A 57,671-nucleotide genomic window follows, 5' to 3' on the forward strand; every position below is an offset into this window, starting at 1 on the left:
AAAGAAGAATCGTGGAGGTAGAGCACTGATTGGGTGCGGGGCCCGCAAGGGTTACCAAGCTCAGTCAAACTCCGAATGCCATAGATTTAGTTCCGGGAGTCAGACAGTGAGTGCTAAGATCCATTGTCGAAAGGGAAACAGCCCAGACCATCAGCTAAGGTCCCCAAGTGTGTGTTAAGTGGGAAAGGATGTGGAGTTGCACAGACAACCAGGATGTTGGCTTAGAAGCAGCCACCATTGAAAGAGTGCGTAATAGCTCACTGGTCGAGTGACTCTGCGCCGAAAATGTAACGGGGCTAAACACACCACCGAAGCTATGGCTTGATGCTTGCATCAGGGGTAGGGGAGCGTTGAATGCGGGTTGAAGGTGTACCGTAAGGAGCGCTGGACTGCATTCAAGTGAGAATGCCGGTATGAGTAACGAAAAGATCTGTGAGAATCAGATCCGCCGAAAGCCTAAGGGTTCCTGAGGAAGGTTCGTCCGCTCAGGGTAAGTCGGGACCTAAGGCGAGGCCGATAGGCGTAGTCGAAGGACAACAGGTCGAAATTCCTGTACCACCGTAATCCGTTATGAGCGATGGGGTGACGCAGTAGGGTAGTGACGCGGACTGATGGATGTCCGTCTAAGCAGTGAGGCTGGTGTGTAGGCAAATCCGCACATCGTTAAGGCTGGGCTGTGATGGGGAGCGAAAATTGTAGTAGCGAAGGTCATGATCTCAGACTGCCAAGAAAAGCCTCTAGCCAGGAGAAGGTGCCCGTACCGCAAACCGACACAGGTAGGCGAGAAGAGAATTCTAAGGCGCGCGGAAGAACTCTCGTTAAGGAACTCGGCAAAATGACCCCGTAACTTCGGGAGAAGGGGTGCCTCGGTAGGGTGAATAGCCCGAGGGGGCCGCAGTGAAAAGGCCCAAGCGACTGTTTAGCAAAAACACAGGTCTGTGCGAAGCCGCAAGGCGAAGTATACGGGCTGACGCCTGCCCGGTGCTGGAAGGTTAAGGGGAGTGGTAAGCCCTTCGGGGCGAAGCTATGAACCGAAGCCCCAGTAAACGGCGGCCGTAACTATAACGGTCCTAAGGTAGCGAAATTCCTTGTCAGGTAAATTCTGACCCGCACGAATGGCGTAACGACTTGGGCGCTGTCTCAACGAGAGATCCGGTGAAATTTTAATACCTGTGAAGATGCAGGTTACCCGCGACAAGACGGAAAGACCCCATGGAGCTTTACTGCAGCTTGATATTGAATTTGGGTACGATCTGTACAGGATAGGTGGGAGCCGTAGAACTTTGAGCGCCAGCTTGAAGGGAGGCATCCTTGGGATACCACCCTGATCGTATCTAGGTTCTAACTTGGTACCGTGAACCGGTGCGAGGACAGTGTCAGGTGGGCAGTTTGACTGGGGCGGTCGCCTCCTAAAGAGTAACGGAGGCGCCCCAAGGTTCCCTCAGAATGGTTGGAAATCATTCGAAGAGTGCAAAGGCAGAAGGGAGCTTGACTGCGAGACCTACAAGTCGAGCAGGGACGAAAGTCGGGCTTAGTGATCCGGTGGTACCGCATGGAAGGGCCATCGCTCAACGGATAAAAGCTACCCTGGGGATAACAGGCTTATCTCCCCCAAGAGTCCACATCGACGGGGAGGTTTGGCACCTCGATGTCGGCTCATCGCATCCTGGGGCTGAAGTAGGTCCCAAGGGTTGGGCTGTTCGCCCATTAAAGCGGTACGCGAGCTGGGTTCAGAACGTCGTGAGACAGTTCGGTCCCTATCTGTCGTGGGCGTAGGAAATTTGAGAGGAGCTGTCCTTAGTACGAGAGGACCGGGATGGACGTACCGCTGGTGTACCAGTTGTTCCGCCAGGAGCACCGCTGGGTAGCTATGTACGGAAGGGATAAGCGCTGAAAGCATCTAAGCGTGAAGCCCCCCTCAAGATGAGATTTCCCAGTAAGTAAGACCCCTTGAAGACGACGAGGTAGATAGGTTGGGGGTGGAAGTGCAGTAATGCATGGAGCTGACCAATACTAATCGGTCGAGGGCTTATCCTAAAGATAAAACGCAATTGAGTTTCGGATCCAGTTTTCAGGGTGTAACCTTGAAATTGCGCTTGATATTCCAAATCACTTTGTTGAGATACAGAATAACTTGCGGAGTTTTGCTAAGTGAGTCCATTTATATGGAGAGATACCCAAGTGGCTATAAGGGGACCCTCTGCTAAGGGGTTAGACTGCGAAAGTGGTGCGAGGGTTCGAATCCCTCTCTCTCCGCCATTTAGGACAAGCAAGCGAAATATTATGTTATGGCGGTGTAGCTCAGCTGGCTAGAGCGTACGGTTCATACCCGTGAGGTCGGGGGTTCGATCCCCTCCGCCGCTACCATACATACCCAGGAGGCTTAGCTCAGCTGGGAGAGCATCTGCCTTACAAGCAGAGGGTCGGGGGTTCGATCCCCTCAGCCTCCACCATTGTGCCGGTGTAGCTCAACTGGTAGAGCAACTGACTTGTAATCAGTAGGTTGGGGGTTCAAGTCCTCTCGCCGGCACCATTTTTGAATTTTGAAAAATCCAGGGAACTGTGGTGTAGAGGCCTAACATGCCTGCCTGTCACGCAGGAGATCGCGGGTTCGAATCCCGTCAGTTCCGCCATTTTTCAATTCAATAGTTTTACCGTACTAAAGTGGGAAGGGGTATCCCTCCGCACTTTATTTTTTTGTTAATGGATATGGCTCGGTAGCTCAGTCGGTAGAGCAGAGGACTGAAAATCCTCGTGTCGGCGGTTCGATTCCGTCCCGAGCCACCTTTATATGGAGGATTAGCGAAGTGGCCAAACGCATCAGACTGTAAATCTGCTCCCTTACGGGTTCGGTGGTTCGAATCCATCATCCTCCACCAGTTTTACGAGCCATTAGCTCAGTTGGTAGAGCACCTGACTTTTAATCAGGGTGTCGAAGGTTCGAGTCCTTCATGGCTCATCAGAAGTCATCAACTATAGGTTGATGGCTTTTTTTGTATTGTTTTAAGTTATGTTTTTATATAGCTTTTTTATTTTACGGTATCGACAGGTTATAATGAGTTCATTATGTTCGCTTAGTGCTTATTCTATATTCTAAAAAAAAGTGAAGTGGTGATCGCGTGACTCTGGATACAGAATGGATTCAGCAACAGCTTCAGAATATTATTCAAGCGCCTTTTACCATAGTGCCTTGGTGCCCGGAAATGATGGCAGAGGGAGAGACAGCCGATTCAGTTATTCCGGATAGATCGTTTGTCCGTGACAACAAGTTATATTTTCCATTTCGTGCGTCGGCAGGTGAACTGGCTGCATTTGTGGTAGAGGCCAGATATTTGACGGATCGAGAACGGAAACTGGTAGAAGCGCTATTGGGGAACATGGAGCAGGTCTGGCAGAACGGTCCACAATTGTCGGATAACCCGGTTTATAGCGAGGAAGAGCGCATGAATCGTTATGGACAATGGCTTATACAGCAGGCTGCCAATCTAAACAAGGAAGAAGAGGTTCCAGATGAATTGCAGCTTCGTGATTCGCTATCAGCGTGTATGGTTCCGATTTTACTGAATGGCGAGGGAACACAGGAGGGGGCTATTACTTATACCCAGCTCCATCGATTGTTCGCGAGCTATTTTGGAGGGGATGTGCTGCTTACTCCATTGGACGAACAGTCTTGGCTGATTATGGCTAAAAAGGAGCTTTTATTAGGAGCGGACGATGAACGGGATAAAGACACTGAGTCCAGGGATGCAGATTTTACGGAATCGTTGGAGGAGGTTCTCACGGCTTTTAGCTTGGGTCTATATGAGCTTATTGCGAATGAGTGGGTGGGTGTATTCCATTTGGCGGTTTCTAAGCCTTCAATCCCTTTGCAAAGTCTTCCCCAAGAGCTGAATTTGTTATGGGAGACCATACAATTGGGCAAGATTTTTCATGTAACAGAGCACATCCACTTTTCATGGGAGCTTCATTTGGAAAGGCTGTTAAACCGCATTTCCAAGGAACAACGCGTATTATTTTTAGAGCAGGTAATGAAGTCATCTGTCATACTGGAAGACTCAGAAACGATGGCCACATTAGACATCTTTTTTCAACTGGATTGTAATGTGAGTGAGACAGCTAAGCGTCTATATGTGCATCGAAATACGTTAATTTACCGTTTGGACAAGATCAAACAGGAGACTGGATTGGACGTGAGGACGTTCAATGATGCGGTTTTAGTCAAGCTCTATCTTCTATTGTACAAAGTGACAAAAAGGAAATAGCATTTTTGTGCAGTTTGCGAATAGCCATGCTACGGGGACTAGGGTAAGATACAAGTAAGAAATGTATTCGATTTCATAACTTGATCTTAGGGAGGCAAAAGCTATGGCTGGTGTACGTTTAGAGCATATTTTTAAAAAATATCCGGGTGCAGATAAAGCTACGGTTGTTGATGTCAATTTGGACATTCAAGATAAAGAGTTTCTCGTATTGGTTGGTCCTTCCGGTTGTGGTAAATCTACTACGCTCCGTATGATCGCTGGTCTGGAGGAAATTTCAGACGGTAAATTGTACATTGGAGATCGTGTTGTGAACGACGTGGCTCCAAAGGACCGCGATATCGCGATGGTATTCCAATCCTATGCCTTGTATCCGCATATGAATGTATATCAAAACATGGCTTTTGGTCTGAAACTCCGTAAGGTGAAGAAAGAAGAAATTGACAAACGTGTACGTGAAGCGGCTAAAATCCTTGATATTGAGCATCTGCTGGATCGCAAGCCGAAAGCGTTATCAGGTGGTCAACGCCAGCGTGTTGCCTTGGGACGTGCGATTGTGCGTGACCCGCAAGTGTTCTTGATGGATGAGCCACTGTCCAACTTGGATGCCAAGTTGCGTGGTCAGATGCGTGCGGAAATCACGAAGCTGGCTAAGCGTCTGGAAACGACTGTTATCTACGTAACCCATGACCAGGTCGAAGCCATGACGATGGGTGACCGGATTGTAGTTATGAAGGATGGTATTATCCAACAAGCTGCATCCCCAGATGAACTGTACAACCGTCCAGTGAATCTGTTCGTAGCTGGTTTTATCGGCTCTCCTACGATGAACTTTATCACAGGTAAGCTGGTTGAAAAAGAAGGTGCATTGCATTTTGCTGCGCCGGGTCTGGATCTGTTTGTACCAGAAGGTAAAGGACAGATTTTAAAAGCGAAGGGCTATATCGGGAAAGAAGTGATCTTGGGTATCCGTCCTGAGGATATTCATGAAGAGCCTGTATTCTTGGAGGCTTCTCCGAATACGATCTTTACATCCACTGTGGATGTAACGGAAAACCTCGGTCATGAAATGCTGTTGTACCTGAGCGGTGCTGGAAATGATACGATTATTGCCCGTGTAGACGGACGCTCCAATACTCGTGATGGTGTCAAAGCGAAGTTGGCTGTTGATATGAACAAGGTTCATATTTTTGATAAGGAATCGGAATTGAGTGTTCTGGTTGGCGAATAAAATTTGCCTCTGGAAGAGAGTCGCAGTTTTCCCCGAGCGGAGAACTGCGACTCTTTTTATATATCGCATACGGCTACTAGCTTCGGCATTGCATTCATTGGAAAATTCCGATACGATGGGTACAATGGACAGGTCTAGATGTAGGTTCGTTGGCAGGAGCCCTAGATGGGATCAACCCAGCTGGCGGAATGGAGCTAGCCTGGAACCATAGTGTTAAATCAAGTGGAGTGTGAATTGGCGCAGGATAGACTGGCGTTGGGTTGTATGGTTAATAGGGTAAAGCTACATAAATCAAGTGACGTATAGAATCTGGTTTTGCAGATGAAGGGGAGAATACAATGGCTAAACAGGTAAAGGTATCCGAGCTTGTACAGCAGTTCCAAATGGAAGTTATTTCCGGTGAAAAAGGTCTGCGAAGACTGATCACAGTGGACGATTTGAATCGTCCAGGTCTGGAGATGGCCGGGTATTTTGAATATCATACACAAGAGCGGGTACAGCTTCTGGGAAGGTCTGAGTTGGCTTTTCTGGGGATGCTTCCTCCTGAGGAACGCCGGGATCGGATGGAGCGTCTGTGTACAGAGCTGACTCCATGCATTATCGTCACACGTGGTCTGGAGGTACCGGCTGAGTTAGTGGAGGCGAGCGCAGAGCGAGATATTCCTGTACTGCGCACTAATATGGCGACGACGATTTTATCAAGCCGCATCACAGGCTTTCTCGAAAGAAAGCTGGCTCCTACAGCGACTATTCATGGTGTACTGTGTGACGTGTATGGCGTGGGAATGCTTATCACAGGAAGTAGTGGAATTGGTAAAAGTGAAACGGCACTGGAACTGGTTAAACGTGGACATCGCTTGGTAGCAGATGACGCGGTAGAAATTCGGCAAACGTCCGATTTTCAGCTGCATGGTACAGCACCTGAGCTGATCCGTCACCTGTTGGAAATTCGTGGCGTGGGCATTATTAATGTGATGACGCTGTTTGGGGCCGGTGCAGTTCGTAATAACAAACGGATTACATTGGTTGTTCGTCTGGAGGCATGGCAGCAGGACAAGCAGTATGACCGTCTTGGTCTTGATGAGGAAACGACACGCATTATTGATACAGATGTTCCACTGGTTACGATTCCAGTTCGTCCGGGCCGAAACTTGGCTGTTATTATCGAGGTGGCGGCGATGAACTATCGTTTGAAACAAATGGGTGTTAATGCAGCCCTGCAATTTACAAACAAGCTGACTGCTACAATTTCCGAAGATATGGAAGAGATGGATTAAGGTTTGTTCGTTTGCAAGGAAGAACGAGGAGTGAGAGAAACATATGTCAACGGCAACATTACTGCTGAATCCGATCGCTTTTTCAATCGGGGCAATCAAGGTCCACTGGTATGGGCTTATTTTGGGGCTGGCGGCGCTTGTGGGTTTATATCTTGCCATCCGTGAAGGAAAAAGATTCGGTATTCCGCAGGACTTTTTTATGGATATGCTGCTTCTGGGTGTTCCCTCAGCTATTATTGGAGCGCGTATTTATTATGTAGCCTTCAAATGGGAAGACTACCGAGATAATCTATGGGATGTTTTTAAAATTTGGAATGGCGGTATTGCGATATACGGTGCCTTGATCGGGGCCATTATATGTGCGGTCATTTATTTCCGGTATAAAGGGTATAACTTCTGGCGTATCGCTGATATTTGTGCACCAGGCCTACTGATCGGTCAAGCGATTGGACGCTGGGGTAATTTTGTCAATCAGGAAGCCTACGGTGGACCGACGGAAGAGACATTCTTGCGAAATCAGCTCCATCTGCCGGATTTCATTGTGAATCAGATGAACGTTAACGGGGTGTTCCATCACCCTACATTTTTATATGAATCACTGTGGAGTATTGTAGGTGTGATTTTGCTGCTCGCCATTCGTCGTATGAAATTTGTGCGTGCAGGCGAAATGTTTGCATTTTACTTCATTTGGTACTCAATCGGCCGTTTCTTCATCGAGCGTGTACGGACGGACAGTTTGGCTTTTCAGGGACCGGATTGGCTGGCTTCCTTTGTGAATGCTTTGTGGTCTCCTATGGTATGGCTAGGATTTGAACCAGGGCATCTGGACCCGAGTTACGGTAATGTACGGATCTCGCAATTGCTGCCTATCTTTATTGTTGTAGCTGCCGTGATTTTCATCTTGGTTCGTCGCCGGAAAGGTACATCTGTTGCTCGTTATAGCGATCCGATTATCTCCAGCAAAGCGGGGATTGATCAGGATCAGGTACCTGACGTGATGCCAGAGCAGGTATCCCGTCCAGGACAGGACGCGGTTCCTCCAACAGCTACGGCGGATAAGCTACCTAAGGAAGACACGGACGAGGACAAGAAGGAGCATCTATGATAAATACGATTTTGTTTGATTTAGACGGCACCATCATGGATACGAATGAGCTGATCATCAGCACATTTCTACACATTTTGAATCATCCGGATGCTGATCCGCTGACGCGGGAGCATATTATTCCTCATATGGGTGGAACGCTGGACGATCAACTCCGTACTTTTTCGGGATTAACGGATGTATCTGGGTTGGTTAAGGACTACCGTGCTTATAATCAGATTCATCATGATCAAATGGTGAAGCCATTTCCATATGTCATTGAGGTTATTCAGGAGTTGCGTGCGAGAGGAATTAAGCTAGGGGTTGTGACAACCAAAATACGACCATCCACGATACGTGTACTTAATCTGTTCAATCTGACTTCCTCAATGGACTATATTGTGACGGTGGACGATGTAGAGCATCCTAAGCCACATGCTGAGCCAGTCCTTAAGGCCTTAGCAGGCTTGAATGCTGAAGCAAAGCATACATTGATGGTCGGAGACAGTTCTTTTGATATTTTGTCAGCTCAGGCAGCAGGTGTGAAATCGGCTGGTGTAGCTTGGTCGCTCAAGGGCGAGGAAACTCTGCGCGGATATGGGCCTGACTACATGTTGCATGATATGCGGGATTTGCTGAAGCTGGAGCTTCAAGGTGTCAATGTATCGTGAGAAGGGTGAACCGCTATCCTGTAGAAGGTCCCAATGCGTTGTGGCAGATTTATCGGACGGTGAGCCGCTGGAAAGGCATTAAGAACTTTATTTTTATACAGATTGCCCGGTATTGTCCTGTGCTTTCTCTGAAAAACGTCATTTACCGCAGAGTGCTGGGGATGAAGGTGGGGCAACATGCGGCCTTCGGCCTGATGGTGATGGTGGATGTTTTTTTTCCGGAGCATATTACGATAGGGAACAATTCAGTCATTGGATATAACACAACGATACTGGCTCACGAATACCTCATACAAGAGTATCGTATCGGTAAAGTGGTGATTGGTGATCATGTGCTGATCGGCGCCAACACAACCATTTTGCCGGGTGTCACCATCGGTGACGGAGCTATCGTAGCAGCCGGAGCGGTCGTGCATAGAGACGTGCCCGCAGGTGCATTTGTGGGTGGCAATCCGTTGCGTGATTTAAGACGCTCTGGTGTGGATGAGTAGGAAATAGCACAATAAGGAAGACCCCTTATGTATTAAGGGGTCTTCCTTATTGTTGTTTTTCTGTATAATAAGTGGGGTAATGCATGTTAATTATGTTTAAAAATTGATAACAGACATATTTGCAAAGCGATATGGGAGCGTGTTGATTTGGTCAAAAAAGAACGTATACCAGAGCTTGATGTTTACCGGGGAATATTAATTGCAGCCGTTGTTACCATTCATGCGACTTCAATGGCTTTAATTGATGCGCGTCATTCTTTAGTGTTTTATCCTTTTTTATTTTTAAATATGTTTAGTAGCTTTGCGGTGCCAGTATTTATTTTTGTGAGCGGGTTTGTTTTATTTTACAATTATGTCGATAGGCCGCTTCGTGGTAAGAATATGCTTATATTCTTCCGAAAAAGACTGATGTTTATTGTGTTACCGTACGTTTTGTTTTCTCTTGTGTATTATTTGACCTTGGTAACACGCGGGTTAATGCCGCTCAGTGATCTTCCGCTCGTGCTGTTAACGGGAAAGGCGTACACGCATTTGTATTATATCATCATCATCATCCAATTTTATTTGGTTTTCCCGCTGTTGTTGTGGGGAGTGCAGCGTCTATGTCATTGGATATCGAGTCCACGAAGAGCAGCCTGTGTCATTTTGACAGTAGGGTTAATCATGCAATGGGGGTTTGTATTGCTGAACAAATACGTTTGGCAAGAGGAAAGAGGAAGTCTTGCGATTACGTATATCAGTTATTTTGCCTTGGGCGCAGCTGTAGCGATTGGATATGAAGGGTTTAAAAAGTGGCTTTTTCCGGTGTCAGGTACAGTAATTAGACGCGGACAGTTGATCAGTTGGTGGAGCTTGTGGGTGGCTTGGCTACTCCTGGGTATAGCATATGTACAAATATGGTTTGTAGCATATCGCGAAGCCATCTATGCAGACTCGCTGATCTATGAACTGCTCCATAATGCATATGCCCTCGTCTCTGCGTTGGTGCTGTTTCAGTTCTCGGTTTTATTATATCGTCATGCTAACGATAGGCTGCGAATGTTAATCAGCTGGCTGGGCTCATGCTCATTCGGCATTTATTTACTTCACCCGGCGTTATTGAGAGTATATCGCAAGCTGGATTTGCATGGAACGCCAGTAGAATATATCTTCTCTGTTGCGGGTGGATGGTTGTTGGCGTTGTTTGGCTCATGGTTGATTGTGACGTTGTGTTTTCGATATGTACCATTTGCATGGATCGGTTTGGGCACGGTTCCGAAGTTTCCTTCCCGGAGTAAAGATGAACAAATAAATAGCTAAATATTTTGATTGATTGGACTGTTGGCTTAAGGCTGGCAGTCTTTTTTTTAGGATTCGTGTATTTTGCATTGGATAAAATATAGAAAGGGGCAGCGGCTTGGCGAATCTGTAAAAAAGGGCTGCTCCGTTCGGTTGACGTTCACAAGTAGAGCATGATAATATATCGAATATACTTTAGTTTGTTAGCACTTTACCATGATAAAGATATTGTGAAATCATGAGGTGATAGAGATGTCTAAGCCAAAAGGATTCGAGATCCCTGTAGGGGTTCGAGATTATCTTCCACGTGCAGTGTCGAAGCTGCGGGCCATCGAACTGAATGTACTCGAATGCATGGAGCGCTGGGGTTACCGCCAGATTATGACGCCTACGATGGAATACTACGATACGGTGGGAGTGGCTAGTTCTACTTCCGATCGAAAGCTGTTTAAATTACTCAATAACCGGGGAACCACGTTGGTGCTGCGATCGGATATGACCGCTCCCATTGCGCGGGTGGTATCTTCGCTGCTAAAGGAAGAGGAAGTACCACTCCGACTTTCCTACCACGCAAATGTATTTCGGGCGATTGAGGAAGAGGCAGGAAGAGAAGCGGAGTTTTTTCAGACAGGTGTGGAGCTGGTAGGTGATGATTCGCCTGAGGCTGATGCAGAGGTTGTAGCATTGGCAATTGCATCATTACAGGCGGCAGGGGTTGCCTCTTTTAAAATTGCCATGGGGCATGTAGGATTCCTGAACGGTTTATTTGAGGAAATCATTCCAGGCCGTCAAGCTGAACAGCAAGCGCTAAAGGAACTGTTGCTCAGTCGTGATGTGGTGGGCTACCGAACAGCGATTGAAGCTTTGGGCTTGGCTCCTGAACATCGGGATAAGCTGGAAGCTATTCTGCGGTTGCGCGGTGGAAAAGAAATTTGTGACCAGGCTACCCGTCTTAGTGTGGAGCAGCAGACGATTCGATCCATTGCACATTTGTGCGAGGTGTGGGAAGTACTGGAGGCTTACGGCGTATCTGAGCATGTGTTAATCGACCTTACCATGATCGGGGATTTTTCATATTATACAGGAATGACTTTTGAGGGCTATGCGGCGGAGATTGGGTTCCCGGTATGTAACGGAGGTCGCTATGACAATCTGCTTCAGCAGTTTGGTCGATCCGTACCTGCAACGGGATTTGCACTGAAGACAAACCGGATCGTCGATGGTGTGGATGGTATCCAAATGGAAACGAAGCTTCCTGTACTTATCCGTTATGACGAACAGGGACGCCAAGAGGCGTTATCCGCAGCCGCACAGCTACGCGCAACAGGTCTTACTGTGGTGACAGGACTCACGGGCGGACCGGAAGACCGACGTCGTGAGCAGCAGGGCCTGTATGCAGAGGTATACAGCTATACAGCTGAAGGAAGACAGCCAGTACAAAGGGGGGAATTGCCATGACGGAAACATTGAAGGTAGCCATGCCAAAGGGACGGATCTATAAGCAGGCTTCTGAGCTATTTCGCCGAGCAGGGGTTCCCATTCCGCTGGATGTGGACGAGACGCGCAAGCTGGTCATCCCACTGCCCGAGCTGGGCATGGAATTTATCATGGCGAAGCCCGTTGATGTTCCTACGTATGTGGAGTACGGGGCGGCGGACATTGGCATTGTGGGCAAGGATGTTTTGCTGGAAGAAAACAAGGATGTGTATGAACTGCTGGATCTGGGGATCGCCCGTTGTCGGATGTCGGTGATTGCTTTACCAGATTGGCAGCCAGGTATTCGTCAGCGGGTCGCTACAAAATATCCGAATGTAGCTTCCCAGTATTTTCGGGAGCAAGGCCAGCAGGTGGAGGTTATTAAGCTGAATGGCTCCATTGAGCTGGCGCCGTTAATTGGTCTGGCAGACCGCATTGTTGATATGGTGGAAACGGGGCAGACCTTGCGGGAGAATGGATTGGTCGAGCAGATCAGCATACTGGATATTACCAGTCGCCTGATTGCGAATCGGGTCAGCTACCGGATGAAAAACAGCTCGATTCAGGCTTTGTGTGATCGATTGCATCAGGTGATTCCCAATGCGGTGGCACCCCGGGAGTAAATGGACTAAAGGAATAAGCCAAGGGTTAAAGGAGCATTCTGCAAGCTGCAAGTAAGGGGGAATGGACAAATGAAGATTGTATCAGCCCGTGATTTCAGTCTCCAACGGGAGGTGGATTACGGCACACCTGAGCAAAATGAGGCTGTGCGTACCATTATTCAGTCGGTACGCCAAGAGGGGGATGAGGCTGTCCTGCGGTATACGCAATCGTTTGATGGTGTATCGCTGATCGCAGAGCAGCTTCGTGTGACGGAGGAAGAATTGAAGGCGGCATATGACAAGGTAGAGCCTTCTTTTTCACAGGCGATTCGAGAGGCGGCGGATAATATCCGTGCTTTTCACATGAAGCAAAAACGTAATTCGTGGATGGATTTACAGCCGGATGGTAGCTTGCTCGGCCAAATTATCCGACCGTTGAAACGTGTAGGCGTGTATGTTCCGGGCGGTAAAGCGGCCTATCCATCCTCTGTGCTGATGAATGTCATTCCCGCTCAGGTGGCTGGTGTACCTGAGATTGTCATGGTGACACCCCCGGCGACAGGCGGCAAGGCAGGGATAGATCCATATACACTGGTAGCTGCGGCAGAGGCTGGTGTAACGGAAATATATAGGGTTGGCGGAGCGCAAGCGATTGCTTCCCTCGCTTACGGAACACATAGCATTGAACCAGTCGATAAAATTTGCGGTCCCGGCAACATTTACGTAGCGCTGGCGAAGCGCGAGGTGTACGGCGCGGTGGATATCGACAGTATAGCTGGACCAAGTGAAATTGTCGTGTTGGCTGACGACACGGCGAATGCCTCATATGTAGCGGCTGACCTGCTTTCACAGGCGGAACATGACGAGATGGCCTCAGCCATACTGGTTACGCCCTCGCAACGCTTGGCCGAAGAAGTATCAGCTGAAGTACAGCGCCAATTGGCAGAGCTACCGCGTAGAGATATTGCTGCTGCATCGGTGGAGGCATACGGGGCTATCATTGTCGTCGACACTTTGGAAGAGGGCATCCATATTGTAAACCGACTGGCACCAGAACATTTGGAAATTATGACAGAGCAGCCGATGGAGCATGTAGGTCTGATCGAAAACGCGGGGGCTATTTTCCTGGGAGCGTACAGCTCGGAGCCGGTAGGCGATTATTTTGCCGGACCTAACCATATTATCCCGACAAATGGAACGGCGCGGTTTTCTTCGCCAGTGGATATTGATGATTTTATCAAGAAGTCGAGTATGATCTATTACAGCAAGGAAGCGCTGCTGCGCAATGGAGAGACGATTATGCAGCTTGCCCGCCATGAAGGACTGGAAGGTCACGCACGGGCGATACAAGTTCGATTGGACAACGAAAAGAAGGCGGTGGATGGCGATGGGGAACGAAAATAACGTAACAGAACGTACAGGCAGCGTCAGCCGAAAGACGAATGAAACGGATATTCAGCTATCTTTTGCAGTAGACGGCACAGGGCAAGCTGAGATTGAAACGGATGTTCCTTTTCTGAATCACATGCTGGATTTGTTCACCAAGCACGGACACTTTGACCTGAATGTACAGGCCAGAGGGGATGTTGATATCGACGATCATCATACCGTAGAGGATATTGGTATTTGTCTGGGACAGACCTTGCTGGAAGCATTGGGTGATAAAAAAGGAATTAAGCGCTATGCCAGCGTCTTTGTACCAATGGATGAGGCGCTCGCACAGGTTGTCATTGATCTGAGTAACCGACCTCATTTTGAGTATCGTGCGGAGTATCCATCACAGCAGGTAGGGAGCTTTTCGACAGAGCTGGTGCATGAATTTCTGTGGAAATTTGCGTTGGAGGCTCGCATGACGCTACACGTCATCGTTCACTACGGGCAAAATACCCACCATATGATTGAGGCGGTGTTCAAAGCGCTGGGACGTGCACTGGATGAAGCGACATCCATTGATCCACGGGTGACGGGAGTGCCTTCAACGAAGGGAGTGCTGTAGCCTATGTCCATTGCCATTGTGGATTACGGCAGAGGCAATCTGCATAGTGTGAGCAAGGCAGTTGAGCGTCTTGGCTATGAGGCTGTAGTAACGGGAGATGCCCAAGTGATTCGTTCCTCCAGCGGTGTGATTTTGCCGGGTGTAGGGGCATTCGGGGATGCTATGGAGCATTTACGTTCCAGCGGATTGGATCGGGTGATTCAGGAGGTTGCAAGCGCTGGACAACCACTGCTCGGTGTTTGTCTAGGAATGCAACTGTTGTTCACTCGTGGTGAAGAATACGGCAGTCACGAAGGGCTTAATATTTTACCAGGCGAGGTTGTTCGGTTTGCTCCTGATCTGGGGGTTAAAGTGCCGCATATGGGCTGGAATCGTCTGCGTATGACTCAGCCGAACCACCCGTTGTTACAGGGCTTGGAGGAAGGACATGTGTATTTTGTACATTCCTATCATACGAAGCCGGAGGCCGAAAGTGACCTACTGGCGGTGACTGACTACGGTGGGCCCGTAACGGCTATCGTGGGCAGAGGCCATGTATATGGCATGCAGTTCCACCCGGAGAAAAGCGGGGAAATGGGGATGCGGTTGCTTCGACAGTTTTTGGAACTGGCGGAAGCGGAAAAGCGAGCGTAACGATTCGTGTGTCTGCAGTTGATGGTACGCCAACATGGTCGTTGATGGATGTAAAGGCATATAGATGTTGAATAGCTCACAAGGGGGTCATACTTTGTTCACGATATACCCGGCGATTGATATTCGCGATGGCAAATGTGTACGACTGGTACAAGGAGATTATAGCCAGGAGACGATATACAACGAAAACCCGGTGGAGGTTGCCCAAGAATGGGAGCGTATGGGCGGCTCCTACATTCACTTGGTTGATTTGGACGGTGCTAAAGCAGGTCAACCGGTGAACGATGAGCTCATTGGGCGCATCGCTTCTGCGGTGCAAGTGCCTGTACAAGTGGGTGGCGGCTTGCGTACACGTGAACATGTGGAGCGGCTGTTGTCGCTGGGCGTGAGCCGTGTGATCTTGGGTACGGCAGCGATTGAGGATCGTGCTTTTACGGAAGCGGTATTGGGTACCTACGGTGATCGGATCGCCATTGGTCTGGATGCACGGAATGGCTATGTGGCCACGCGCGGATGGCTTGAAACCTCGGAGGTTCGAGCGGATGAATTGGCTGCTGAGTTGGCCTCCAAGGGAGCGGAAACGTTCATTTTTACAGACATTTCCCGCGACGGAATGATGCAAGGCCCGAATGTGGAGGCGATCGTAGCGCTTGCGAAAAGCAGTGGACGAACCGTGATCGCTTCCGGCGGTGTCAGCAAGATGGACGATCTGATCACGCTGAGCACCTATGCGAAAGAGGGTGTAGGCGGTGCTATTGTGGGTAAGGCATTGTATACAGGCAGCATTGATTTACAGGTTGCCGTACAAGCTGTAGCAAAGGCATAGGGGGAGTAGGCATGCTGGCTAAACGTATTATTCCCTGCTTGGATGTAAAGGATGGCAGGGTGGTTAAGGGCGTTAATTTTGTGAACTTACGCGATGCAGGCGATCCGGTGGAATTGGCGGCGCTTTATGACCGGGAAGGGGCAGATGAAATCGTATTTCTGGATATTTCTGCTTCAGTTGAAGGGCGTGCCACCATGGAAGAAGTAGTTCGTCAGACAGCCGGAGAGATAGCCATTCCTTTCACCGTAGGTGGCGGGATATCTCATGTCGATGATATGAAACGCATTTTGCGTGCCGGGGCTGATAAAATCGGCGTAAATACGGCGGCTGTCCGTAATCCTCAGCTGATTGCGGAGGGGGCGCGCAGCTTTGGCTCACAATGTATCGTTGTTGCCATTGATGCCAAGTACAACGAGGCGTGGGGCGAGTGGGAAGTATATACCCACGGAGGCCGCACGCCATCTGGTATTCGCGCCTTGGCCTGGGCCAAGGAAGCTGAACAGTTGGGAGCCGGTGAGATTCTGCTGACCAGCATGAATGCGGACGGAACCAAGGACGGCTTTGACCTGCCGCTGACTTCTGCGGTATCGGATACTGTCGGGATTCCAGTTATCGCTTCTGGCGGAGCAGGCAAACAGGAGCATTTCTATGACGTGTTTACGGCGGGCAGAGCGGATGCTGGATTAGCAGCAACGATTTTTCACTATAAAGAAATAGGAATCCCTGACCTAAAACGGGATTTGAAGCGCAGAGGAGTGGAGATACGATGAGCAACGAATTGAACCAACAACTATCTCTGGAACAGATACTGGATAATGTCCGCTGGAATGAGGCGGGTCTTGTCTCGGCGATTGTGCAGGATGATGCCACCCTTCAGGTGCTTACGCTGGCCTACATGAACCGCGAGTCGCTGAAACTGTCTTTGGAGTCGGGAGAGACCTGGTTCTGGTCTCGTTCCAGACAGGAGCTGTGGCACAAGGGGGCTACTTCAGGGAATACGCAAAAAATCACTTCCATCCAGTTGGATTGTGACGGTGATGCTCTGTTGGTACGTGTCATTCCGAACGGTCCTGCCTGTCATACAGGAGCAACGAGCTGCTTTTTCCGTGATATTTCCGTGCCAGGAACAGCTGTAGCACCTGTTGCAGGAAATGCAGGAGACCACACGCTGGTAAATCAAACCGATGATATTTCCAGTACTTCAGCAGACCGCTTTGAGGTACTTGCCCAGCTGGAGGCGATTATTAAGGAGCGCGAGGAGACACGACCTGAAGGAGCCTATACGACCTATCTTTTTGATAAAGGTGTAGACAAAATCTTGAAAAAGGTTGGCGAGGAAGCATCCGAGACGATCATTGCCGCCAAAAATAAAGATAATGACGAACTGCGCCTGGAGGTCAGCGATTTGATTTATCACCTGCTGGTGCTGTTGCAGGAGCGCAAGCTACCGCTTGATCACGTACTGGCTGAGCTGAATCGCCGTCATGAACGACCTCGTCGTGATTAGTACGATTTGTTGTAGTGTTGGAAGGGGGAGGGTCGCATGAAAATTGACTATCATACGCATCACGCCCGCTGCGGGCATGCTATAGGGAGTCTGGAAGAGTATGTACAGCAGGGAATTCGGCTCGGGCTGGATCAGCTCGGCTTGTCCGATCACATGCCACTACTGCATGTAAAACCGGCTGACTATTACCCGGAAATGGCGATGCCTATGGAGGAGCTGCCCCGATACGTGGAAGAATGTTTGGAACTGAAGGAACGTTTTAAAGGGCAAATTGATATTCGCGTTGGCTTGGAAGGCGACTACATTGAGGGCTGGGAACGAGAAATCGAAGACATCATCACCGCGTATCCCTGGGATTATGTGATTGGTTCCGTCCATTTTCTCGGTGAATGGGATGTCACGGACTTCCGTCAGGTACACCATTGGGAAGGCAAAAATGTGCTTGAGGTGTACCGCACGTATTATAATGCGGTTTCCAGGGCAGCAGCTACCGGTTTGTATGACATCATGGGGCATTTGGATGTCATCAAGCGCTTTGGCTATCATCCGAAGCCGGAGGAAATGGAGGAGCTGCGTGAACTGGAGCGCTCCGCACTCTCAGCCGTTGCCCGCAGCGGTCGGGCGATGGAACTGAATGCATCAGGGCTTTCGAAGCCCTGTGCCGAGATGTTCCCGAGTCGCCGTATGCTGGAAGAAGCTTTTTCGCTAGGCATCCCGCTGACCGTAGGATCGGATGCTCATGATCCGGCGAAGCTGTCCGAGCACTTGGAGAAGGCACGCGCGCTTCTATATGAAGTCGGCTATCGCGAGCTTGCCGTATTTCAGCATCGCGAGCGCTCGCCGGTGCCGCTGACGCTTTAATTATTACGTTTATTGGGTCTAAGTATCATATCCAGTGGCTAGCCGAACGCTCCCTATTTATACAGGGAAAAGCGCTCGGCTATTTAGCGTATTCTTGTATATATATCTATTGTATACGAGCATATATCCGTTTTTTGGAATGAGGTAGGATCGACTGTCAAGTCGTTTTGAAGTTGTGGTATACTGAAGGGTATGAACATGTCAGTTACTTTTAAAGGAGGTGCCTTGGTTATTTATGAAAGGGAAACATCTGCGAGTATCGGAACCTAGCCCTAAGATTATTGCTTTGCGTTTCGACGCATCTTTCTTTTTTGAGAAAGCTGTGCGCTCGCTTGATCGCAATCATTATGACAAGGCATTGAAATATTTTCGCAAAGCCGTTGAATATGAACCGGATAATCCGGTGAATCATTGCAATATGGCGGGTATATTATCAGAGATGGGGGATTATGCAGGTTCGAATGAGATCCTGTCCTCTGTTCTGAGTGACGTAGACTCGTCGATGACAGAGTGTTATTTCTATATGGCGAATAATTACGCTAATATGGAGCAGTTTGAAGAAGCGGAGAAAGCATTGGTCACGTACCTGGAGGAGGACGAAGAAGGCCAGTTTCTTGATGAAGCGGAGGAAATGATGGAGCTGCTCTATTATGAGCTGGACCGTCCAACGAAGCTGAACCGCATTAAGGCCCGGCAGGGAGTAGTAGAGCATGATCAGGCTCGTGTCCTGCTGGAGGAGGGGAAATTTGCTCAGGCAGCCCAGTTGCTCAAGCAAATTTCAGAGGAACAACCGGATATGTTCGCTGCGCGAAATAATCTGGCGTTAGCGTATTACTACATGGGATTGTTCCAAAATGCTAAGGCTACCATTATTCAAGTGTTGGAGGATGAGCCGGGGAATTTACACGCATTGTGCAACTTGGCGATCTTTTATCAGCACGAGGGCGGCGGCCCGGAATTGGATCGTCTGGTGCAGACTTTGGCGGTCACTATACCGTTTCAGGAGGAGCAGGTATTCAAGCTTGCGACCACTATGGGCATTCTCGGACGCCATGAGGAGGCCTACAGACATTTCCGCAGGTTGCTTCATGGCGATGGAGAGAACAATGCAGACGCTTCTTTGTACCATTACACGGCGGTAGCTGCCAGCAATACGGGAAGATATGCGGAAGCACGGCGGTTGTGGAGTCATTTGCAAAAGCAGGATGCTTCCTCGGAAGTTCCGCGGTTTTTCCTGTCCCGACTGGAGGAACTCCAGCAGGAGGGTACACCGCTGCAAGTGCTCAGCTATCATTATCATCTCCCGTTTGAGGAGCAATTCCGCATGTGGGAGAAGTTTGGTGCTGACCAGGTGCCTGACAGCATGAAGAAGGACCCGCTAATCCGGTCATCCTTCTTCTGGGCCTTGCGCCACGGGGACCGGTCGACTCAGCTTCAGGTCATTCAGGCGTTAAGCTTGATCGGTGATGATGAGGTGCGTCAGGCACTGGAGTCCTTCGTAGAAGACCCGGACCAGGAGGATGAGCTAAAACGCCGTGCCTTGCAAGTATTGCAAGAGCTGGCGGAGCAGGGTGAGCAGACAATGTACCCGGAAACGGAACATTCTGATCAGTTGGAGGTTGAGAACGATCCTCATACAATTGAAGGCGATGTATCTGCCTCCCCGGTTGATCCACAATGGCAGGCAGTGCTGGATAAGGTACTGACCGTCATGAGCAAGCCATCCGATCCGGTCATGCAGCACGACTTGAGATCGCTGTGGCTGGAGTATTTGGATCGGCTTGCCCCGGAAGTTCCGATGGTTCAGCATACTGAGGGATGGGCAGCGGCGCTGGAATATTTGACTGCCAAAATGCATCATCATTCAGTCACCTATCAGGAAGTAGCCGATCGTTATGGTATTTCCGTATCGACCGTAAGCCGCTATGCACGCCAGATTGACAGCGTGTGTGGTATCAAACAGAAGCTGAAGCAGCCGCTCTCCACGTTTAAAAAGCAGGTCTGAGACCTGCTCCAAACATCACTTAAAGGAGGCAACAAACGTATGTATAAATCCATAATTATTGGTACAGGTCCTGCAGGCTACACAGCGGCTATTTATTTGGCACGTGCTAACATGAATCCGCTGATCATTGAAGGGATGCAGCCCGGTGGGCAGCTTACTACAACGACCGAAATTGAAAATTTTCCGGGTTTTGAGCAAGGTATCCTCGGGCCTGAACTGATGGATAATATGCGCAAGCAGGCTGAACGTTTTGGCGCTGAATTTACTTCCGGTTGGGTAGAGGAAGTGGATTTTAGCAAACGTCCTTTTAAAGTGAAGGTAGAGGGTAAAGGCATCATTGAGGCAGAGTCGGTCATTATTGCTACAGGTGCGTCCGCCAAATATCTCGGCATTCCGGGTGAGCAGGACAATGTAGGTCGCGGAGTCAGCACGTGCGCAACTTGCGATGGCTTCTTTTTCCGCGGGAAAAAGATTGTCGTGGTTGGCGGTGGCGATTCAGCCATGGAGGAAGCGAGCTTCTTGACCCGTTTTGCTTCCAGTGTAACCTTGGTCCATCGTCGCGATGAGTTGCGGGCATCCAAAATTATGCAAGATCGCGCTCGTGAGAATGAAAAAGTACATTGGGCATTAAACCGGACTCCTCTGGAAGTTGTGACGGGAGAATCTGGTTTAAAGGGTTTAAAGGTACACAATAATGAGACCAATCAGGATGAGCTGATTGAAGTTGATGGCGTGTTTGTAGCCATCGGGCATACACCGAACACAGGTTTCCTGAACGGACAAATCCATACCGATGAACACGGCTATATTGTAGTGAAGCCAGGCACAACGGAAACGAACATCCCCGGAGTTTTTGCCTGTGGGGACGTACAGGATAACCGTTACCGTCAAGCGATTACGGCTGCGGGAACGGGCTGTATGGCGGCTATGGACTGCGAGAAATATCTCGAAGGCAGTGCTGTTCACGACTGGAGCGAAACACTGGATCAATAAAAGCGTGTCTATAGTACACAAAAAGGCTAACGGGAGAGCGAAGGAACCTCTGTTATGCCGCATCTTTTGTTCAGGAAGAGAAAGCCTGCTGCGTTTGCACAGGCTTTCTCCTTTTTATGGGTGCATAAGGTTAAAAGTTCCTCTAATCGTACACTTTTCAACAAGGAAGTGTCCTTGACCGTAACGAGGGCTTCAATTATAGTTGGAACGTAGGATTACTATTATGAAGTAGGAATTATAAGCATATATTTCATACCAGGTTTTTAAGTAAACATAAAGGTGGCTTGGAACATGTCTGAAAGTATCTATGTGGGTGTCGATTTGGGCGGTACAGCGATTAAAGTAGGCATTTGTAATGAGAACGGACAGCTTTTGCACACATACGAGGGACCAACCGAAACCGATAAAGGTGTAGATGTTGTCATTGGTAATATCGAAAAATATGTGCGGCACATTGTTGAGGAATCTCCTTATGAGTGGGATCAACTCAAGGGTGTCGGTGCAGGCGTTGCAGGTTTTACGAATGTTCGTGATGGTATTATTGTCCTCGCTCCTAATATTGGCTTTCGTGACGTACCGATCCGTGCGCTCCTAGAGAACCGGATTGGCAAGCCTGTGAAAATAGACAATGATGCGAATGTTGCTGCGCTAGGTGAGGCTTGGGCTGGTGCAGGCAAAGGCATCGAAAACTGCGTATGCTATACCCTGGGAACAGGAGTAGGTGGCGGTATTATTATAAACGGTAGAATATACCAAGGTTCTTCAGGCATGGCCGGGGAAATTGGTCATATCAGCGTCGTACCTGATCTGGAGGCAATTCAGTGTGGATGCGGCAAAATGGGTTGCTTGGAAACTGTATCTTCTGCAACAGGCATCATTCGTATGGCCAAGGATGCTGTGGAACGTGGCGACCGGACCTCTCTGGCGCTGGAGGATCACATTGCCGCCAAGGAAGTATTTGATGCTGCTAAAGCCGGGGATGAAGTCGCACTGCGTATCGTGAACCGGGCTGCCTTTTATTTGGGGAAATCCATGGCAGCGGTTGCCGCTGTGCTTAATCCAGAGTTGTTTATTATAGGCGGCGGTGTTTCTAAAGCAGGCGACTTTTTGTTTGAAGAGATGCGTCGCGTATACGCCAAGCTGGCACCTGAACCGCTTCAAAAAGGTGTATATATCGTACCAGCGGTGTTAGGCAATGACGCGGGTGTCGTAGGGGCTGCAGGGTTGCTGCTACGCTCCTGACCACAGGTTACTGATAATACGGGTACTGGCATAGAGCGAAGAAGCAAAAGGAGAGGGAAGTCCATATGACAGATAACCTAAAAAATGCTGCGCCGTGGGCAACGCTCATTATTATTACGGGGATGTCAGGCGCAGGGAAGACCATTGCGGTTCAGAGCCTGGAAGACTTGGGCTTCTTCTGTGTTGATAATTTGCCCCCTGTACTGATCCCCAAATTTGCAGAGTTGATTGAGCAGTCTAATGGTAAAATAGGCAAGGTTGCACTCGTCATTGATTTACGCGGACGAGAATTTTTCACTGCCTTGTCGGAATCGTTGAATTATATTAAAGATCATTTTACGATTCATTGTGAAATTTTATTCTTAAATGCGAATGATGGCGTTCTCGTACAGCGGTATAAGGAAAGTCGTAGACGTCATCCACTGGCTCCAGACGGCATGCCTTTGGATGGGATTCGGTTGGAGCGCAAGATGTTGGAAGAACTAAAAAGCTCGGCTACACAGGTTATTGACACAAGTGTGATGAAGCCTGCAACTTTAAAGGCAAGGATTATTTCACGATTTTCTCATCTGGAGAGCAGTATGCTTTCCGTGAACATTACTTCTTTTGGCTTCAAGTATGGTATTCCCATTGATGCCGATCTTATATTCGATGTGCGCTTCCTGCCTAATCCCCACTATGTGGACCAACTACGTCCCCACACTGGACAGGATAGCGATGTATATGATTATGTCATGAAATGGCCCGAGACTCAGGCATTCTTGACCAAGTTGCTGGATATGTTACACTTTTTGATTCCGCAATATCGCAAAGAAGGCAAAAGCCAGGTCATTATCGGCATTGGCTGTACTGGCGGTAAACATCGTTCTGTTGCAATATCGGAGTATTTAGGAAAAATGCTGGGTGCCAGCGAGACAGAATCTGTTTCTGTTTCGCATCGGGATGCTGATCGGGACCGGCATTAATGAGGTGAAATCATGAAAGAGACCGGATCACAACGGGAGCGCCCACGTATAGTTGTTATGGGCGGCGGAACCGGCTTGTCCGTCATGCTGCGGGGCTTAAAGCAAAAGCCGCTAGATATTACGGCTATTGTTACAGTCGCTGACGATGGCGGAAGTTCCGGGATTTTGCGTAGTGAGCTGCAGATGCCCCCTCCAGGGGATATTCGCAATGTGCTGACTGCCTTGGCTGACGTGGAACCAGTGATGTCAGATATGCTGAAATACCGTTTCGGTGCGGGATCAGGATTGTCAGGCCATAGTCTGGGCAATCTGATTTTAGCAGCGATGACCGATATATCGGGGGATTTTGTAACGGCGGTGCGTGAGCTTAGCCGTGTATTTGCTGTCCGGGGACGTGTGCTGCCAGCAGCCGAGGAAGGCGTTGTGCTAAGCGCCGAAATGGAGGATGGCACGGTGATTACCGGAGAGTCCAAGATCCCAGAAGCGGGCGGACGAATAAAACGCGTCTTTCTTGAACCGACTCACGTGGAGCCGTTGCCTGAGGCTGTAGAGGCCATTAATGAAGCTGATGCGATTTTGATTGGCCCCGGCAGTCTATATACCAGCATATTACCGAATTTGCTTGTACCTAAACTCGCTGAAGCTGTAGTGAAATCAGACGCTATCAAAATATTTGTCTGTAACGTTATGACCCAGCCTGGTGAAACCGATGGCTATACAGTAGGAGACCATCTGCAAGCTATTTTTGAGCATGTAGGGCATCATCTCTTCGACTATGTCATTGTAAATAACGGAGAAATTCCACCCCAAGTACAGGAAATGTATGCCGAGCAGGGAGCCAAGCCAGTTCAAGTAGACATGGGCGAGCTGACCGACCGGGGATATAAAGTGGTGGCAGATACATTAGTTCTGTTCCGCACGTATTTACGGCATGATGCAGACAAATTGAGCCAGCATATTTACCAATTGGTACAAAACTGGATATTAAGAAGGAGGTGAGTCCCTTGTCCTTTGCGGCACAAACGAAAAAAGAGCTTACGATGATTGAAAGCCAGTCCTGCTGTGAGAAAGCGGAACTATCTGCGCTCATACGTATGCTCGGATCCGTACAACTGTCGAATAAAAGGGTGATATTGGACGTGTCCACAGAAAATGCCGCGATTGCAAGGCGGATTTACTCCTTGATCAAGAAGCATTTTCAACTTCATATCGAACTGCTTGTACGGAAAAAAATGCGCTTGAAAAAAAATAATGTGTACATTGTCCGTATTCCTAATGATGTGCAACAACTGCTAAAGGATCTTTATATCGTCTCAGAAGGTTTCTTGTTCACTGACGGGATTAATCGGGATATTGTTCGGAAAAACTGTTGTAAGAGAGCTTATTTACGGGGCGCCTTTATGGCAGGTGGCTCTGTCAACAATCCTGAAGGATCATCTTACCACCTTGAGATTTCTTCGATGTATGAGGAGCATTGTCAGGCACTCGTTGATCTTGCGAATGAGTTTCATCTAAATGCTCGCTGTATTGAGCGAAAAAAGGGTTTTATTCTCTACATCAAGGAAGGCGAGAAGATCATTGAGCTGCTTAGCATCATTGGGGCGCATCAAGCCTTGTTCAAATTTGAAGATGTACGCATTATGCGCGATATGCGCAATTCCGTGAATCGTATTGTCAATTGTGAAACGGCTAATTTGAACAAGACAATCGGAGCTGCTGTCCGGCAAATTGAGAATATTAAGTTGCTGGAGAGAGAAGTTGGCTTGGAGACCTTGCCGGATAAACTGCGTGAAGTGGCAGAAGTTCGGCTCGCTCATCCCGATTTGAATTTGAAAGAAGTCGGGGAAATGCTCAAAGGGGTTGTGAGTAAATCGGGTGTAAATCATCGGCTTCGCAAAATTGATGAGATGGCTGACAAAATCAGGGGCGAAAATGGCCTGATTCCGTAAAAAGAATGTCGGTGGGGCTTTTAGCCCCGGTTTTTTTAGTTTTTTTTCTAGTGTCTGTCCCGGGTTAATGTTATAATGTGATAAATAAAATGGAGTAAGTAGTGTCCAGATTTATTTGATGAGGGGGTAAGCTGACATGTCAAAACATCCGGTAGTCGTACGTTTGAAAACAGGACTGCACGCCAGACCTGCTGCGTTGTTCGTACAGGAAGCGAATAAATATTCATCTGAGATTTTTGTGGAAAAAGATGACAAAAAGGTTAATGCCAAGAGCATCATGGGTATTATGAGTCTTGCCATCAGCACAGGTACTGAAATCAATATTAGTGCTGAAGGTGCGGATGCCGAACAGGCTGTAAACGCTTTAGTAAGTCTGGTTAGTAAGGTAGAGCTGGAAAATCAATAAACAAAGAATTGCTTGTAATATAGTGTATGATCTTAGTGAAAAGCCCCTTTGGGGCTTTTTTTTATATCCAGAAAAAAATCCTTCGAACACTCCTCAGCTAACTGTTTATGTGTGGATTTATTGGATATAGAGGCCGTATTAAGTTCAAACTATAAATAATGAAAATCCTCGTGGTCATGCTCTGTTTCGGAAATTTGTACGCTTGGCTGCAACCTTTTTCCGTCTTTTCCGTCTGGAAGGTACAAACATTTACTAGAAAGAGGTTGAATTCAATGAGACTTTGGACAAAAACAGTAGCCACGGCAGTTCTCACAGGAGCATTAATGGCAGGGGGAGTAGCAGGAGGATTATGGACAGGGGCAGATCGTGCTTATGCTGCGTCAACAGCTTCGACGGTAAACGGTGTAATTAATGTGACTGGAAGCGGGGAAGTATTGGCAAAGCCCAATATTGCTTATCTCTCTATCGGTGTACAATCGGAAGGGAATACGGCAGCCGCTGCTCAAAAAGCCAATGCTACAAAATTGAACAAGGTTACACAACTGCTGAAAGAAAAGTGGAGCATCAGCGGAGATGACATTCAGACCAGCCAGTTTTATGTACAGCCTAACTACACCTATAACGAAAAAGAAGGGCAGAAGCTCAAAGGCTACACTGCCAACCATACACTTTCCGTTAAATACCGCGATTTGGATAAAATAGGTCAGTTGTTGGATGAGGCGACCAAGTCCGGAGCCAATAACGTAGATAATGTTCTTTTTTCCGTGGAAGATCCTTCGACTTATGAGGAAGAAGCCATTACTAAAGCATTGGGAAGCGCACAATCTAAAGCCAGTGCTGTAGCTAAAGCGGCCAAACGCGGATTAGGTGCTCTTGTGAATGTGACGGTAGATGGCGGAGAAGCACAAGTCTTTACACAACGTGAAAATGCCATGTCAAAATCGCTCATGGATTTAGCAGGTAGCGGGACAGACATACAATCGGGGCAAGTAACAGTGAAAGTTCAGGTGTCGGCTCAATACGAAATGAACTAATATAGATCATCAAACGAAGCCACAAGCGGCCTGCATCATGCGCAGGCTGGCTTGCTGGCTTTTTTTGTATACCGAAACCTTTTTGTAATGAGTCTGTCATAGCTAAGGGTTATTAGGTGTACAGATTGAAATCGGGGAGTGTACAGATTGTAAACTACATACAATGGGGTATAGATATAATAAGTAAAGTGATTATTTACACATAGACAATACAGAAATAATAACAGGAGGAATACTTAATATGAATAAGCATACGAAAAAATGGGGTTCAGCACTGCTGGCAGCAGGGATTTTAGCAGGAGTCGCAGCTGTTCCCGTTTCCTATATCCAGGCAGCATCGATTAAACAGCAGCAAGCGGCAACACAGCAACCAGGAATCACTATCCAATGGAATGGTAAAGCGTTGCCCGCTAAAGGTGTTCAAGTGAACGGGAGTACAATGATTCCGGTGGCCGCACTGCGAGACAGCTTGGGGATTCCAGTAAGCTATGATGCGAAAGCAACGACCTATACCGTAGGTAGCGGGTACAATAAACTTTACATTATGGCTTCTTCCTCGGATGCCTACGTCAACGTCAATGGAATCAATACACGTAGTATGGATGCCAAACAGATCGCTGGGAAGCTATACATTCCTATGAGTCTGTTGAAAGACTATCTAGGCATAGATGCTCAATGGAACGCAGCTCAGAAGACAGTAACGCTAAGTAAAAGTCAGCTAAACCCGATCACAATTGCGTCTCAAACACTTCCAGCTTCGAGTAATGCGAAGGTATCTTACAAAGTTAAGTATCCGCAAATCAGCGGCAGCCAGCTGAATCCTGAGGCTCAAAAGGCCATTAACCATGTGCTTAAAAAGCATGCAGAGGGTATAATGGCAGCAGGCAAAAAGATGGTGGCAGAGGGAGAGGTTACAGCAGAAAGACCGTATGATTTCGAAAATGATTTTGCAATTGCCTATAACAAGGACGGTATTCTAAGTGTGATTATGCAGGACTACTCGTATACAGGTGGCGCACACGGTATGACGGCGCGTAAAGGATATACGTTCTCGCTCGCTGATGGTAAACTACTGCAGTTGTCTGACGTATTGAAGGCAAATCCGAACTACAAAAAGTTCCTCAATGCTGATTTGAAGAAAAAAATCGATGCGCTTCAGGCTGGTGAAGGATTCGGTAAATTTAAAGAGCTGGCGGCAGATCAGAATTTTTATGTGACGAACAGTGGAGTAACAATCGTGTTTGATTTGTATGATTATGCGCCATACGCGTATGGAATTCCAGAGTTTACTTACTCGTTCGGTCAACTGCTGCCTCAAGGCGGAAAGCCTTTTGCGGGACAGATTTAATAGTAGAAATGAGTAAGTTGGACTGTCTATACTCTAAAAAACAATAAAGCAAAAAAGCTGCCTACCGGATAATAACTTCCGGTAGGCAGCTTTTTCATTTACCAGCTATCGAGAGGCAAATTTCTTCTCTTATACACCTTCTGGAGAGGAGCTAGTTAGCACTTTATCAATAATACCGTATTCTTTGGCATCATCAGCAGACATGAAGTAGTCACGGTCTGTATCTTTTTCAATACGTTCCAGTGGTTGGCCTGTGCGATCTGCGAGAATGCGGTTCAGTTTATCACGCATTTTCAGAATGCGGCGTGCGCGGATTTCGATATCCGTTGCCTGGCCTTGTGCACCACCCAGAGGTTGGTGAATCATAATTTCACTGTTTGGCAAAGCGAAACGTTTACCTTTGGCGCCTGCATTCAGCAAGAACGCGCCCATGGAAGCCGCCATACCTACACAAATCGTAGATACATCAGGTTTAATGTATTGCATCGTATCGAAAATGGCCATACCAGCTGTAATGGAACCGCCAGGACTGTTAATATACAAGTGAATATCTTTTTCAGGATCTTCGGCAGCCAAAAACAGCATTTGCGCAATTATAGAGTTGGCTACAACGTCATTGACGTCCGAGCCTAACAAAATAATGCGATCCTTTAACAGTCTGGAATAAATGTCATAGGCGCGTTCGCCGCGGTTACTTTGTTCTACTACCATAGGAACATAGCTCACGTCAAAAAACCTCCCTTAAATATCGTTAGTGGATTTGGTGGACATGCCGATTACACGTCCCTTATTTATAAACTGTTACCGTATTAACCACATGATAAACAATTTCAAACAAAAAGTCAAAGAAAGTCAAACTAATGATTTAAAAAAAGAGCCCTCAGCGCTCTTATTGGTTAAAACATTATATAGAAGCATTTAAGCGTTCATTAAAATGGCGCGCCCGCGAGGAATCGAACCTCGATCTCAGGCTCCGGAGGCCTACGTCATATCCGTTGGACCACGGGCGCATAGTTGATTCAATGCAAACAACTAACTAATTAAACAGCTAATTGGAAACAAAGATGATTATATGATATACAGCAGTGAATTGCAAGCTTTTATTAAATGCGCATATTCAGACAAATGGTTGAGAAATATAGGTTCAGATAGACTTGCATATGGAGCAAATATTGGTTAAGATATACGTGGGACTTAAAAAGTTATCCCGGGACGTTTTAAGACCAGTTAGAGATAGAGCATTAGAGACAGAACTTAGAAGTGTGCGGGAGTGGAAAGCATGCGAAAGATATTAGAAATACAGAAGCAGCTTCTGCCCGACCTCATGGATGTTTTGAAAAAAAGGTACACGATCCTGCATCAGATTATGCTGTCCGATGTTGTTGGACGCAGAACACTGGCAGCTTCACTGAACATGACCGAGCGCGTGTTACGCGCCGAAACCGATCTTCTTAAAGCTCAGGGGCTAATTGAGATTGAGAGTGTAGGCATGAAGGTGAGCAAAGCAGGACTGGATCTGCTGGAACAGCTGGAGCCGATTGCGAACAACTTGTTCGGCCTGTCCCAATTGGAGGACCAGATTCGTCAAGCCTATGGTTTGAGGAAGGTGGTTGTCGTTCCAGGGGATTCGGATGTTTCTCCGTTAACAAAGCAGGAGCTGGGGCGCGCTGGAGCAAAAGCGTTGCTAAGTGTTATGGACGACGAGGATGTGGTCGCTGTAACAGGTGGCACGACGATTGCAGACGTGGCGGAACAACTGGCATTGCCTTCTAATGGCCCCCTTAAGGGTGGGTGGTTTGTACCGGCACGCGGGGGTTTGGGAGAAAGCATGGAAATGCAGGCCAACACAATTGCTTCCACAATGGCTCGCAAGGTCGGCGCTCAATACCGTCTGCTCCATGTACCGGATTTGCTCAGCAATCATGCTTACAACTCCTTGCTTGAAGATACGAACATTCAGGATATATTGAGCCTGATTCGCGAGAGTCGTATCATCATTCACGGGATAGGCAACGCCATAGCGATGGCACATAGACGTAAACTTGATCCCGAAACCTTTGCCCAGATCAGCAGTGAAGGGGCGGTAGCCGAATCGTTTGGTTATTATTTTAACGAAGATGGCGTCGTTGTTCACAGAATGCTGACGCTTGGACTCCGATTGGAGGACATTAGGCGTACCGATACGGTTCTAGGTGTAGCTGGAGGCAAGAACAAGGCGGCCGCTATTCATGCGGTACTGCGTTTCGGGCAAGAAGACATTCTAGTCACCGACGAAGGCGCTGCTGTTGAGATTGTAAGTCGTTATTTAAATGATTAATATAGGATTTATGAATCGTGTTGTCTTGACAGGCTTTCGGGTCTGTCTTGAATATATAAAACTAAACTAAACGAACTTTGGGAGGAACTCACTCATGACAGTTAAAGTTGGTATTAATGGTTTCGGACGTATTGGACGCCTTGCTTTCCGTCGGATTCAAAACGTGGAAGGTATTGAAGTAGTAGCAATCAATGACTTGACAGATTCCAAAATGTTGGCACATTTGTTGAAATATGATACAACACAAGGTAATTTCCAAGGACAAGTAGAAGTACATGATGGCTTCTTCAAAGTAAACGGTAAAGAAGTTAAAGTTTTGGCTAACCGCAACCCTGAAGAACTGCCTTGGGGAGACCTGGGTGTAGACATCGTTCTGGAATGCACAGGTTTCTTCACAACTAAAGAAGCTGCTGAGAAACATTTGAAAGGCGGCGCTAAAAAAGTTGTTATCTCCGCTCCAGCTACTGGCGACATGAAAACTGTCGTTTACAACGTAAACCATGAAATTCTGGATGGAACTGAAACTGTAATCTCTGGTGCTTCTTGCACAACGAACTGCCTGGCTCCTATGGCTAAAACACTGCAAGATAAATTTGGTATCGTTGAAGGTTTGATGACTACAATTCATGCTTACACTGGCGACCAAAACACTTTGGATGCTCCACATGCTAAAGGTGACTTCCGTCGTGCTCGTGCAGCAGCTGAAAACATCATTCCTAACACAACTGGTGCTGCTAAAGCAATCGGTTTGGTTATCCCTGAGTTGAAAGGTAAATTGGATGGCGCGGCTCAACGTGTTCCAGTACCTACAGGTTCCCTGACTGAGTTGGTAACAGTTCTGGAGAAAAACGTAACTGCTGAAGAAATCAACGCAGCGATGAAAGAAGCTTCCGATCCTGAAACTTATGGATACACTGAAGATCAAATCGTTTCTTCCGACATTAAAGGCCTCACTTTCGGTTCTTTGTTTGATGCAACTCAAACTAAAGTTCTGACTGTCGGCGACAAACAACTGGTGAAAACTGTAGCTTGGTATGACAACGAAATGTCCTACACTGCACAATTGATCCGCACGTTGGAATACTTCGCTAAACTGGCTAAATAATAAGAACTTTCTTATTAGCAACATCATAGAGCGGAAACAGGTTATTGTTTCCGCTCTTTATATATCAAAATGTGCCTTAAATTCCTGTTTCGTAAAATTATAAGGGTGCGGAGGAATATGGAGATGAACAAAAAGAGCGTACGTGATATAGAACTGAATGGAAAACGGGTGTTTGTTCGTGTAGATTTTAACGTTCCGGTTGAAGACGGTAAAATTACAGATGACAAGCGTATTCGTGAAACCTTGCCAACCATTAACTACCTGATTGAAAAAGGTGCAAAAGTTATTTTGGCGAGTCACTTTGGACGTCCAAAAGGTCAGGTTGTTGAATCCATGCGTCTGACTCCTGTTGGCGTACGTTTGTCTGAACTGCTGAAAAAGCCAGTAGTTAAAGTGGACGAAGCGGTAGGCGAAGCTGTTAAAGCGAAAGTGGCTGAACTGCAAAACGGCGACGTGCTGTTGCTTGAAAATGTACGTTTCTATGCAGGAGAAGAAAAGAATGATCCTGAGTTGGCGAAGCAATTTGCTGAATTGGCTGACGTTTTCGTGAATGACGCATTCGGCGCAGCACACCGTGCTCATGCTTCCACTGAAGGTATCGCTCATATTCTTCCGGCTGTTTCCGGCCTGCTGATGGAAAAAGAATTGTCTGTTATTGGTAAAGCTCTGTCGAATCCAGATCGTCCTTTTACAGCCATTATCGGCGGTTCCAAAGTAAAAGACAAAATCGACGTGATCGACAACCTGCTGAACATTGCAGATAACGTAATCATTGGTGGCGGTTTGACTTATACATTCTTCAAAGCTCAAGGTTATGAAGTGGGTCAATCTTTGCTGGATGAATCCAAACTGGACGTAGCTCTTGGATTTATCGAAAAAGCGAAGAAACTCGGCAAAAACTTCTATCTTCCGGTGGATATTGTTGTGTCTGACGATTTCAGCGCTACGGCGAACACAGATATTGTGGATATCGACGGCATTCCTGCAGCTTGGGAAGGCGTGGACATTGGACCGAAAACACGTAAAATCTATGCAGATGTGATCAAAAACTCCAAACTGGTTGTATGGAACGGACCAATGGGCGTATTTGAAATCGAACCTTTCGCTGGTGGTACTCGTGAAGTAGCGGAAGCTTGCGCAACAACAGAAGCATACACCATCATTGGTGGCGGTGATTCTGCGGCTGCGGCTGAAAAATTCCACTTGGCTGACAAGATGGACCATATTTCCACTGGCGGCGGCGCATCTCTGGAATTTATGGAAGGCAAAGCACTTCCGGGTGTTGTTGCACTGAACGATAAATAATCAAACGCACTATGCGTGAATAAAGCTTTAGGGCACCTAATAGTTAGGAGTTGAAACCATTGAGAACACCGATTATCGCGGGTAACTGGAAGATGTTTAAAACCGTACCAGAAGCTAAAACTTTCATCGAAGAGATCAAAGGTAAAGCAGAGGTTGCAGGAGTGGAAAGCGTGATTTGCGCACCATTTACGAATCTTCCTGCTCTGGTTGAAGCAGTAAAAGGCACGTCTATTAAAATTGGCGCACAAAACCTGCACTTTGCAGAAGATGGTGCATTTACAGGTGAAATTAGCGGCGGAATGCTGAAAGATCTGGGCGTAGACTACGTTGTGATCGGACACTCCGAACGTCGTGAATATTTTAATGAAACAGACGAAACGGTGAACAAAAAGGTTCATGCGGCATTCCGTCATGACCTGACTCCAATCGTATGTGTAGGCGAAAAGCTGGAAGATCGTGAAGCTGGACAAACCAAAGAAGTTGTAAAAGTGCAAACTGTAGCAGCTTTTGCTGGTTTGGCTAAGGATCAGGCTGCACAAGTAGTTGTTGCTTATGAGCCAATCTGGGCCATCGGAACAGGCAAATCCTCCACTTCGCAGGATGCGAATGAAGTGATTTCCTATATCCGCAGTCTGATTAAAGAGCTGTATGATGAAAATACAGCAAATGCTGTACGTATTCAGTATGGTGGTAGTGTAAAACCTGAAAATGTTACTGAGTACCTGGGTCAAAGCGATATCGACGGCGCGCTCGTGGGCGGTGCCAGTCTTCAACCGGCGTCGTACATCGCGCTTGTTGAGGGGGCGAAGTAAGATGACAGCACCAAAACCGGTAGCTTTAATTATTATGGACGGGTTCGGACTGCGTGACACCGTGGAAGGCAATGCGGTTGCACAGGCCAACAAACCGAATTACGACCGGTATTTACAACAGTATCCTCATACAACGCTGACGGCTTCTGGCGAAGCAGTAGGTTTGCCGGAAGGACAAATGGGTAACTCTGAAGTGGGTCACTTGAACATCGGCGCAGGCCGTATCGTATATCAAGACCTGACTCGTATTTCGAAGTCCATCCGTGAAGGTGAATTCTACGACAATGAAACACTGGTTAAAGCAGTGCAACATGCCAAGAAGAACAACACGAAACTTCACCTGTACGGACTTCTGTCCGACGGCGGCGTGCATAGCCATATCAGCCATCTGTTCGCTATGCTGGACTTGGCGAAAAAAGAAGGCCTAACAGAAGTGTACATTCATGCTTTCATGGATGGACGCGACGTTATGCCAGACAGCGGCGTAGGCTTCATGCAGCAGCTGATCGCTAAAATTCAAGAAGTGGGCGTAGGTAAAATTGCGACTGTACAAGGACGCTATTACGCTATGGACCGCGACAAACGTTGGGAACGTGTAGAGAAATCTTACCGTGCAATCGTATACGGAGAAGGACCTCAATACACAGATCCAATGGAAGCATTGAAAGAATCGTATGAAAAATCAGTGTTCGACGAATTTGTGGAGCCAACTGTTATTGTGAAGGCTGACGGAAGTCCTGTAGGGCTGGTCGAAAGCAATGACTCTGTTATCTTCCTCAACTTCCGTCCTGACCGTGCGATTCAACTGTCTCAGGTATTTACAAACGCGGACTTCCGTGGTTTTGACCGTGGCCCGAAATGGCCTAAAGATTTGCACTTTGTTTGCCTGACGTTGTTCAGCGAAACGGTTGAGGGCTTTGTAGCTTACGAACCGAAAAACCTGGATAACACGTTTGGTGAAGTGTTGGTTCAAAACAACAAGAAGCAATTGCGTATTGCTGAGACTGAAAAATATCCGCACGTTACTTTCTTTTTCAGTGGCGGACGTGATGTGGAGCTTCCTGGCGAAACTCGTATTTTGATCAACTCGCCTAAAGTGGCTACATATGATTTGCAGCCGGAAATGAGTGCGTATGAAGTAGCGGATGCTGCTGTTAAGGAAATCGAAGCCGACAAGCATGATGCGATTATCCTGAACTTTGCCAATCCGGATATGGTTGGACACTCCGGTATGCTGGAGCCAACGATTAAGGCGGTAGAGACGACGGATGAATGTGTTGGACGTGTTGTAGATGCGGTTAAAGCCAAAGGTGGCGTGGTTATTATCATTGCCGACCATGGTAATGCGGATATGGAAATTGATGAGCAGGGACGTCCGTTCACAGCTCACACAACGAATCCGGTTCCGTTCATTTTGACTGACGAGAATATCGTTTTGCGTGAGCATGGAATACTGGCTGACGTAGCTCCAACGCTTCTGGATTTGATGCAACTTCCGCAACCTGCGGAAATGACAGGAAAATCTATGATTGCATCCCGCAAGTAAGCTTGATTTAATAAGTATAGGCTTGACCAATAAATCATGATTCACAAAGGAGATTAAGTACAAATGACTATTATTTCTGACGTGTACGCTCGCGAAGTCCTCGACTCCCGTGGTAACCCTACGGTTGAAGTTGAAGTATATCTGGAATCCGGTGCTATCGGTAGTGCTATCGTTCCTTCCGGTGCCTCCACAGGCGCTCACGAAGCTGTAGAACTTCGTGATAACGACAAATCCCGTTACCTGGGTAAAGGCGTTCTGCAAGCTGTTAAAAACGTGAACGAAATTATTGCTCCTGAAGTAATCGGCTTGGATGCTGTGAACCAAGTAGAAATCGACACGCTGATGATCAAATTGGATGGTACACATAACAAAGGTAAATTGGGTGCAAACGCAATTCTGGCAGTATCCATGGCTGTAGCTCGCGCTGCTGCTGAAGCTCTGGGCTTGCCACTGTACACTTACCTGGGCGGATTCAATGCTAAACAATTGCCAGTACCAATGATGAACATCGTTAACGGTGGCGCTCATGCCGACAATAACGTTGACGTACAAGAGTTCATGGTTCTGCCTGTAGGCGCTCCTACATTCAAAGAAGCTCTGCGTGTAGGCGCAGAAATCTTCCACAACCTGAAATCCGTACTGAACTCCAAAGGTTTGAACACAGCTGTTGGTGATGAAGGTGGTTTTGCTCCTAACTTCAAATCTAACGAAGAAGCTCTGTCCACTATTATCGAAGCGATCGAAAAAGCTGGTTACAAACCAGGTGTTGACGTATTCCTCGGTATGGACGTTGCTTCCACTGAGTTCTTCAAAGATGGAAAATATACTTTGGAAGGCGAAGGCAAATCCTTCACTTCTGCTGAGTTCGTTGACCTGCTTGCTTCTTGGGTTGATAAATACCCAATCATCACTATTGAAGATGGTTGCTCCGAAGATGACTGGGAAGGTTGGAAATTGCTCACTGAAAAATTGGGCAACAAAATCCAATTGGTTGGTGACGACCTGTTCGTAACAAACACAGAGCGTCTGGCTAAAGGTATCGATGAAAACATCGGTAACTCCATCCTGATCAAAGTAAACCAAATCGGTACGCTGACTGAAACATTCGATGCTATCGAATTGGCTAAACGTGCAGGATACACAGCTGTTATTTCTCACCGTTCCGGTGAATCCGAAGACAGCACAATCGCTGATATCGCTGTTGCAACAAATGCAGGCCAAATTAAAACAGGTGCTCCTTCCCGTACTGACCGTATTGCGAAGTACAACCAATTGCTCCGCATTGAGGATCAACTGGGTGAACTGGCTCAATACCACGGCCTGAAATCTTTCTACAACCTGAAAAAATAATATTGCGCAAAAATGCTGATGGCGTCTCTTGACTCATGGTTTATGATCATGAAGTCTGAACGCTCAAAGCTTTTACGCATGAATAAAACAGGCCTACTCGCCACCGCGAGCAGGTCTGTTTTTTGTTATTATGGATGTGTATGAGAATTTATAACTTTGCAAAGGCTTAATGGCTGAGTGACTTGCTATAGCTGTTGTTATCTACTGGAAGCTGTGGTAGAATAAAAATAGTGTTTTGCGTTAATTTCCGGCTATTTATAACATGATATGTACATGTTTTCATAAAAGAGGCTGTGTTGTTTTGCAAAACAGATGTATAAGCTCAGGAGGTGGGATTTTTCATGGAAATCTTTTTGAAAGTGCTGCTCGTTGTGTTCTCGATTGCTGTTATTGCGGTTGTTTTACTGCAAAAGGGGAAAAGTGCAGGTTTGTCCGGTGCCATCTCTGGCGGTGCTGAGCATCTGTTCGGCAAGACAAAAGCTCGCGGTATGGATTTGATTTTACAACGCGCAACTGCTGTTTTGGGTGCGGGTTTCATGATCGTTTCTGTTTTAGTTGCATTTTTTGCAAAATAAGATAAATATGTACCTTAAGCCTTCGTTTCGCGGGAAACGGGGGCTTTTTTTAGATTTTGGACAGGCAGGGATGCCGTCGATTAAATTCGTGTATACTAGGGTATGAGTATATTAAGAGCCTTGTATCAGGAACAAGGAACAAGGACATGCGGATTTTATTACTGAAAATTAAAGGTCACCCGAGGTGGACAATATTATGATAACAGAGCAACAACTACTCGATTTTATGCGCGAGACCGCATACAAACCCATGACTTACCAGGAGCTGGAGCAGCACTTTGATATTAAGGATGCGGAAGATTTCCGTGAATTTCTTAAGCTTTTGAATGCCTTGGAGGAAGAGGGGAAAATTCTGCTGACCCGCACAAACCGTTATGGTGTGCCGGAACGAATGGATTTGCAGCGTGGGCGTTTGCAGGCTCATGCCAAGGGATTTGCTTTTTTGATTCCAGAGGACCGGGAGCACCCGGATGTATATATTCATGCTAACGACTTAAAGAGTGCGATGAATGGAGATACGGTACTGGTAAGAGTGACGTCGAAGGGACCTGCGGGTGGCCGATTAGAAGGCGAAGTTGTGCGGATCGTGAAGCGCGCAGTGCTTCAAGTAGTAGGCGTGTTTCAGAGCCACGAAGCATACGGTTTTGTTTTGCCGGATGATAAGCGCATTAACCGGGATATTTTCATTCCAAAGGATAGCTTCAACGGAGCTGTGAACGGGCAAAAGGTCGTTGTGCGCATTGTGAGCTATCCAGAAGGACGAGCTGCGGCAGAAGGCGAAGTGTTGGAGGTTTTGGGTCATAAGGATGATCCAGGCGTTGACATTTTGTCCGTTATTCGCAAGCATCAGCTTCCGGAAGCTTTTCCAGATGAAGTGACAGAGGAAGCCGAGAATGCTCCCGACGCGATTACGGAAGAAGAGATTGTACGTCAGGGGCGGCGCGATCTGCGTGATAAGATCATTGTTACCATTGATGGTGAGGATGCCAAAGACCTGGATGATGCTGTCAATGTAGAGCGCTTGCCGAACGGAAATTACCGTCTGGGCGTTCATATTGCCGACGTAGGGTATTATGTGCGTGAGAACTCCAAGCTGGATCAGGAGGCATATAACCGCGGTTGTAGCGTGTATTTGGTTGACCGTGTCATTCCTATGCTTCCACATCGACTTTCAAACGGAATATGTTCTTTGAATCCACAGGTGGATCGACTGACTTTATCCTGTGAGATGGAATTCAATGAGCATATGAAGGTTGTAAAGCATGATATTTTCACCAGTGTGATTAAAACGAAGGAACGGATGACGTACGCTAACGTTCGCAAAATCCTCGAAGAGGAAGATGCTGAACTGATGGAACGGTACAAGGATCTGGTTGATGTATTCGGCACGATGAAGGAATTGGCATTGAAGCTGCGTGCTAATCGAATGCGCCGAGGTGCAGTTGATTTTGATTTTGATGAAGCCAAAGTGATTGTTGATGATGAAGGTAAAGCTGTCGATATTGTGAAGAGGGATCGTACGATAGCTGAACAAATTATTGAAGAGTTTATGTTGGCGGCCAATGAAACGGTAGCTGAACATTTCCATTGGCTCAAAGTACCTTTCTTGTACCGGATTCATGAGGACCCAGATCCAGAGAAGCTGCAAAACTTTATGGCTTTCGCAGCTAATTTTGGGCATCAGATCAAAGGTAGAGGGAATTCCATTCATCCGCGTGCACTGCAAACGTTGCTGGAAGACATTCAGGGTACGAAGGAGCAAACCGTGCTTAGCACGATGATGCTGCGTTCGATGAAGCAGGCAAAGTATGATGCGGAGTCGACAGGTCATTTTGGACTAGCAGCGGAATATTACTCTCATTTTACATCGCCGATTCGTCGTTACCCTGACTTGGTGATTCACCGTGTCATTCGTGAGGTATTGGAGAACGGCGGGGCTTTAACAGCCGAACGTCAGGAATATTTGACTGCACGTATGCCTGATATTGCGCAGCAATCTTCCGAGCGTGAACGCGTGGCTGTGGATGCAGAGCGTGATACAGAGCAGATGAAAAAGGCTGAGTACATGCTGGATAAGGTCGGCGAGGAATTCGAGGGAATCATCAGCAGTGTAACCAGCTTCGGAATGTTCATTGAGCTCGACAATACAGTGGAGGGTCTGACGCGTCTGAGTGCGCTTACGGACGACTATTATCATTTTGACGAGCAGCATATGGCGTTGATCGGCGAACGCACCTCCAAGGTGTTCCGCATTGGAGATGAGGTTAAGGTTCGGGTCGCGCGTGTAAATATGGAAGATTACACAATTGACTTTGAACTTGTCGATATGAAGCAACGGCAACGCCGTGAACGGACTGGCGGTACAGGACAGGGCGGAGGCTTTGCGCGTGGCGAGAGCCTTGGTAAAGGCAAAGGCCGCGAAGGGCGTGACCGCAAGGGCGGCAAGGACAAGACTGGTAAAGAGCGCAAAGGCAGTCGTGATGTTACCGGGAAGCCAAAAGAAGCTGGCGCTGGTAACGGAGGGATTAGCACCGCAGGCCGTTCAGGGCGCGGCGGTGGGAACGGGGCAGGAGCTGGTTCAGCTAGCAGCTTCGGCTTTGGCAGTGGCAAGGGCGGGTATAACTCGCCAGCATCCGGGGCAAGCAAGCGACGGAAGAAGACGTCTGCCAGCGGTATTTTCATCGGCGGAGCAGCTACACCAGGAAGTGATGCCAGACCAAACGGTGAAGGAGCAGCACGACGCAAACGGAAGAATAAGGGCGGAAGTGGCGGCAATAGCACCGCGGGCTTTGTGCGGAAAAAGAAGAAGTAGGAAGTTATAACTTGCTTGCTAGAAGGCAGGAGTCTTCTTTCGTGGCAGGGTATGAAGCTAATCATGCGACTTAGGTATAAAGGCGGTTTCTGTCTACAGTAACGGATAGAAGCCGCCTTGTTTTAAGTGTGATGTTAGTGTTAGTTAGAAATGTAGAAGGCTTGACCTTTCTTGCTTTTACCATCTGAAATTTGTTACAATATATTTCTAGGTGGCTCTATGTAGCCGGATTTTGATGCCTGGATTTCAAGAGTAAATTACGTTATTCATAAGGAGTGGTATTCATGGGTAAGAAGGCAGACGGGAAAGTGCTCGCCCAGAACAAAAAAGCTTCCCATGACTATTTTATTGAGGACACCTACGAGGCGGGCATGGTATTAACGGGAACGGAAATTAAGTCTCTGCGAAATGGTCGTTCCAATATAAGTGATGCATTTGCTACGATCCGTAATGGCGAAATTCATATTCACAATATGCATATCAGTCCCTTTGAGCAAGGTAATCGTAATAATCCTACCGATCCGACGCGTACGCGTAAGCTGCTGTTGCATAAAGAGCAGATTCGCAAGCTTATCGGTCTGTCCAAACAGGAAGGTTACACGATTGTTCCGTTAAAGATTTATGTTCGCAATGGTTATGCCAAGCTTTTGCTCGGACTGGGTAGAGGTAAAAAGCAGTATGATAAACGTGATGCTGCCGCTAAACGCGATGCACAACGTGATATCCAACGTGCTTTACGTGAGAAGCAGAAAATTGCGAGATAAGTTATTGTATTATTAGTTATGGTACAAATTACGTGGAAAAGTTACTTGTTCCTCTAATGGTGCTATTTTATAAGGCTTAAATGGCTTCATTTCGTTTCGTAATGACCTGTAATATGGTATACTAACGAAGTAGTCAGTTTTAAAGCTTTTAACTTTGTTCGAGTGTTGAATCTTAGGATTCAGCTTTTGATATTATGCATGCTTATGCTCCGGTATTTCCGGATTTATCCGTGGAGCCCTTTTATAATAAGGGGGCGTTTATGGATTCGACGGGGATAGTTCGAGCATGGGTAGCGGGTAGTGGGGACGCGTCCGCTTCATCAACGCTAAAGCCTATTAAACGGCAAACAACAAAACAACTACGCTTTCGCAGCCTAAGAAACTGTGTGCGTGCTTCTACTCTGCATCGCCCATGTGACAGGGATAGGGGCTAACAAATAGTGGGATACGCTGTCTCATCTCCGCCTGCGGTGAGCTGAAGAAGATAATCAGGCTGACCCAACGTATAGCCGGTTACGGGGCGATACTCGGGTGACATCAAAACTGTGACTACACCCGTAGAAGCTTATGTGTCGTTATCTTCGGACAGGGGTTCGACTCCCCTCGCCTCCATTTAAAAAACCCGCTCATTGAGCGGGTTTTTGCTTTTTATTGAGTTAAAATTAGGCGAATTGTAGACATAAAATTATTAAGGGCCAAATTGTACTAGGACTTGTAGACATTATGTCTATAAACCTGTATTGTAATAAATTTATACTTTGGATGGGATGGTGATCGGCGATTTCGTATTGACATGGGCGCATGAGATGTAGAAGAAATGAAAAAGTAGGAAACCATAGCCCCAGTCAGCTGAACGTTCCTCTGTCGAGTGTCCAGCCTAACATTTGTTTTAGGAGAAATGGAGTAACCGTAGCAGAATTACACAAGACACGCTTTTACTCTTCTAAAGGATATATGGGTATCTGGCAAAAGGAAAGCGAGATAGATGCGTGTTCATCTGCTCTGGAATGAGAGCAACGAGGGCGCGTTTTTCTTTTTCCGTGAAGGTTAACGTTGACATGGTATCGCTCCATTTCTAAATGGGAATAGCGATGGTACTGACTTTGGCGTTTTATGACGCATTCGTGGGTACCATTGCTTTGTGGTGAGATTATACCGTGGAATCTGGAAGATAATTATTAAAAATATAGTACAAAAGTGCTTATTATGAAATTTATTATTAAAATTTTTAATTTAAATATTAAATTTATTCCTTATTGTACCGATAAAGTATATTGAAAGGAGGTGTGAGATATGAATTCTACTGTTAATTCTGTATTACATAAGGCATTCCCAAATGACGGAAATGTTGTGGGCAAATCCACTGCAACCGGTGCAGCAAGAGGAGCTGTAACTGGAGGTATTGCTGGCGCAGCCGCTGGTGGTGTAGGAGCTGTTCCTGGAGCTATTTTAGGAGGAACAATTGGTGCCGCTGGTGGAGCAATAACGGGCGGTATACGTTATGGTATCGGTGTAGCTATTTGGGGTAAAGGTAACTAATTAAAGATGAATCAAAAAACCAATACTGGCTTACTTGAGTATTGGTTTTTTGATTTACAGTATAGAAAGGCAGGTGGCTGAATATGAATATAGAATCTATTACAGTCTGTGAAGATACGACCTCAGATTTTAAACCAATTAATATAACGAATACCTTTTATCCTGAGCAGAGCGGGTCCGTTCAGGTATTAGTTCAGCTATCCGAAATTCATACGACAACAGATGTAAATTTCCATTGGTATATTTCTGATGAGCCAGAGGTTCCTCTTGCTACTTATACATTCACCTTAGAGAGAAAAAGTAAAAAGACTAGATATGCAGTGGGGGCGTTGGATTTAAGAGCACTACTACAATTAAAAAAATTTAACATTTTTCAAAAATGGTTTACTATTATTGAGGTAGAAGATAGTAAGCGTCGGGCGGATTTTTCCTTAAAAAAAATGGGTTATGGTCCTAGTACTCTAAGTAACAATTTTGTCAACGTACCTAGAATTAATCTGAAAGGGTGAAGAGGACTAGTGTCCATTTTATTGCCAGTAATCTATATAATAATTGATTTAGTTATAGGATATTTATTTGCGACAGTATTTATCTGGATTTCCAATAAAGTGAATAAGACAGGGAAAATGAGCAGCTCCTTTAAAATGAAAGCAACTATTGCTATCGTTTGGACTATTCTGGGTGTGTTGATAAAATTAATTTATAAAAATTAAATACTCGCCGACTTTCAATAATGTGGAGTTTTTTTTGATTGGAAAAAAGCGACAGTACCGGCTCTGGCATAGAATGACACATTCGTCGATACTGTCGCTTTTTGATTGGAAAAAATTCATTTACAGGGTAAAAGGATCATCCTCTTTTGCACTCTGCATGAACAGAAGGCGTTGCTCTGGTGTAAGGAAAGGGTCTTCTAGCGCGATGTAATAAGGATCGGCTAACCCATTCACCCAACGCAAGGCATCTGCAATTTCTCCGCCATGAAATACAGGGCTGTCTGACAGTGCTTCGTCCTCTTCAATTATGTCTACGGCTTCTCCATCTTTGCCCATCATTACACACAAATTAGTACCGTCCACGCACCTGTTTGTTCCACTCTGATCGGTTGTTCTGATGGTCACACGCACAAAAAGGCCTATTCAGGATGAGCACACATGCTCTTCCAAACAGACGGGTAGAAATTGTGTTTGATTGTGGTCGTACAACCATCTTACGGAATGTTCAGGTGTTTTCTATTTCTTCGGCGTCATTTTCATGGTTTTTCAAGTGCTATGTTTTGTATAGAGCCTATTTTTAAGCCATTTTATTTTATAACTTCTCCTTTCCTAAAAAATCAACTTATAGTGACATAAAACGACAAATTTCTCGTTGAGCCAATGGTATTATTACTAAGGTCTTGTTATGTCGAGTGATATGGATCAATAGAACCACATTTTATTGCTTACTAATCGTAGCTGTAGTTGAAATTAAAGATGTTCGTGACAGGGAGTGTTTTTTATGGCTTATTCAGATTGGAAAGAAATTAAGGTTGATGTCTCAGACATTTTACTTGATTATGATAACCCTAGGGTTTTTATAGATTTGCCTACGCAAGAAAATCTACTGAGGTTTTTAATTGATCAAGATGGTGTGATTGAATTAGCAAATCAAATTAATCTAAATAGGGGATTACCATTAGCAGAAAAGCCAGTAGTGATTTTGGAAAATGGGAAATATGTTGTGTTAGAGGGTAATAGAAGAATTTCAGCATGTAAATTATTACTAAACCCCTTGTTACTGACTGAAAAGGAAGTGATTAAACTTCCGAAGGTTGATACTGAGATGGAATATTACCTTAGAAATTTCCCAGTAGTATTAGCTCCAGATAGAGATTCAACAGAAGCATTTATTACAATACGACACTCAGGGGATAGAAGTGTAAAAAGATGGTCAACTATAGCAGCAACTAAGAGATTTGTTAATAGATTTAGAAAAGGAGAGTCAATTAATCATATAGCTCGTGTGCTTGATGAAAAAGCAACAGATGTAAGAAGTGGTATCAGGTTTTTTCTGTTCCTTGAATTTGTTAGGGACGAAATAAAATGGACTGAAGATGAAAAACAAAAGTTAGCAATTTACAAGATGGAAACAACAAAACTGGATAGATTCTTACCATTTTCAAGGAAAGCCAAAGAAGTTTTAAAGATTGATTTTGAACCTGACCATACAATTAAAACCGATTTACCTATAGAAAAATTTAAAGCTGCTTTGAAGATAATAATTAGTCGTGTTTTTTTGAAGAATGAAATTGATACTCGCACGAAAATGGAAGTTGTTTTTAATTCGGAAATTTTAGAAATATGCAAAGTGTTAGAAACAGACGAGAGTAATCCTGTTGATAAAGAAAGAGGTTCAGTAGGAGGAACAGGAGAAGCCAATGCCGGAGGCTCAGGAAGGGGTTCAGCAGGAGGAACAGGAGAAGCCAATGTCGGAGGCTCAGGAAGAGATTCAGCAGGAGGAACAGGAGAAGCCAATGTCGGAGGCTCAGGAAGAGGTTCAGTAGGAGGAACAGGAGAAGCAAATGCTGGAGATCCAGGAAGAGGTTCAGCAGGTGAAACGGGGGAGGAACAAGCCGGGGGAGAAGAAGACGAATTCTTAAACGAAACAGAAGAAGGATCAGGTGGGAAAACCACGGGAGGAAAATCTGCCACTGATATAGAAAAGTATGTTAATCTTACTGGGGCCTACCCTTTTGTTAATAAGTATCAAACGAATAAAAGAATTAATACTTTACTAAAAGAACTTAGAGGTAGTAAATATAGAGATAATCGTATGGGCTCTATGTATCTGATACGATCTCTACTGGAAACTTATACTCATGAATATATTGATCATTTTGTCAAAGATGAGAACAGGGAGTATAGGTTAAAGAACGTTGCTAGAGAAAGAACAAAACGTAAACAAAAATTGCGAGAGCTTTTGTACAATAATATTAAGAATCATTTAAAAGAGTTCTACCCTCAATATGAAGAGGAAATTGAACTTTTAGAGGTAACGTTCACTGATAATAATAATACAGCAGCGACTAGAATTATCAATTTCTACATTCACTCTCAAACTCAGGTTCCTGATTATCATGAGTTACTTGATGCTTGGAAGAAGGTTTCGACGATTCTAAAATGTTTGGATGAAGTTTTGCATCTGAGAATGTCTTAAATATAAGACTATGCAACAAAAGGAGGGATCTCAATTGCCAATCACACTATCTCCACTTCGATATCCAGGAGGGAAGACTCAATTATATAAATTTGTAAAAAATGTAATTGAACAGAACGATATTAGCCGACCAATTTATGTTGAACCTTTTGCTGGTGGTGCAGGGTTAGCAATTGAGTTGCTATTAAAAGGCGATGTGGACTCAATTATTATTAATGACTTTGATAAAGCAATATACAGTTTTTGGTCATGTGTTCTTTACGATACAGATAACTTAATAAATCTAATTGAGAGTACTCCTATTAATCTAATTGAATGGGAAAAGCAAAAGGGGATTTACAACAGTAGAGATGACTATAGTACACTTGAACTTGGATTTGCGACTTTCTTTCTAAATCGGACAAATCATTCTGGGATAATTAAGGGAGGCCCTATTAGTAGAGATGATCAGGCGAAATACAAATTAGATTGTCGATTTAACAAGATTGATTTAATAAATAAAATTAGACGAATTGCTTCAGTTAAAGAAAAAGTTAATCTGTATAATCATGACGCAGTCTATTTTATTAATCGTATATTACCAAATTTCCCTGACAATAGACTTTTCATTTTTTTTGATCCTCCCTATTATAAACAGGGAAAGAATCTTTACACTAACTTTTATGGTCATGATGATCATAAAGAGCTCTGTTATGCAATTAAAGGAATCACTCAAAGTAATTGGATTACTACTTATGACTTTAATGAGAATATTGCTGAACTATACGAAGATCTACCTACAAAAGTATACCAGCTCCAGTACTCAGCACATAGAAAGAGAATAGAGAAGGAGTTTCTTTTTCATAATTTTAATACAGTTGTTAATTCATTTGATAAGGTTCAATTTGTTGAATAATATATAAATACATCTGATCCCACTATCGTTTTGTAATACTTTTAAAGTATGGTTTGAGTAGCATTGCCTGGATAATAGTAATGTTTATATGTGCTTGACGTTGCCCTGGTAAAGCATGGTTTGATGCGAAGATGAGGAAGTACTGGTTTTCCTTGGCCTTTATTCATGGACAAGGTATACTTACTTTAATATTATTCATTTCCCCCGACCATTGCTTTACAGGCCTCCCGAAGTAACGGGCAGTGCGATTCCGTAGTTAAAAAGCCTGATACAGGGGAGGTGCATATAGCAAAACACATTACAAATTGGTTTGAAGGCTTTAATATTGGATTTCCGTTTTTTATGATTAGGTTTAAAAAGCCTTCCAAAAGTGCTACGGGTTCGGGGGAAATGAATAATTCTAAATAGGAACTCGCCAACTCGGCAGTTCCTATTTTGCTTTAATGAGCATGAATCGACTTGTGTACCTCGCAATCAATTTTTAGGATTAATTGTCTATTATTTGGTCGCGTCGAATGCGAGTACTAGACTTTACAACATTTTAAATGCTAAGGTGTCTCTAACTGTTCCGGTTGCTTTTTCTTTCACCTTTAAAAGCAACCCAAGGATTGATCTTCTTTTAGAAAAAGTATTGACACGGATAGAAAAGTATTATATCTTTATATCAAGATAAATAAATTAAAGATAAAAGTGATTATAAAATTTTGAATAGGGAGGTATATACATGATCACCATTTTAGAAAGAATTAATCAGCTTGCAAAAAAAGCAAAAGAAGTTGGGTTGACTGAAGTCGAAAAAACGGAACAAACCGATCTTCGCAAAGAATACCTTCAAATCTTTCGGGGCTCTGTACAAAGCATTCTCTTGAATGCTACGATCTATGATCCGAATGGAGATGATGTTACTCCTGAAAAACTTAGAAAAGAACAGGCTCGAGTCACTAAGCAATAGATTTAATTTTATTTAATATCTCTAATTTAATAATCTTAAAATAATATAATATGGAGAGTGATTCTTATGTTGGCAAGTGGATTGTTATTGATACGTTTGGTGGTTGGATTGTTATTGGTGGGGCATGGAGCGCAAAAGCTTTTTGGGTGGTTTGGCGGCTATGGTCCAAAGGGTACGGGCGGTTGGATGGAATCGATTGGCATTAAGCCCGGAGTATTCATGGCAGTGGCTGCTGGGTTGATGGAATTGTTGGGAGGAGCTCTATTTGCTGTAGGATTGCTCACTCCACTGGCTGCATTGTTGATTACGGCGACTATGCTCGGAGCAATTTTCAAAGTACATGGCCAAAACGGGATCTGGGCAACAGCTAATGGCTATGAATATCCGCTAGTTCTTATTGCAGTCGTAATCGGTATTGCGTTGACAGGAGCAGGTTCATATTCCATTGATGCAATACTTAGATAAAACATGATGTTTAGGTCATTTCAACAACAAAAATAAAGGTTCCTACGATTAAAGGAGGGTTTCATATGTCACTTCAAACTACAGGTATCCATCATATTACTGCTTTTGCCGGTAATCCGCAGGAAAATGTCGACTTCTATGCCGGAGTCCTGGGACTTCGGTTAGTGAAGAAAACGATCAACTTCGATGCTCCTGAGGTTTACCACTTGTACTTCGGCAACGATGCAGGGAGTCCTGGAACGATCATTACCTTTTTTCCTGCACCAGGAACTCCCAAAGGGCGAATCGGAGGTGGTCAGGTGGGCATAACCTCGTATGTGGTACCCCCAGGTTCACTTGATTTTTGGCAGCATCGTTTGCAAAGCTTTGATATTCAAGTTACGAAAACGAGCCGTTTTTCTGAACAATATCTTCAATTTGAGGATAATGAGGGCTTATGTCTTGAGCTTGTTGAACGTGAAGAGGGAGCGAATAGTACTTGGTCTTACGGTGGCATTTCAGCCGATAAAGCAATTAAGGGGTTTGGAGGTGCCGTGCTATTTAGTGTCAATCCACAGAGAACGATGGATGCATTGGAGAGCATACTCGGATTTACGAAAATCGCTGAAGACGCCGAATATGCGCGTTATCAGTCCGTAGGAGAAATCGGCAACATCGTGGATGTACCACTCGCCAAAATGGATCTAGGCTTTGGTGGAGCAGGCACGGTACATCACATTGCATGGCGTGCAAAAGACTTCGAACAACATGAAGAATGGAGAAGCGCAGTCCAGCATTATGGCTATCAGCCGACCACAATCATAGACCGCCAATATTTTAATGCTATATATTTCAGAGAAGCGGGCGGCATATTATTTGAAATTGCTACAGATCCACCGGGATTTGCTAACGATGAACCTGCTGAATCTATGGGGCAGAAATTAATGCTGCCAGAGTGGTATGAACCGCAGCGGGCTCAAATCGAGGCCAATCTGCATCCTATTAAAGTGAGAACATTAACGGAAAAACAACAGTAAACAAAACGGCTACTGTTTCGCCCCCAGAGGAAACAGGATTAAACCCACTTTGACAAAATTGGTCATAGTGGGTTTTCATTTTTTCGAGTGCTCCAGATGAACCTCCCCCCAATCATACATACTGCGCAATATGGGGACGAAATTTGCTCCGTGAGCTGTTAGCGAGTATTCAACACGGGGAGGGATTTCTTTGAATACTTCCCGATGCACAAACCCGTCTTCTTCTAATTCTCTTAGCTGCTTGGTTAACATCGCTTGTGTGATATCAGGAAAGGCGCGTTTAATTTCACCGTATCTTCTGGTACCACGAGACAGAAACCATAAAATCACTATTTTCCATTTGCCTCCAATGATTTTCTGAACCTTTGTTAACGGGCAATCTGTAAAATGATTCATATTTTCACTCATTTATTCCATCTCCTCCTCGTTTGTATCCCAGAAAACCTTATGAAATCAATTAGTATGATTTTTGATAGTATCTACTATAAATATGCCTACTTGTTGTTTCGATACCTTCGGCTTAACATTACATTAGCATAAAGCTTTGACAAGCCATATGAAAATATTCTGGGGGCGAAGAAGATGAACATTAATATTCTATACGGTCACCCTTATCCTAAGAGCTTTAACAAAGCGATTTTGGAGCAGGTGATCGCTCATCTAAACGTACGAGGGGCGAATGTTAAGGTAAAAGACTTAATCCAAATGTCATTTAATCCGACGGTAGGCTTAAAGGATTTAGAGGCTAAGGTCACTAACGTATTGCCAGAGGAGATAGTAAAAGAACAGGAGGATTTATTGTGGGCAGATGCCTTGATTATTATTTCACCGGTATGGTGGGGCGGATTTCCCGCTGTTATTAAAGGATATATAGATAGAGTGTTCGCAACAGGACTCATACGCTCTTCTGATGGTGTATATGGGCTTGAGGGCAAGAGAGCCTACTCGATTTTTACAACAGGATCGTCAGAAGACTATATTCGTATATCACGTCAGAAAGATATGCTCTACGCGGCGAACGATAATTTGTTTGGGTTCGCTAAGTTTTCGGATGCCGAGATTAAGCTTCTTTACTCGGTGCCACGTGTAACCTTGGAGGAACGAAAAGCAATGCTGTTGGATGTCAATCGATTTGTCGATCGTATTTTTGATATGAGACCGGGAGAGGGAGGCAGTACGAGGGATAGCCTTTCTCTTCAAGCTTTGGAGCATGATTTGGCTAGCCATTAGATTATGTAAACTGAAGGATGTTTCTTTGTAGAAGCTTATGTATCGTTATCAGCGGACAAGGCCTCGACTCCTCCATAAAGCTGCTTGCCAAGTTGGGCTCGCACCTTTATGGAGGAGTTTTTTATCCTGTAAGGAGGATGCAATACACGAGATTTTGTAAGCCGTAGATGAGTAACTATTATTCCACCAGCTTTTCAGACTTCACCAGCATCTCTCGTAATACGTGAGCGACTCGACTTTTCCGGTTCGCTGCTTTCCTTTTTATCAAGTGTAATGACTTTTTGTATGCATGAGTATGGCTTTGATCGTAGAACTGTTTGGCTGCAATGTGTAGTGTTCTTCTTAATAACAGTGCTGATGAGCGTGTTAACTTAGAGCGGAATCCCCTGCGTAATACCCGCAATGTATTTTTGTAGGTCTCAAAATCCTCGGATGGAGGGATAAGGGCAAATAAATTTAACGAGGAGTCATGGAATCCGTAGGTTTCATACATGATTCTCAGATTTTCCGTATTCAACACGTTACCTCTAAGATAGGTTGGATGTTCCTGATGATATCCGACCACCTCTTTGATGCAATAAAAAGGAATCTTCAAGCGATGCAGTCTATAGCCAAGGTCCCAGTCTTCGAGTCCATACAGCACAAACCGTTCATTGAAGCCTCCAATACGATTCAAGTGACTGCGTCTGATGGCTACACAACGAGTAACCAGCAGCATCCAGGGGGCTACGTCCGTTGAGGCAAATTGTTTTTGCGTATTGGGAGGAACCCTAGTAGGACTAACTACTTTAGACAATGCACCCGTTTGGTGAAGGATATCTTCTGGGGTTATGATCGGAGTAATTTCGTTTGCTGCTTCATAGTCAGCATTCCATAAGTTGGACTGCGTAAGTATGTTGCGACATTGTTCTTTTTCTTCAGGGGAAAAGTCAGGGTAATAATGGGTAAAAGCATCGTCCCACGAGTGAGGAATGCCTGAAAGCACGGACTTGGGATATTTACGGTGATAACGGCTCACGATCCTAATAAATTCCGGTAATACTACAAAGTCAGCGTCGCAGAAGATGATGTATAGCCCTTTTGCACGGCGCAGTCCCAAATTTCGAACGGCAGATCGACCGCGTTGTTCCTGATGTGACACATAGATAAGAGGATAGGATGCTTTGAAGCCTTCGACCATTTCTCTCGTTCCGTCTGTAGAACCGTCATCAGCTACAATGACTTCGAATAGTTGCTTTGGATAGGTTTGTGTCTCAAATGAAGCGAGTGTGAGCAACAATTGCTGGGCTCGATTATAGGTTGGAATGATGACGCTGTAGCGGATAGCCAATATGATCTCCCCCCCACCATTCTTATTAGTGAACGTATGAACAAGATAAATAATAACAATGTATTCAAGGATTTTAGCCTGGTCTAGTCAAACATCCCTCAAGGTTCGAAACAGGCTTGGTCTTATTACCGATATTAAGGTGGGGGTTCTGTATTTTCTACTGTTTTGCAGGTGCGTTCCGTGGTGTTATGTATGTGTAATCATGGTATTATGCATAGAGATGTAAAGTAAAAGCGAGGGCGCTTCCTATTCGGTTGAAAGTCCACTCAGCATACAGAAACAAACACGAGATGAAATGGGCAAGTTATGGTAAACTATATGGAGTTATAGAAGACCTGAAAGAGGAGTACTATATGACACAATTTGTCTATAAGCAAATTATTGACGATCTCAAGATGAAAATCTTTGCGGGAAAGTTTGCAGATATGAGATTGCCAGATGAACGTAGTCTTAGTGAGACTTACCAGGTTAGTCGTAGTTCAATTAAACGTGCTCTGACTAAAATGGAGAATGTCGGAATTATTTTCAAAAAACAAGGTTCCGGGACATTTATTAATCCATTATACATAAGAAATGAATCTATCTTTAACTACGAAGGCTCTAATCTAGGGGTCACTGATAATTTTCAAATGCATGGTAAAAAGCCCAAAATCAAAGTATTAAGTTTTGAGGTCATTCCGCCCACAGAAGAATTACAGCGTGATTTGTTCTTGGAGACTCATGATTTTGTTTACAAAATTGTCCGCTTACGTCTATTTGATGATGATCCTTTTATGATTGAAACAGGGTATATCCCCATTAAAATCGTCCAGAATTTAAATCAGACCATTATCGAGGGTTCTATTTTTAATTATTTGGAAGACTCGCGGAACTTGGCCGTCACCAAATCTTTTTTATCCATTTTTGCAGAACCGTCCCAAGAGAATGATCAAAAGCTGCTACATTTAAATGAAAATGAGCCTGTAGGTATTATGGAAGGTGTGTTCTTTTTAGATAACGGTACGCCATTTGAGTTTTCTCATATGCGATTTCATTACAAATATTTGAAATTTAATACCTTTGTATCGGTTCACTAATGATAAGACTGGAGAATTCTCCGGTCTTTTTTTATGGTTTTAAAAAAGAATTGGACTCTGCGATGGCCTCGTTTATTACAAATTTTATTGGCTTATACTTCTATATATTTTAATGTAAGAGCTTTTTTACTGTCTTTTTAATTTATATTTCATAGTATGTTCAAAATTTCACAAAATTGGACCGTATCACTTGTGAAAAAGGTTGAATTTAATCGGCGCAGCGTTATGATGTACATGTAGATGAAATTTCCGGAAATAAATTACAAACAAAACTACTTAGGGAGTGGACACAATGTCGTTATCACCCGTGTTAGCAGATTATTCATCTAAAACATATTTAGAAAAACTTGATGCATATTGGCGTGCAACGAACTACATTTCGGTAGGTCAGCTTTATTTAAAAGATAATCCTTTGTTGAGAGAGCCTTTAAAAGATTCAGATGTGAAGGTTAAGCCTATTGGACACTGGGGCACAATTCCCGGTCAAAACTTTATTTATGCACATCTAAATCGTGTTATTAATAAATATGATTTGAGCATGCTTTACATTGAGGGTCCTGGTCACGGTGGCCAGGTTATGGTTTCAAATTCTTATCTGGATGGGAGTTACACTGAAATCTATCCGCAAATTACACAAGATATCCCAGGTATGAAGAAATTGTTCAAACAATTCTCTTTCCCTGGTGGTATTGCTTCACATGCTGCTCCTGAAACACCTGGATCTATCCATGAAGGTGGAGAATTAGGTTACTCCCTTTCTCATGGTGTAGGTGCCATTCTGGATAATCCTGATCTGATTTCGGCTGTTGTTATTGGTGATGGCGAAGCTGAAACGGGCCCATTAGCCGCTTCGTGGTTCTCTAACAGATTTATCAACCCCATCACAGATGGTGCAGTGCTACCAATCTTGCACTTGAATGGCTTTAAGATTAGTAACCCAACGATTATGTCTCGTCAATCAAAAAAAGAATTGACCTCATACTTTAAAGGTTTGGGTTGGGAGCCGTACTTTGTTGAAGGTGAAAATCCGGATCACATGCATCCAGAAATGGCGAAAGTATTGGATACGGCCATCGAGAAAATTGAAGATATTCAAAAGAATGCGCGTGAAAATAATGACCTTACTCGTCCGGCGTGGCCGATGATTGTATTCCGTTCACCTAAAGGCTGGACAGGTCCGAAGGAATGGGACAACGTGCCGAATACAAATTCATTCCGTGCCCATCAGGTTCCAATTCCGGTCGATCAAAAAAATATGCAGCACGCACCTGCTTTATTAGAATGGTTGAATAGCTATAGACCAGAGGAATTGTTCGACGAGAACGGTCGTTTAAACTCTGAGCTTGCTGAAATTCTGCCTACAGGTGATAAACGTATGGGAATGAACCCAGTTGCGAATGCGGGTAACCTCATTAAAGACTTGAAATTACCGGATTTCCGTAACTATGCGCTGGATAATTCCGTACCTGGTAAAGTGATTGCGCAAGATATGTCGGTTTTAGGGAAATACGTTAAAGATGTGGTCCTTTTAAATGAAGAAAATCGTAATTTCAGAATCTTCGGACCGGATGAAACGATGTCTAACCGCTTGGTACCTGTTTTTGAAGTAACCAAACGCCAATGGATGGACCAAATTATTGAACCTAATGATGAATTCTTATCATCCTATGGTCGTGTAATTGATTCTCAATTATCCGAACACCAAGCTGAAGGACTGCTGGAAGGTTATGTGTTAACAGGTCGTCATGGTTTCTTTGCAAGTTACGAAGCCTTCCTGCGTGTGGTTGACTCGATGATCACCCAGCACTTTAAGTGGCTGCGTAAAGCAACGGATCAAGGATGGCGTGCAGATATCCCATCATTGAATGTCGTAGCAACTTCAACGGTGTTCCAACAGGATCATAATGGGTATACACACCAAGATCCAGGTTTGTTAGGTCATTTGGCTGATAAAAAACCGGAATTTATTCGGGAGTATCTGCCAGCGGATGCCAATTCCCTGTTGGCTGTTTTCGACACCATTTTAAACGACCGTCAAAAGATCAATTTGATTGTTTCGTCCAAACACCCACGTCCACAATGGTTTAGTGCTGATGAAGCGAAAGAATTGGTGGATAAAGGGTTAAAGATCATTGACTGGGCAAGTACAGATCAAGGTGGAGAACCTGATCTTGTCATTGCTTCTGCGGGTACAGAGCCAACGATTGAAAGTTTAGCTGCGATTTCCATTTTGCATGAAAAACTGCCTGACTTGAAGATTCGGTACATCAACGTGGTTGATTTGCTGAAACTGAGAAGCCAAAAGCTAGACCCGCGTGGATTATCCGACGCCGAGTTTGATCAATTTTTCACAAAAGACAAGCCCGTTGTTTTCGCTTTCCATGGTTACGAAGGTCTGATCAAAGATCTGTTCTTTGATCGTCACAATCATAACTTGCATGTACATGGTTACCGTGAGAATGGCGATATTACGACACCATTTGATATGCGTGTATTGAATCAAATGGATCGTTTTGACTTAGTGAAGGAAGCCGTTCTTAACTTACCTGACGCTGGGAAGTACACCAACATTGTGGATGAAATGGATGCTACGGTTAAGAAACATCATCAATTCATTCGCGAAGAGGGCATTGACTTGCCAGAGGTAGAGAACTGGGTATGGAAAGGCTTGAAATAAAAATTAAGACGCTTCAACTTTGTGTTGGACAACCAAGCAATTCAGCATGAAGTGGAATATATGATTTGGTAGCGGTATACGAGTGCCTGACTCCTTGAATTCAAGTATGATTTCAACGGGGATCAGGCACTTTTTGATGTAGCATACAGAGAATTTAATAGGAAAGTCACGAACTGGTGGGTAATAAGTATAGGAGGAACCGAGTCATTCGCTGTATTTTTCTGAGCATTAAAGGTGTTGCGGTATAAGAGAATAGTAAAGGAGGCTGTTAATATGAACGATCCAATTCCGGAGAAGGTATTGAATGATGGCACTAAGGTGCCCGTCATTGGATTTGGGACTGCTGGATTGAAGGGTGCAGATGGAGTCAAGGCAATTACCAGCGCGATTGATGCAGGTTACCGTCTGATCGACACAGCGTTCAACTATGAAAATGAGGGTGCTGTCGGGAAAGCGGTCCAGCAGAGCTCTGTGCCCAGAGAAGAATTGTTGATTTGCTCCAAACTACCAGGTCGCCGACATGCTTACCAAGAAGCCATTGTAACGATCGAAGAGTCATTATATAGAGGAGGTCTGGACTATTATGATCTGTACCTAATCCATTGGCCGAATCCCCAAATTGATCGATATGTTGAAGCCTGGCAGGCGTTAATTGAGGCGAAGAAAAGGGGCTATATTCGTTCCATCGGGGTCTGCAATTTTTTGCCCGAGCATAATGAACGTTTAATTCGGGAAACAGGTGTCACTCCGAGCTTAAATCAAGTTGAATTGCATCCATTATTTAATCAGGAACATCAGCGTGCAAAAGATGCTGAACAGGGCATCGTGACGGAATCGTGGAGCCCCTTGGGTCGTGGTCACAGTATGCTGGAGAATGAAGAGATTGGGAAAATTGCTGCTGCTCATGGTAAAACCACTACACAAGCGATTTTACGTTGGCATATCCAACTTGGAGCAATCCCGATCCCGAAGGCCTCTTCTTTAAATCACCAAACGGAGAATTTGGATATTTTTGATTTTGAGTTGTCTCCAGAGGAAATGAACATGATTTCGGCATTTAGCAGTGAGGATGGACGGATATGGGGGCAGGACCCCAAGTCCTATGAAGAGCTATAATCAAGACAATAAAATAAAAGGGTTCAAAAATCTGTAGCGGGTTTTTGGACCCTTTGCTTTTATCATAAAACGAACACACATCCGAAAGTGATCAGTGGGTCAGTTTATAGAGCTATAATGAACATTTTTTACCGGATTTGATGTATGATATGGTGGAATGTAGTCCTTTCGAAGGAGGTCATCATGGGAATTTTGTCGAGGTTTAGGGATATTATGAAAGTGAATGTTAACGCCTTAATGGATAAGGTGGGAGATCCAGAGAAAACCATTGATGATTATATGCGGAATTTGAACAGTGATCTAGGCAAGGTGAAAGCGGAGACGGTATCGGTATTGGCTGATGAGAGAAGGGCCAAAAGAGCACTGGATGAATGCAAAGCCGAGATCAAAAAGCTCCAGCATTATGCCAGTAAGTCTGTGGAAGCTGGTAATGAAGAGGAAGCTCGAAAGTTTCTGGAGAGAAAAGGTTTGCAGGCGGAGAAATTGGAACAATTACAAACCTCCTATGATGTAGCTTCGACAAACGCCGTAAATATGAAGAAAATGCAGGAGAAGTTGGTGTCCGATATGGGGCAACTAGAAGCGCGGCACGCTGAACTTAAAGGGAAGATGGCGGTTGCTAAAGCACAGCAAACCTTGAATTCTATAGGTAGCAAGAATTCTGCTTTCGAAGTTATGGAAGAGCAGGTGAACAGAGCGTATGATGAAGCGATGGCTATAGCCGAGCTTCGGGCAGGAACGAAGGACGACCTAGATGCCTTATTTGCACAATACGAGAAGAGTACGAATACAGAAGATGAATTGGCTGCAATCAAAGAAAAAATCAACCCTAAGGAATCATAACAGTATCTACATGAAGAGGTGAGCAGATGCCGGTTATCGAATACAAATGCCCCAACTGCGGCAACGGTATGGTCTTTGACAGTGAGACAGGGAGGTTATCCTGTCATAGTTGCGGAAGAGAGGACAATATCGAATCTATTCCTGATCCTCTGATAAATCGTATTTTTTCAGAAGATGAGGCTCATGAGTATCATTGTAATAACTGCGGAGCGGTGATTATGACCGAAGTGGAAACGAGTGCAACGGTGTGCAGCTTTTGTGGTTCTGCCGTGGTTCTCGGGGATCGACTGACTGGGAAGCTGGCTCCAGCGCAGGTTATTCCTTTTTCAATCAGTAAGGAAGAAGCCATAGCTGCTTTCAAAAAATGGTGCAAGAATGGCCGTCTGACGCCGAATCGGTTCATGATAGCAGACCGAATCAAGGGAATAACTGGGATGTATGTGCCTTTCTGGTTATATGAATTACATAATAAAATTGAGGTTCAAGGTGAAGGTACCCAAGTGCGAACCTATACGAGTGGGGACTACGAATATACGGAAACGAAGCATTTTGATGTATATCGGAAAATCCGTTTGAATTATGTAAAGGTTCCGATTGATGCTGCGGAGAAAATGAACGAC

General features: G+C 45.3%; 51 protein-coding genes, 9 tRNA genes, 1 rRNA gene and 1 other RNA gene (2 of these 62 cut by a window edge). 57 read left to right on the forward strand and 5 right to left on the reverse strand.

All coding sequences use genetic code 11. The annotated features are described in order from the left end of the window. The 34 genes from MKY35_RS00770 to MKY35_RS00935 all read left to right on the forward strand — a co-directional run. Positions 1-2,037: ribosomal RNA gene (locus tag MKY35_RS00770) — 23S ribosomal RNA — on the forward strand; it begins 913 nt to the left of the window's first position. A 130-nt stretch (positions 2,038-2,167) separates the two neighbouring features. Continuing rightward, positions 2,168-2,259, forward strand: a tRNA-Ser gene (locus MKY35_RS00775). Between the two features lie 31 nt (positions 2,260-2,290). Then, positions 2,291-2,367: transfer RNA gene (locus MKY35_RS00780), tRNA-Met, on the forward strand. Between the two features lie 10 nt (positions 2,368-2,377). After that, a tRNA-Val gene (locus tag MKY35_RS00785) sits at positions 2,378-2,453 on the forward strand. A 4-nt stretch (positions 2,454-2,457) separates the two neighbouring features. Further along, a tRNA-Thr gene (locus MKY35_RS00790) sits at positions 2,458-2,533 on the forward strand. Between the two features lie 23 nt (positions 2,534-2,556). Beyond that, positions 2,557-2,633: transfer RNA gene (locus MKY35_RS00795), tRNA-Asp, on the forward strand. Between the two features lie 78 nt (positions 2,634-2,711). After that, a tRNA-Phe gene (locus tag MKY35_RS00800) sits at positions 2,712-2,784 on the forward strand. A 9-nt stretch (positions 2,785-2,793) separates the two neighbouring features. Continuing rightward, positions 2,794-2,879: transfer RNA gene (locus tag MKY35_RS00805), tRNA-Tyr, on the forward strand. 7 nt (positions 2,880-2,886) lie between these two features. After that, a tRNA-Lys gene (locus MKY35_RS00810) sits at positions 2,887-2,959 on the forward strand. 160 nt (positions 2,960-3,119) lie between these two features. Then, positions 3,120-4,262, forward strand: a complete 1,143-nt coding sequence (locus MKY35_RS00815; RefSeq protein WP_342445314.1) for a helix-turn-helix domain-containing protein — start codon at positions 3,120-3,122, stop codon at positions 4,260-4,262. 103 nt (positions 4,263-4,365) lie between these two features. After that, positions 4,366-5,490 carry a sn-glycerol-3-phosphate ABC transporter ATP-binding protein UgpC gene (ugpC, locus tag MKY35_RS00820; RefSeq protein WP_029519022.1) on the forward strand — a complete coding sequence of 375 codons (1,125 nt, stop codon included), beginning with the start codon at positions 4,366-4,368 and terminating at the stop codon, positions 5,488-5,490. 338 nt (positions 5,491-5,828) lie between these two features. Then, complete coding sequence (hprK, locus tag MKY35_RS00825) at positions 5,829-6,767, forward strand: HPr(Ser) kinase/phosphatase (RefSeq protein ID WP_029519020.1); 939 nt, start codon at positions 5,829-5,831, stop codon at positions 6,765-6,767. Between the two features lie 43 nt (positions 6,768-6,810). Continuing rightward, positions 6,811-7,872 carry a prolipoprotein diacylglyceryl transferase gene (gene lgt / locus MKY35_RS00830; RefSeq protein WP_342445315.1) on the forward strand — a complete coding sequence of 354 codons (1,062 nt, stop codon included), beginning with the start codon at positions 6,811-6,813 and terminating at the stop codon, positions 7,870-7,872. After that, a complete protein-coding gene (ppaX, locus tag MKY35_RS00835) occupies positions 7,869-8,522 on the forward strand; it encodes a pyrophosphatase PpaX (protein ID WP_061830201.1) in 654 nt (217 codons plus the stop codon). Before lgt ends, ppaX begins: the two co-directional genes overlap by 4 nt. Continuing rightward, positions 8,519-9,013, forward strand: a complete 495-nt coding sequence (locus tag MKY35_RS00840; RefSeq protein ID WP_342445316.1) for an acyltransferase — start codon at positions 8,519-8,521, stop codon at positions 9,011-9,013. The genes ppaX and MKY35_RS00840 overlap by 4 nt, the downstream gene beginning before the upstream one ends. A gap of 147 nt (positions 9,014-9,160) precedes the next feature. Further along, positions 9,161-10,312 (forward strand): acyltransferase, encoded by a 1,152-nt coding sequence (locus MKY35_RS00845; RefSeq protein WP_342445317.1) that lies wholly within the window; start codon positions 9,161-9,163, stop codon positions 10,310-10,312. 231 nt (positions 10,313-10,543) lie between these two features. Next, positions 10,544-11,749, forward strand: a complete 1,206-nt coding sequence (locus MKY35_RS00850) for an ATP phosphoribosyltransferase regulatory subunit (RefSeq protein ID WP_342445318.1) — start codon at positions 10,544-10,546, stop codon at positions 11,747-11,749. Further along, entirely contained in the window at positions 11,746-12,390 is a 645-nt protein-coding gene (gene hisG / locus MKY35_RS00855; protein WP_061830205.1) for an ATP phosphoribosyltransferase, read from the forward strand. The genes MKY35_RS00850 and hisG overlap by 4 nt, the downstream gene beginning before the upstream one ends. Before the next feature lie 69 nt (positions 12,391-12,459). Beyond that, positions 12,460-13,773: a histidinol dehydrogenase gene (hisD, locus tag MKY35_RS00860; protein ID WP_342445319.1), complete on the forward strand. Its 1,314-nt coding sequence runs from the start codon at positions 12,460-12,462 to the stop codon at positions 13,771-13,773. Continuing rightward, positions 13,757-14,365, forward strand: a complete 609-nt coding sequence (gene hisB, locus MKY35_RS00865; protein WP_061830248.1) for an imidazoleglycerol-phosphate dehydratase HisB — start codon at positions 13,757-13,759, stop codon at positions 14,363-14,365. Before hisD ends, hisB begins: the two co-directional genes overlap by 17 nt. 3 nt (positions 14,366-14,368) lie before the next feature. Next, positions 14,369-14,998 carry an imidazole glycerol phosphate synthase subunit HisH gene (gene hisH, locus MKY35_RS00870; protein WP_342445320.1) on the forward strand — a complete coding sequence of 210 codons (630 nt, stop codon included), beginning with the start codon at positions 14,369-14,371 and terminating at the stop codon, positions 14,996-14,998. Between the two features lie 94 nt (positions 14,999-15,092). Next, complete coding sequence (hisA, locus tag MKY35_RS00875; RefSeq protein WP_165149360.1) at positions 15,093-15,824, forward strand: 1-(5-phosphoribosyl)-5-[(5-phosphoribosylamino)methylideneamino]imidazole-4-carboxamide isomerase; 732 nt, start codon at positions 15,093-15,095, stop codon at positions 15,822-15,824. Positions 15,825-15,835: 11 nt separating this feature from the next. After that, on the forward strand, positions 15,836-16,594 hold the full coding sequence (gene hisF / locus MKY35_RS00880; protein ID WP_039274196.1) for an imidazole glycerol phosphate synthase subunit HisF: 759 nt from the start codon (positions 15,836-15,838) through the stop codon (positions 16,592-16,594). Continuing rightward, positions 16,591-17,331, forward strand: coding sequence for a bifunctional phosphoribosyl-AMP cyclohydrolase/phosphoribosyl-ATP diphosphatase HisIE (gene hisIE / locus MKY35_RS00885; protein ID WP_342445321.1), 741 nt, complete (start codon positions 16,591-16,593; stop codon positions 17,329-17,331). Before hisF ends, hisIE begins: the two co-directional genes overlap by 4 nt. Before the next feature lie 36 nt (positions 17,332-17,367). Next, on the forward strand, positions 17,368-18,192 hold the full coding sequence (gene hisJ / locus MKY35_RS00890) for a histidinol-phosphatase HisJ (RefSeq protein ID WP_342445322.1): 825 nt from the start codon (positions 17,368-17,370) through the stop codon (positions 18,190-18,192). A gap of 235 nt (positions 18,193-18,427) precedes the next feature. Then, complete coding sequence (locus MKY35_RS00895; RefSeq protein ID WP_342445323.1) at positions 18,428-20,197, forward strand: tetratricopeptide repeat protein; 1,770 nt, start codon at positions 18,428-18,430, stop codon at positions 20,195-20,197. A gap of 39 nt (positions 20,198-20,236) precedes the next feature. Further along, complete coding sequence (trxB, locus tag MKY35_RS00900; protein ID WP_029518998.1) at positions 20,237-21,190, forward strand: thioredoxin-disulfide reductase; 954 nt, start codon at positions 20,237-20,239, stop codon at positions 21,188-21,190. A gap of 291 nt (positions 21,191-21,481) precedes the next feature. Then, positions 21,482-22,432, forward strand: coding sequence for an ROK family glucokinase (locus MKY35_RS00905; RefSeq protein WP_039274188.1), 951 nt, complete (start codon positions 21,482-21,484; stop codon positions 22,430-22,432). Positions 22,433-22,497: 65 nt separating this feature from the next. Continuing rightward, on the forward strand, positions 22,498-23,397 hold the full coding sequence (rapZ, locus tag MKY35_RS00910; RefSeq protein WP_013308254.1) for an RNase adapter RapZ: 900 nt from the start codon (positions 22,498-22,500) through the stop codon (positions 23,395-23,397). Positions 23,398-23,409: 12 nt separating this feature from the next. Continuing rightward, complete coding sequence (locus MKY35_RS00915; protein WP_023986485.1) at positions 23,410-24,396, forward strand: YvcK family protein; 987 nt, start codon at positions 23,410-23,412, stop codon at positions 24,394-24,396. A gap of 5 nt (positions 24,397-24,401) precedes the next feature. Further along, entirely contained in the window at positions 24,402-25,346 is a 945-nt protein-coding gene (whiA, locus tag MKY35_RS00920) for a DNA-binding protein WhiA (RefSeq protein WP_029518996.1), read from the forward strand. Between the two features lie 136 nt (positions 25,347-25,482). Continuing rightward, complete coding sequence (locus MKY35_RS00925) at positions 25,483-25,752, forward strand: HPr family phosphocarrier protein (protein ID WP_013308257.1); 270 nt, start codon at positions 25,483-25,485, stop codon at positions 25,750-25,752. 272 nt (positions 25,753-26,024) lie between these two features. Further along, positions 26,025-26,786 (forward strand): SIMPL domain-containing protein, encoded by a 762-nt coding sequence (locus MKY35_RS00930; RefSeq protein WP_342445324.1) that lies wholly within the window; start codon positions 26,025-26,027, stop codon positions 26,784-26,786. 241 nt (positions 26,787-27,027) lie between these two features. After that, the gene (locus MKY35_RS00935) at positions 27,028-28,134 is read left to right on the forward strand and encodes a DUF4163 domain-containing protein (RefSeq protein ID WP_342445325.1); all 1,107 of its coding nucleotides are present in this window, start codon (positions 27,028-27,030) and stop codon (positions 28,132-28,134) included. Positions 28,135-28,263: 129 nt separating this feature from the next. Here MKY35_RS00935 and clpP read toward each other — a convergent pair whose 3' ends face one another. Then, a complete protein-coding gene (gene clpP / locus MKY35_RS00940) occupies positions 28,264-28,860 on the reverse strand; it encodes an ATP-dependent Clp endopeptidase proteolytic subunit ClpP (RefSeq protein WP_013368815.1) in 597 nt (198 codons plus the stop codon). Between the two features lie 209 nt (positions 28,861-29,069). Further along, positions 29,070-29,144, reverse strand: a tRNA-Arg gene (locus tag MKY35_RS00945). 269 nt (positions 29,145-29,413) lie between these two features. On the opposite strand from MKY35_RS00945, the gene MKY35_RS00950 reads away from it, so the two are divergent. The 12 genes from MKY35_RS00950 to MKY35_RS01005 all read left to right on the forward strand — a co-directional run bounded on the left by MKY35_RS00950 (position 29,414) and on the right by MKY35_RS01005 (position 42,768). Beyond that, a complete protein-coding gene (locus MKY35_RS00950; RefSeq protein WP_029518990.1) occupies positions 29,414-30,451 on the forward strand; it encodes a sugar-binding domain-containing protein in 1,038 nt (345 codons plus the stop codon). A gap of 94 nt (positions 30,452-30,545) precedes the next feature. Continuing rightward, on the forward strand, positions 30,546-31,556 hold the full coding sequence (gene gap / locus MKY35_RS00955; RefSeq protein WP_023986488.1) for a type I glyceraldehyde-3-phosphate dehydrogenase: 1,011 nt from the start codon (positions 30,546-30,548) through the stop codon (positions 31,554-31,556). Positions 31,557-31,679: 123 nt separating this feature from the next. Beyond that, positions 31,680-32,861, forward strand: a complete 1,182-nt coding sequence (locus MKY35_RS00960; protein WP_029518988.1) for a phosphoglycerate kinase — start codon at positions 31,680-31,682, stop codon at positions 32,859-32,861. A gap of 59 nt (positions 32,862-32,920) precedes the next feature. Beyond that, positions 32,921-33,673 carry a triose-phosphate isomerase gene (tpiA, locus tag MKY35_RS00965; RefSeq protein ID WP_023986490.1) on the forward strand — a complete coding sequence of 251 codons (753 nt, stop codon included), beginning with the start codon at positions 32,921-32,923 and terminating at the stop codon, positions 33,671-33,673. Position 33,674: 1 nt separating this feature from the next. Then, positions 33,675-35,219, forward strand: coding sequence for a 2,3-bisphosphoglycerate-independent phosphoglycerate mutase (gene gpmI / locus MKY35_RS00970; RefSeq protein ID WP_013308265.1), 1,545 nt, complete (start codon positions 33,675-33,677; stop codon positions 35,217-35,219). A gap of 63 nt (positions 35,220-35,282) precedes the next feature. Beyond that, entirely contained in the window at positions 35,283-36,569 is a 1,287-nt protein-coding gene (gene eno, locus MKY35_RS00975) for a phosphopyruvate hydratase (RefSeq protein WP_013308266.1), read from the forward strand. Positions 36,570-36,910: 341 nt separating this feature from the next. After that, positions 36,911-37,144, forward strand: a complete 234-nt coding sequence (secG, locus tag MKY35_RS00980; RefSeq protein WP_013308268.1) for a preprotein translocase subunit SecG — start codon at positions 36,911-36,913, stop codon at positions 37,142-37,144. Positions 37,145-37,340: 196 nt separating this feature from the next. Further along, positions 37,341-39,956, forward strand: coding sequence for a ribonuclease R (gene rnr / locus MKY35_RS00985; protein ID WP_342445326.1), 2,616 nt, complete (start codon positions 37,341-37,343; stop codon positions 39,954-39,956). 284 nt (positions 39,957-40,240) lie between these two features. Continuing rightward, positions 40,241-40,720: an SsrA-binding protein SmpB gene (gene smpB, locus MKY35_RS00990; protein ID WP_013308270.1), complete on the forward strand. Its 480-nt coding sequence runs from the start codon at positions 40,241-40,243 to the stop codon at positions 40,718-40,720. Between the two features lie 250 nt (positions 40,721-40,970). Further along, positions 40,971-41,335: a transfer-messenger RNA gene (gene ssrA / locus MKY35_RS00995) on the forward strand. A 678-nt stretch (positions 41,336-42,013) separates the two neighbouring features. Then, a complete protein-coding gene (locus tag MKY35_RS01000) occupies positions 42,014-42,259 on the forward strand; it encodes a hypothetical protein (RefSeq protein ID WP_342445327.1) in 246 nt (81 codons plus the stop codon). A gap of 83 nt (positions 42,260-42,342) precedes the next feature. Then, complete coding sequence (locus MKY35_RS01005) at positions 42,343-42,768, forward strand: hypothetical protein (RefSeq protein WP_342445328.1); 426 nt, start codon at positions 42,343-42,345, stop codon at positions 42,766-42,768. Positions 42,769-43,092: 324 nt separating this feature from the next. On the opposite strand, the gene MKY35_RS01010 is transcribed toward MKY35_RS01005, so the two are convergent. Beyond that, positions 43,093-43,311 (reverse strand): hypothetical protein, encoded by a 219-nt coding sequence (locus tag MKY35_RS01010; RefSeq protein ID WP_342445329.1) that lies wholly within the window; start codon positions 43,309-43,311, stop codon positions 43,093-43,095. Positions 43,312-43,753: 442 nt separating this feature from the next. Here MKY35_RS01010 and MKY35_RS01015 point away from each other — a divergent pair, with 442 nt between their 5' ends. The 5 genes from MKY35_RS01015 to MKY35_RS01035 all read left to right on the forward strand — a co-directional run bounded on the left by MKY35_RS01015 (position 43,754) and on the right by MKY35_RS01035 (position 48,779). Beyond that, a complete protein-coding gene (locus MKY35_RS01015) occupies positions 43,754-45,451 on the forward strand; it encodes a hypothetical protein (RefSeq protein ID WP_342445330.1) in 1,698 nt (565 codons plus the stop codon). A 34-nt stretch (positions 45,452-45,485) separates the two neighbouring features. Continuing rightward, on the forward strand, positions 45,486-46,346 hold the full coding sequence (locus tag MKY35_RS01020; protein ID WP_342445331.1) for a DNA adenine methylase: 861 nt from the start codon (positions 45,486-45,488) through the stop codon (positions 46,344-46,346). Between the two features lie 724 nt (positions 46,347-47,070). Then, positions 47,071-47,298, forward strand: a complete 228-nt coding sequence (locus tag MKY35_RS01025; RefSeq protein WP_342445332.1) for a DUF896 domain-containing protein — start codon at positions 47,071-47,073, stop codon at positions 47,296-47,298. 66 nt (positions 47,299-47,364) lie between these two features. Next, positions 47,365-47,763 carry a DoxX family protein gene (locus MKY35_RS01030; RefSeq protein ID WP_029516933.1) on the forward strand — a complete coding sequence of 133 codons (399 nt, stop codon included), beginning with the start codon at positions 47,365-47,367 and terminating at the stop codon, positions 47,761-47,763. Between the two features lie 65 nt (positions 47,764-47,828). Further along, the gene (locus tag MKY35_RS01035; RefSeq protein WP_342445333.1) at positions 47,829-48,779 is read left to right on the forward strand and encodes a ring-cleaving dioxygenase; all 951 of its coding nucleotides are present in this window, start codon (positions 47,829-47,831) and stop codon (positions 48,777-48,779) included. A gap of 75 nt (positions 48,780-48,854) precedes the next feature. On the opposite strand, the gene MKY35_RS01040 is transcribed toward MKY35_RS01035, so the two are convergent. Then, positions 48,855-49,187, reverse strand: coding sequence for a helix-turn-helix domain-containing protein (locus MKY35_RS01040; RefSeq protein WP_342445334.1), 333 nt, complete (start codon positions 49,185-49,187; stop codon positions 48,855-48,857). A 174-nt stretch (positions 49,188-49,361) separates the two neighbouring features. Between MKY35_RS01040 and MKY35_RS01045 the strand changes: the two genes are divergently transcribed. Further along, a complete protein-coding gene (locus MKY35_RS01045; RefSeq protein ID WP_342445335.1) occupies positions 49,362-50,009 on the forward strand; it encodes an NAD(P)H-dependent oxidoreductase in 648 nt (215 codons plus the stop codon). Positions 50,010-50,187: 178 nt separating this feature from the next. On the opposite strand, the gene MKY35_RS01050 is transcribed toward MKY35_RS01045, so the two are convergent. Next, a complete protein-coding gene (locus MKY35_RS01050; protein ID WP_342445336.1) occupies positions 50,188-51,339 on the reverse strand; it encodes a glycosyltransferase in 1,152 nt (383 codons plus the stop codon). Between the two features lie 290 nt (positions 51,340-51,629). Here MKY35_RS01050 and MKY35_RS01055 point away from each other — a divergent pair, with 290 nt between their 5' ends. From MKY35_RS01055 to MKY35_RS01075, 5 genes are all read left to right on the forward strand, one after another. Further along, positions 51,630-52,415 carry a GntR family transcriptional regulator gene (locus MKY35_RS01055; protein WP_239645179.1) on the forward strand — a complete coding sequence of 262 codons (786 nt, stop codon included), beginning with the start codon at positions 51,630-51,632 and terminating at the stop codon, positions 52,413-52,415. A 292-nt stretch (positions 52,416-52,707) separates the two neighbouring features. Continuing rightward, positions 52,708-55,092, forward strand: coding sequence for a phosphoketolase family protein (locus MKY35_RS01060; protein ID WP_342445337.1), 2,385 nt, complete (start codon positions 52,708-52,710; stop codon positions 55,090-55,092). 273 nt (positions 55,093-55,365) lie between these two features. Then, positions 55,366-56,208 carry an aldo/keto reductase gene (locus MKY35_RS01065; protein ID WP_342445338.1) on the forward strand — a complete coding sequence of 281 codons (843 nt, stop codon included), beginning with the start codon at positions 55,366-55,368 and terminating at the stop codon, positions 56,206-56,208. A 183-nt stretch (positions 56,209-56,391) separates the two neighbouring features. Further along, complete coding sequence (locus MKY35_RS01070; protein ID WP_342445339.1) at positions 56,392-57,051, forward strand: PspA/IM30 family protein; 660 nt, start codon at positions 56,392-56,394, stop codon at positions 57,049-57,051. Positions 57,052-57,077: 26 nt separating this feature from the next. Beyond that, positions 57,078-57,671, forward strand: the 5' portion of a protein-coding gene (locus MKY35_RS01075; RefSeq protein ID WP_342445340.1) for a TFIIB-type zinc ribbon-containing protein. 441 nt of this gene lie beyond the right edge of the window; only the first 594 of its 1,035 coding nucleotides appear in the window; the start codon lies at positions 57,078-57,080; its stop codon lies off the right edge, out of view.

This window comes from Paenibacillus sp. FSL L8-0638 (assembly GCF_038593075.1).
Lineage (GTDB): Bacteria > Bacillota > Bacilli > Paenibacillales > Paenibacillaceae > Paenibacillus > Paenibacillus polymyxa_D.

Excerpts from the sequence above, each read along its gene's own strand:
- MKY35_RS00935 (WP_342445325.1), top strand. The coding sequence starts at position 27,028 with ATGAATAAGCATACGAAAAAATGGGGTTCAGCACTGCTGGCAGCAGGG.
- MKY35_RS01055 (WP_239645179.1), top strand. The coding sequence starts at position 51,630 with ATGAAATGGGCAAGTTATGGTAAACTATATGGAGTTATAGAAGACCTG.
- MKY35_RS00930 (WP_342445324.1), top strand. The coding sequence starts at position 26,025 with ATGAGACTTTGGACAAAAACAGTAGCCACGGCAGTTCTCACAGGAGCA.
- ppaX (WP_061830201.1), top strand. The coding sequence starts at position 7,869 with ATGATAAATACGATTTTGTTTGATTTAGACGGCACCATCATGGATACG.
- MKY35_RS01010 (WP_342445329.1), bottom strand. The coding sequence starts at position 43,311 with ATGATGGGCAAAGATGGAGAAGCCGTAGACATAATTGAAGAGGACGAA.
- MKY35_RS00905 (WP_039274188.1), top strand. The coding sequence starts at position 21,482 with ATGTCTGAAAGTATCTATGTGGGTGTCGATTTGGGCGGTACAGCGATT.
- MKY35_RS01025 (WP_342445332.1), top strand. The coding sequence starts at position 47,071 with ATGATCACCATTTTAGAAAGAATTAATCAGCTTGCAAAAAAAGCAAAA.
- rapZ (WP_013308254.1), top strand. The coding sequence starts at position 22,498 with ATGACAGATAACCTAAAAAATGCTGCGCCGTGGGCAACGCTCATTATT.
- MKY35_RS01000 (WP_342445327.1), top strand. The coding sequence starts at position 42,014 with ATGAATTCTACTGTTAATTCTGTATTACATAAGGCATTCCCAAATGAC.
- hisF (WP_039274196.1), top strand. The coding sequence starts at position 15,836 with ATGCTGGCTAAACGTATTATTCCCTGCTTGGATGTAAAGGATGGCAGG.
- hisH (WP_342445320.1), top strand. The coding sequence starts at position 14,369 with ATGTCCATTGCCATTGTGGATTACGGCAGAGGCAATCTGCATAGTGTG.
- secG (WP_013308268.1), top strand. The coding sequence starts at position 36,911 with ATGGAAATCTTTTTGAAAGTGCTGCTCGTTGTGTTCTCGATTGCTGTT.
- hisB (WP_061830248.1), top strand. The coding sequence starts at position 13,757 with ATGGGGAACGAAAATAACGTAACAGAACGTACAGGCAGCGTCAGCCGA.
- smpB (WP_013308270.1), top strand. The coding sequence starts at position 40,241 with ATGGGTAAGAAGGCAGACGGGAAAGTGCTCGCCCAGAACAAAAAAGCT.
- ugpC (WP_029519022.1), top strand. The coding sequence starts at position 4,366 with ATGGCTGGTGTACGTTTAGAGCATATTTTTAAAAAATATCCGGGTGCA.
- MKY35_RS01035 (WP_342445333.1), top strand. The coding sequence starts at position 47,829 with ATGTCACTTCAAACTACAGGTATCCATCATATTACTGCTTTTGCCGGT.
- gap (WP_023986488.1), top strand. The coding sequence starts at position 30,546 with ATGACAGTTAAAGTTGGTATTAATGGTTTCGGACGTATTGGACGCCTT.
- MKY35_RS01045 (WP_342445335.1), top strand. The coding sequence starts at position 49,362 with ATGAACATTAATATTCTATACGGTCACCCTTATCCTAAGAGCTTTAAC.
- MKY35_RS01030 (WP_029516933.1), top strand. The coding sequence starts at position 47,365 with ATGTTGGCAAGTGGATTGTTATTGATACGTTTGGTGGTTGGATTGTTA.
- MKY35_RS00950 (WP_029518990.1), top strand. The coding sequence starts at position 29,414 with ATGCGAAAGATATTAGAAATACAGAAGCAGCTTCTGCCCGACCTCATG.
- MKY35_RS00925 (WP_013308257.1), top strand. The coding sequence starts at position 25,483 with ATGTCAAAACATCCGGTAGTCGTACGTTTGAAAACAGGACTGCACGCC.
- MKY35_RS01070 (WP_342445339.1), top strand. The coding sequence starts at position 56,392 with ATGGGAATTTTGTCGAGGTTTAGGGATATTATGAAAGTGAATGTTAAC.
- MKY35_RS01060 (WP_342445337.1), top strand. The coding sequence starts at position 52,708 with ATGTCGTTATCACCCGTGTTAGCAGATTATTCATCTAAAACATATTTA.
- rnr (WP_342445326.1), top strand. The coding sequence starts at position 37,341 with ATGATAACAGAGCAACAACTACTCGATTTTATGCGCGAGACCGCATAC.
- MKY35_RS01040 (WP_342445334.1), bottom strand. The coding sequence starts at position 49,187 with ATGAGTGAAAATATGAATCATTTTACAGATTGCCCGTTAACAAAGGTT.
- hprK (WP_029519020.1), top strand. The coding sequence starts at position 5,829 with ATGGCTAAACAGGTAAAGGTATCCGAGCTTGTACAGCAGTTCCAAATG.
- MKY35_RS01005 (WP_342445328.1), top strand. The coding sequence starts at position 42,343 with ATGAATATAGAATCTATTACAGTCTGTGAAGATACGACCTCAGATTTT.
- MKY35_RS01015 (WP_342445330.1), top strand. The coding sequence starts at position 43,754 with ATGGCTTATTCAGATTGGAAAGAAATTAAGGTTGATGTCTCAGACATT.
- hisD (WP_342445319.1), top strand. The coding sequence starts at position 12,460 with ATGAAGATTGTATCAGCCCGTGATTTCAGTCTCCAACGGGAGGTGGAT.
- MKY35_RS00915 (WP_023986485.1), top strand. The coding sequence starts at position 23,410 with ATGAAAGAGACCGGATCACAACGGGAGCGCCCACGTATAGTTGTTATG.
- MKY35_RS01065 (WP_342445338.1), top strand. The coding sequence starts at position 55,366 with ATGAACGATCCAATTCCGGAGAAGGTATTGAATGATGGCACTAAGGTG.
- MKY35_RS00960 (WP_029518988.1), top strand. The coding sequence starts at position 31,680 with ATGAACAAAAAGAGCGTACGTGATATAGAACTGAATGGAAAACGGGTG.
- lgt (WP_342445315.1), top strand. The coding sequence starts at position 6,811 with ATGTCAACGGCAACATTACTGCTGAATCCGATCGCTTTTTCAATCGGG.
- eno (WP_013308266.1), top strand. The coding sequence starts at position 35,283 with ATGACTATTATTTCTGACGTGTACGCTCGCGAAGTCCTCGACTCCCGT.
- gpmI (WP_013308265.1), top strand. The coding sequence starts at position 33,675 with ATGACAGCACCAAAACCGGTAGCTTTAATTATTATGGACGGGTTCGGA.
- hisJ (WP_342445322.1), top strand. The coding sequence starts at position 17,368 with ATGAAAATTGACTATCATACGCATCACGCCCGCTGCGGGCATGCTATA.
- MKY35_RS00895 (WP_342445323.1), top strand. The coding sequence starts at position 18,428 with ATGAAAGGGAAACATCTGCGAGTATCGGAACCTAGCCCTAAGATTATT.
- trxB (WP_029518998.1), top strand. The coding sequence starts at position 20,237 with ATGTATAAATCCATAATTATTGGTACAGGTCCTGCAGGCTACACAGCG.
- hisIE (WP_342445321.1), top strand. The coding sequence starts at position 16,591 with ATGAGCAACGAATTGAACCAACAACTATCTCTGGAACAGATACTGGAT.
- hisG (WP_061830205.1), top strand. The coding sequence starts at position 11,746 with ATGACGGAAACATTGAAGGTAGCCATGCCAAAGGGACGGATCTATAAG.
- MKY35_RS00850 (WP_342445318.1), top strand. The coding sequence starts at position 10,544 with ATGTCTAAGCCAAAAGGATTCGAGATCCCTGTAGGGGTTCGAGATTAT.